This window comes from Gracilibacillus lacisalsi DSM 19029, from assembly GCF_000377765.1.
Taxonomy (GTDB): Bacteria; Bacillota; Bacilli; order Bacillales; family Amphibacillaceae; genus Gracilibacillus; species Gracilibacillus lacisalsi.
This window is the reverse complement of record NZ_KB898667.1, coordinates 57,672-115,342: the sequence shown is the minus strand read 5'-3', so window position 1 is coordinate 115,342 and position 57,671 is coordinate 57,672. Positions and strand designations below refer to the sequence as shown.

Annotated in this window: 54 protein-coding genes (1 of these 54 only partly in view); 15 read left to right on the top strand and 39 right to left on the bottom strand. The window is 37.1% G+C overall.

Annotation, left to right across the window (positions count from 1 at the left end; translation table 11 throughout):
• The 4 genes from D569_RS0110730 to D569_RS0110715 form a co-directional block, all read right to left on the bottom strand.
• Positions 1 to 464, bottom strand: partial view of a PTS mannitol transporter subunit IICBA gene (locus tag D569_RS0110730; protein ID WP_018932417.1) — the 5' end (the start) only. Its footprint begins 1,447 nt before the window's first position; 464 of the gene's 1,911 nt are visible here — the first part of the coding sequence; it begins with the start codon at positions 462 to 464; the stop codon falls past the left edge of the window.
• A 235-nt stretch (positions 465 to 699) separates the two neighbouring features.
• Positions 700 to 1,653, bottom strand: a complete 954-nt coding sequence (locus D569_RS0110725; protein ID WP_018932416.1) for a DMT family transporter — start codon at positions 1,651 to 1,653, stop codon at positions 700 to 702.
• Between the two features lie 54 nt (positions 1,654 to 1,707).
• Complete coding sequence (locus tag D569_RS0110720) at positions 1,708 to 2,142, bottom strand: hypothetical protein (RefSeq protein ID WP_018932415.1); 435 nt, start codon at positions 2,140 to 2,142, stop codon at positions 1,708 to 1,710.
• A 122-nt stretch (positions 2,143 to 2,264) separates the two neighbouring features.
• The gene (locus tag D569_RS0110715; RefSeq protein ID WP_018932414.1) at positions 2,265 to 2,951 is read right to left on the bottom strand and encodes a DUF4386 domain-containing protein; all 687 of its coding nucleotides are present in this window, start codon (positions 2,949 to 2,951) and stop codon (positions 2,265 to 2,267) included.
• A 74-nt stretch (positions 2,952 to 3,025) separates the two neighbouring features.
• Here D569_RS0110715 and D569_RS0110710 point away from each other — a divergent pair, with 74 nt between their 5' ends.
• A complete protein-coding gene (locus tag D569_RS0110710; RefSeq protein ID WP_018932413.1) occupies positions 3,026 to 3,895 on the top strand; it encodes a helix-turn-helix transcriptional regulator in 870 nt (289 codons plus the stop codon).
• A gap of 323 nt (positions 3,896 to 4,218) precedes the next feature.
• Positions 4,219 to 5,310 carry a hypothetical protein gene (locus tag D569_RS0110705; protein ID WP_018932412.1) on the top strand — a complete coding sequence of 364 codons (1,092 nt, stop codon included), beginning with the start codon at positions 4,219 to 4,221 and terminating at the stop codon, positions 5,308 to 5,310.
• A gap of 159 nt (positions 5,311 to 5,469) precedes the next feature.
• Here D569_RS0110705 and D569_RS0110700 read toward each other — a convergent pair whose 3' ends face one another.
• On the bottom strand, positions 5,470 to 6,141 hold the full coding sequence (locus D569_RS0110700) for a deoxynucleoside kinase (protein ID WP_018932411.1): 672 nt from the start codon (positions 6,139 to 6,141) through the stop codon (positions 5,470 to 5,472).
• 737 nt (positions 6,142 to 6,878) lie between these two features.
• Between D569_RS0110700 and D569_RS0110690 the strand changes: the two genes are divergently transcribed.
• Positions 6,879 to 7,391 carry a type 1 glutamine amidotransferase domain-containing protein gene (locus D569_RS0110690; protein ID WP_018932410.1) on the top strand — a complete coding sequence of 171 codons (513 nt, stop codon included), beginning with the start codon at positions 6,879 to 6,881 and terminating at the stop codon, positions 7,389 to 7,391.
• 87 nt (positions 7,392 to 7,478) lie between these two features.
• Here the strand turns inward: D569_RS0110690 and D569_RS0110685 are convergent, their stop codons facing one another.
• The 3 genes from D569_RS0110685 to D569_RS0110675 all read right to left on the bottom strand — a co-directional run bounded on the left by D569_RS0110685 (position 7,479) and on the right by D569_RS0110675 (position 9,908).
• Positions 7,479 to 7,958, bottom strand: a complete 480-nt coding sequence (locus tag D569_RS0110685; protein WP_018932409.1) for a GNAT family N-acetyltransferase — start codon at positions 7,956 to 7,958, stop codon at positions 7,479 to 7,481.
• A gap of 134 nt (positions 7,959 to 8,092) precedes the next feature.
• Positions 8,093 to 9,535, bottom strand: a complete 1,443-nt coding sequence (locus tag D569_RS0110680; RefSeq protein WP_018932408.1) for a DEAD/DEAH box helicase — start codon at positions 9,533 to 9,535, stop codon at positions 8,093 to 8,095.
• Between the two features lie 172 nt (positions 9,536 to 9,707).
• A complete protein-coding gene (locus D569_RS0110675) occupies positions 9,708 to 9,908 on the bottom strand; it encodes a cold-shock protein (RefSeq protein ID WP_018932407.1) in 201 nt (66 codons plus the stop codon).
• A gap of 545 nt (positions 9,909 to 10,453) precedes the next feature.
• On the opposite strand from D569_RS0110675, the gene D569_RS0110670 reads away from it, so the two are divergent.
• The 5 genes from D569_RS0110670 (at position 10,454) to D569_RS0110645 (ending at position 14,163) form a co-directional block, all read left to right on the top strand.
• Positions 10,454 to 11,242 carry a hypothetical protein gene (locus tag D569_RS0110670; protein WP_018932406.1) on the top strand — a complete coding sequence of 263 codons (789 nt, stop codon included), beginning with the start codon at positions 10,454 to 10,456 and terminating at the stop codon, positions 11,240 to 11,242.
• Between the two features lie 5 nt (positions 11,243 to 11,247).
• Positions 11,248 to 11,712 (top strand): hypothetical protein, encoded by a 465-nt coding sequence (locus D569_RS0110665; protein ID WP_018932405.1) that lies wholly within the window; start codon positions 11,248 to 11,250, stop codon positions 11,710 to 11,712.
• Positions 11,713 to 12,360: 648 nt separating this feature from the next.
• Positions 12,361 to 12,945: a TetR/AcrR family transcriptional regulator gene (locus tag D569_RS23630; protein ID WP_018932403.1), complete on the top strand. Its 585-nt coding sequence runs from the start codon at positions 12,361 to 12,363 to the stop codon at positions 12,943 to 12,945.
• Positions 12,946 to 13,004: 59 nt separating this feature from the next.
• Positions 13,005 to 13,565: a hypothetical protein gene (locus D569_RS0110650; RefSeq protein WP_018932402.1), complete on the top strand. Its 561-nt coding sequence runs from the start codon at positions 13,005 to 13,007 to the stop codon at positions 13,563 to 13,565.
• Entirely contained in the window at positions 13,549 to 14,163 is a 615-nt protein-coding gene (locus tag D569_RS0110645; protein ID WP_018932401.1) for a GNAT family N-acetyltransferase, read from the top strand. Before D569_RS0110650 ends, D569_RS0110645 begins: the two co-directional genes overlap by 17 nt.
• A 371-nt stretch (positions 14,164 to 14,534) precedes the next feature.
• Here D569_RS0110645 and D569_RS0110635 read toward each other — a convergent pair whose 3' ends face one another.
• Complete coding sequence (locus D569_RS0110635) at positions 14,535 to 17,255, bottom strand: P-loop NTPase family protein (RefSeq protein ID WP_018932399.1); 2,721 nt, start codon at positions 17,253 to 17,255, stop codon at positions 14,535 to 14,537.
• A 638-nt stretch (positions 17,256 to 17,893) separates the two neighbouring features.
• Between D569_RS0110635 and D569_RS0110630 the strand changes: the two genes are divergently transcribed.
• A complete protein-coding gene (locus D569_RS0110630) occupies positions 17,894 to 18,805 on the top strand; it encodes a glycine betaine ABC transporter substrate-binding protein (RefSeq protein ID WP_018932398.1) in 912 nt (303 codons plus the stop codon).
• A gap of 301 nt (positions 18,806 to 19,106) precedes the next feature.
• On the opposite strand, the gene betA is transcribed toward D569_RS0110630, so the two are convergent.
• Positions 19,107 to 20,792, bottom strand: coding sequence for a choline dehydrogenase (betA, locus tag D569_RS0110625; protein ID WP_018932397.1), 1,686 nt, complete (start codon positions 20,790 to 20,792; stop codon positions 19,107 to 19,109).
• 61 nt (positions 20,793 to 20,853) lie between these two features.
• Complete coding sequence (betB, locus tag D569_RS0110620; protein ID WP_018932396.1) at positions 20,854 to 22,320, bottom strand: betaine-aldehyde dehydrogenase; 1,467 nt, start codon at positions 22,318 to 22,320, stop codon at positions 20,854 to 20,856.
• 211 nt (positions 22,321 to 22,531) lie between these two features.
• Here betB and cudC point away from each other — a divergent pair, with 211 nt between their 5' ends.
• On the top strand, positions 22,532 to 23,107 hold the full coding sequence (gene cudC / locus D569_RS0110615; RefSeq protein ID WP_018932395.1) for a choline uptake/conversion transcriptional regulator CudC: 576 nt from the start codon (positions 22,532 to 22,534) through the stop codon (positions 23,105 to 23,107).
• Positions 23,108 to 23,253: 146 nt separating this feature from the next.
• Here the strand turns inward: cudC and D569_RS22795 are convergent, their stop codons facing one another.
• From D569_RS22795 to D569_RS0110495, 22 genes are all read right to left on the bottom strand, one after another.
• Positions 23,254 to 23,589: a ribosomal eL19 family protein gene (locus D569_RS22795; protein WP_018932394.1), complete on the bottom strand. Its 336-nt coding sequence runs from the start codon at positions 23,587 to 23,589 to the stop codon at positions 23,254 to 23,256.
• A gap of 245 nt (positions 23,590 to 23,834) precedes the next feature.
• Positions 23,835 to 24,815 (bottom strand): tRNA dihydrouridine synthase, encoded by a 981-nt coding sequence (locus D569_RS0110605; RefSeq protein ID WP_018932393.1) that lies wholly within the window; start codon positions 24,813 to 24,815, stop codon positions 23,835 to 23,837.
• Positions 24,816 to 25,096: 281 nt separating this feature from the next.
• The gene (locus D569_RS0110600) at positions 25,097 to 25,594 is read right to left on the bottom strand and encodes a YehS family protein (RefSeq protein WP_018932392.1); all 498 of its coding nucleotides are present in this window, start codon (positions 25,592 to 25,594) and stop codon (positions 25,097 to 25,099) included.
• Between the two features lie 63 nt (positions 25,595 to 25,657).
• The gene (gene rlmD / locus D569_RS0110595; RefSeq protein WP_018932391.1) at positions 25,658 to 27,037 is read right to left on the bottom strand and encodes a 23S rRNA (uracil(1939)-C(5))-methyltransferase RlmD; all 1,380 of its coding nucleotides are present in this window, start codon (positions 27,035 to 27,037) and stop codon (positions 25,658 to 25,660) included.
• A gap of 192 nt (positions 27,038 to 27,229) precedes the next feature.
• The gene (locus tag D569_RS0110590) at positions 27,230 to 28,144 is read right to left on the bottom strand and encodes a diacylglycerol kinase (protein WP_018932390.1); all 915 of its coding nucleotides are present in this window, start codon (positions 28,142 to 28,144) and stop codon (positions 27,230 to 27,232) included.
• Positions 28,145 to 28,411: 267 nt separating this feature from the next.
• Entirely contained in the window at positions 28,412 to 29,845 is a 1,434-nt protein-coding gene (gene gatB, locus D569_RS0110580) for an Asp-tRNA(Asn)/Glu-tRNA(Gln) amidotransferase subunit GatB (RefSeq protein ID WP_018932388.1), read from the bottom strand.
• Positions 29,845 to 31,314, bottom strand: coding sequence for an Asp-tRNA(Asn)/Glu-tRNA(Gln) amidotransferase subunit GatA (gatA, locus tag D569_RS0110575; RefSeq protein WP_018932387.1), 1,470 nt, complete (start codon positions 31,312 to 31,314; stop codon positions 29,845 to 29,847). Before gatA ends, gatB begins: the two co-directional genes overlap by 1 nt.
• A gap of 12 nt (positions 31,315 to 31,326) precedes the next feature.
• The gene (gene gatC, locus D569_RS0110570; RefSeq protein ID WP_018932386.1) at positions 31,327 to 31,617 is read right to left on the bottom strand and encodes an Asp-tRNA(Asn)/Glu-tRNA(Gln) amidotransferase subunit GatC; all 291 of its coding nucleotides are present in this window, start codon (positions 31,615 to 31,617) and stop codon (positions 31,327 to 31,329) included.
• Positions 31,618 to 31,867: 250 nt separating this feature from the next.
• Positions 31,868 to 33,037, bottom strand: coding sequence for a CamS family sex pheromone protein (locus tag D569_RS0110565; protein WP_018932385.1), 1,170 nt, complete (start codon positions 33,035 to 33,037; stop codon positions 31,868 to 31,870).
• Positions 33,037 to 35,049: an NAD-dependent DNA ligase LigA gene (ligA, locus tag D569_RS0110560; RefSeq protein WP_018932384.1), complete on the bottom strand. Its 2,013-nt coding sequence runs from the start codon at positions 35,047 to 35,049 to the stop codon at positions 33,037 to 33,039. The genes D569_RS0110565 and ligA overlap by 1 nt, the downstream gene beginning before the upstream one ends.
• A gap of 18 nt (positions 35,050 to 35,067) precedes the next feature.
• Entirely contained in the window at positions 35,068 to 37,311 is a 2,244-nt protein-coding gene (gene pcrA, locus D569_RS0110555; protein ID WP_018932383.1) for a DNA helicase PcrA, read from the bottom strand.
• A gap of 15 nt (positions 37,312 to 37,326) precedes the next feature.
• Positions 37,327 to 38,007, bottom strand: a complete 681-nt coding sequence (pcrB, locus tag D569_RS0110550; protein ID WP_018932382.1) for a heptaprenylglyceryl phosphate synthase — start codon at positions 38,005 to 38,007, stop codon at positions 37,327 to 37,329.
• 461 nt (positions 38,008 to 38,468) lie between these two features.
• The gene (locus D569_RS0110545) at positions 38,469 to 39,158 is read right to left on the bottom strand and encodes an ABC transporter ATP-binding protein (RefSeq protein ID WP_018932381.1); all 690 of its coding nucleotides are present in this window, start codon (positions 39,156 to 39,158) and stop codon (positions 38,469 to 38,471) included.
• A 14-nt stretch (positions 39,159 to 39,172) separates the two neighbouring features.
• Positions 39,173 to 40,360 carry an ABC transporter permease gene (locus tag D569_RS0110540; RefSeq protein WP_018932380.1) on the bottom strand — a complete coding sequence of 396 codons (1,188 nt, stop codon included), beginning with the start codon at positions 40,358 to 40,360 and terminating at the stop codon, positions 39,173 to 39,175.
• An 18-nt stretch (positions 40,361 to 40,378) separates the two neighbouring features.
• Positions 40,379 to 41,377, bottom strand: coding sequence for an efflux RND transporter periplasmic adaptor subunit (locus D569_RS0110535; protein WP_018932379.1), 999 nt, complete (start codon positions 41,375 to 41,377; stop codon positions 40,379 to 40,381).
• 20 nt (positions 41,378 to 41,397) lie between these two features.
• On the bottom strand, positions 41,398 to 41,862 hold the full coding sequence (locus D569_RS0110530; RefSeq protein ID WP_018932378.1) for a hypothetical protein: 465 nt from the start codon (positions 41,860 to 41,862) through the stop codon (positions 41,398 to 41,400).
• 74 nt (positions 41,863 to 41,936) lie between these two features.
• On the bottom strand, positions 41,937 to 42,572 hold the full coding sequence (locus D569_RS0110525) for a CPBP family intramembrane glutamic endopeptidase (RefSeq protein WP_018932377.1): 636 nt from the start codon (positions 42,570 to 42,572) through the stop codon (positions 41,937 to 41,939).
• Between the two features lie 2 nt (positions 42,573 to 42,574).
• Entirely contained in the window at positions 42,575 to 43,300 is a 726-nt protein-coding gene (locus D569_RS0110520; RefSeq protein WP_018932376.1) for a hypothetical protein, read from the bottom strand.
• Positions 43,293 to 44,204: an ABC transporter ATP-binding protein gene (locus D569_RS0110515; protein WP_018932375.1), complete on the bottom strand. Its 912-nt coding sequence runs from the start codon at positions 44,202 to 44,204 to the stop codon at positions 43,293 to 43,295. Before D569_RS0110515 ends, D569_RS0110520 begins: the two co-directional genes overlap by 8 nt.
• 241 nt (positions 44,205 to 44,445) lie before the next feature.
• Positions 44,446 to 44,931 (bottom strand): hypothetical protein, encoded by a 486-nt coding sequence (locus D569_RS0110505; RefSeq protein WP_018932374.1) that lies wholly within the window; start codon positions 44,929 to 44,931, stop codon positions 44,446 to 44,448.
• Between the two features lie 13 nt (positions 44,932 to 44,944).
• The gene (locus D569_RS0110500; protein ID WP_018932373.1) at positions 44,945 to 45,463 is read right to left on the bottom strand and encodes a MauE/DoxX family redox-associated membrane protein; all 519 of its coding nucleotides are present in this window, start codon (positions 45,461 to 45,463) and stop codon (positions 44,945 to 44,947) included.
• A gap of 310 nt (positions 45,464 to 45,773) precedes the next feature.
• Complete coding sequence (locus D569_RS0110495) at positions 45,774 to 47,267, bottom strand: nitrate/nitrite transporter (RefSeq protein ID WP_018932372.1); 1,494 nt, start codon at positions 47,265 to 47,267, stop codon at positions 45,774 to 45,776.
• A gap of 291 nt (positions 47,268 to 47,558) precedes the next feature.
• On the opposite strand from D569_RS0110495, the gene ahpC reads away from it, so the two are divergent.
• Both ahpC and ahpF read left to right on the top strand, forming a co-directional pair.
• Positions 47,559 to 48,122, top strand: a complete 564-nt coding sequence (gene ahpC, locus D569_RS0110490) for an alkyl hydroperoxide reductase subunit C (protein ID WP_018932371.1) — start codon at positions 47,559 to 47,561, stop codon at positions 48,120 to 48,122.
• 15 nt (positions 48,123 to 48,137) lie between these two features.
• Positions 48,138 to 49,664 carry an alkyl hydroperoxide reductase subunit F gene (gene ahpF / locus D569_RS0110485; RefSeq protein WP_018932370.1) on the top strand — a complete coding sequence of 509 codons (1,527 nt, stop codon included), beginning with the start codon at positions 48,138 to 48,140 and terminating at the stop codon, positions 49,662 to 49,664.
• Positions 49,665 to 49,879: 215 nt separating this feature from the next.
• Here the strand turns inward: ahpF and D569_RS0110480 are convergent, their stop codons facing one another.
• The 6 genes from D569_RS0110480 to modA all read right to left on the bottom strand — a co-directional run bounded on the left by D569_RS0110480 (position 49,880) and on the right by modA (position 55,797).
• Positions 49,880 to 50,890 (bottom strand): Gfo/Idh/MocA family protein, encoded by a 1,011-nt coding sequence (locus D569_RS0110480; protein WP_018932369.1) that lies wholly within the window; start codon positions 50,888 to 50,890, stop codon positions 49,880 to 49,882.
• A gap of 186 nt (positions 50,891 to 51,076) precedes the next feature.
• Positions 51,077 to 51,373: a YerC/YecD family TrpR-related protein gene (locus tag D569_RS0110475; RefSeq protein WP_018932368.1), complete on the bottom strand. Its 297-nt coding sequence runs from the start codon at positions 51,371 to 51,373 to the stop codon at positions 51,077 to 51,079.
• 18 nt (positions 51,374 to 51,391) lie between these two features.
• Complete coding sequence (locus tag D569_RS0110470; RefSeq protein WP_018932367.1) at positions 51,392 to 52,441, bottom strand: DUF3048 domain-containing protein; 1,050 nt, start codon at positions 52,439 to 52,441, stop codon at positions 51,392 to 51,394.
• 125 nt (positions 52,442 to 52,566) lie between these two features.
• Positions 52,567 to 54,309: an adenine deaminase C-terminal domain-containing protein gene (locus tag D569_RS0110465; RefSeq protein WP_018932366.1), complete on the bottom strand. Its 1,743-nt coding sequence runs from the start codon at positions 54,307 to 54,309 to the stop codon at positions 52,567 to 52,569.
• Between the two features lie 95 nt (positions 54,310 to 54,404).
• On the bottom strand, positions 54,405 to 55,055 hold the full coding sequence (gene modB / locus D569_RS0110460; protein ID WP_018932365.1) for a molybdate ABC transporter permease subunit: 651 nt from the start codon (positions 55,053 to 55,055) through the stop codon (positions 54,405 to 54,407).
• The gene (gene modA / locus D569_RS0110455; RefSeq protein ID WP_018932364.1) at positions 55,030 to 55,797 is read right to left on the bottom strand and encodes a molybdate ABC transporter substrate-binding protein; all 768 of its coding nucleotides are present in this window, start codon (positions 55,795 to 55,797) and stop codon (positions 55,030 to 55,032) included. The genes modB and modA overlap by 26 nt, the downstream gene beginning before the upstream one ends.
• A 111-nt stretch (positions 55,798 to 55,908) precedes the next feature.
• Here modA and moaC point away from each other — a divergent pair, with 111 nt between their 5' ends.
• From moaC to D569_RS0110440, 3 genes are all read left to right on the top strand, one after another.
• Positions 55,909 to 56,394, top strand: coding sequence for a cyclic pyranopterin monophosphate synthase MoaC (gene moaC, locus D569_RS0110450; protein ID WP_018932363.1), 486 nt, complete (start codon positions 55,909 to 55,911; stop codon positions 56,392 to 56,394).
• A gap of 105 nt (positions 56,395 to 56,499) precedes the next feature.
• A complete protein-coding gene (locus D569_RS0110445; protein WP_018932362.1) occupies positions 56,500 to 56,997 on the top strand; it encodes an RNA polymerase sigma factor in 498 nt (165 codons plus the stop codon).
• Positions 56,984 to 57,586, top strand: a complete 603-nt coding sequence (locus D569_RS0110440) for a hypothetical protein (RefSeq protein WP_018932361.1) — start codon at positions 56,984 to 56,986, stop codon at positions 57,584 to 57,586. The genes D569_RS0110445 and D569_RS0110440 overlap by 14 nt, the downstream gene beginning before the upstream one ends.
• The last annotated feature ends 85 nt before the right edge of the window (positions 57,587 to 57,671 follow it).

The following is a 57,671-nucleotide window of genomic DNA, read 5'->3' as shown; positions in this document are numbered from 1 at the left end:
GCTGGGCCAATACCCAAGAATGAAAGAATCGCAAGTAGTCCACCAAGAATCCCAGCTGAAAAATTGTTCACCAACATTTCAAAACCAGATCTAATTTTTCCTTCAATTGCTTGATCGAACTTTTTAATTACGTAACCACCAAGCGGCCCCATAATCATGGCACCTAAGAACATCGGAGTATCTGGTGCACCTACAATTACCCCCATTGTAGCGATCGCACCTACGACACCACCACGCTGGTCATGAATTAATTTACCACCTGTGTAACCGATTAACAATGGTAGCAAGTAAAACACCATTGGATCAACTAATTTTGCAAGGTTTTCATTCGGAAGAAAACCATCTGCAATAAATAACGCAGTAATAAGTCCCCATGCAATAAATGCACCAATGTTTGGTAGTACCATCGAACTAAGGAAGTTACCAAACTGCTGGACTTTTACCTTTATGTTTGACTGAGCCATTATATTTCTCCCTTTCCATGTGTTTTTTTATATCCCTCAATTAAATCATATGACACAGTTATCCTACCTTCAAGATACTTGAAAACTAACTTTGTCGCACGGCTGATGACAAACCTATTTTTTCTTCAGTGACGGGATTTATACATAGAGTAAAGGGCAACAATCACAGTACTTGATCGCGATAATAAAAAATCACCATATCAAGATGGTGATTAGATAAATGCTATTCATTTCATCATTGATTGTAATCTTCAATCATGACTTGTTTCTCTATTTTTTGTTTCTTTAATCCATTCTTATATGTAGCAATAAATACTCCAGTTATAACCAGTATCATACCAAAAAGTTGTTGCCACGTTATACGCTCTCCGTACAACAGTACAGCAATCCAGCCAGCATTAATCGGAACAAGATTCATGTAAATACTCGCTTTACTCGCACCAATCTGGTGAATCCCCATATTCCAAAGAAGAAAACCAATGACGGTTGCAAAAACAACCATATAGATCATCTCCAGCCATGATTGACCAGACATAGCTAATACCGCTTTCCATTCTCCGTCAAAAAATGAGCCTATCGCAAGAAAGATCGAACCAATTAAAGTAGTAATAGTTGTTGTAAATAATGGAGAAACACCTTGCATCACAACTTTTCCTATTAACCCGTGGATAACCCAACTAGCTAAAGCCGCCATAAACAATAAATCCCCCTTGTTAAAGGAGAGGGAAAGTAAAGTTTGAAAGGACCCTTGCATAATGACAAGAAATACACCTGTTAACGATAGAAATAAGCCAACTCCTAAACGTTTATTCCATATTTCACTCAAAAAGAAAATCGCCCCTAATGTAATGAAAACAGGAGAAGTTGCCATAATTAAAGAGCCATTAACCGCATTGGTATATTTTAAAGCAATAAAGAAGAAAGCATTATAGCTGAATATTCCCGTAATTGCCATCAGAAAAAGACCTAACCATCGGCTTCTTAATACTGTCCAATTCCATTCACCGCGTAGTAATACAATAATCAATAATAACAGTCCAGCGGAACCAAATCGTAATGTTGCTGCTATTAGTGGCGAAATTTCCGTAATAACGTGTTGAGCTGTTCCAAAAGCCCCACCCCAAAAGAGTGGAACCAAAAATAATAGAAAATAAATTTTTTTGCTCTTTTCTGCAGATTGAATACTCACTTTTCTTTCTTCCTTCCTAGCTAACCGCTTGGTGTCTTGAGACCTGTTAATCTACTAATTCCCTGAAATAGATCCGAAATGAGTTTCCTCACCATTATTAAAAAGTTTAATAGTCTCATAATTTTTATCTACGTTTATCTCATAAAACAACTCATTGCTGAATGCTTCATCTGAATAATTCAACGTTTGATCACTTTCATATGATAAACTTATTGTTTCACGATCTGCTTTGACATTAAAATTAGTAAAGTGAACAGCCTTTTCACCTTGTTTTACATTCGAACCGTTGAGATATACAAAGATAGAGCTATTTTGGTTATCAAAGTAGAGGTGAACACCATTTTGTTCGTTAACGTCATGAAAAAACGATTGGATATCCTTGCTAAGACTACCTTCACTCTTTTCAGTGAGCGACAAAGATAAGTTCGAATTACATCCAACTAAAAGAACAATCCCCAAAAGAATAACAAACAAAAACCTTCTGAACATAACTCCCTCGTTCCCCTCTTTATTGAAGCATCACCAAAAATAGCATACCACTCCATGTAAGATTTGGCATGCTATTTGATTAGTTATTTAGTTTTCAGCTTTTCTTCAGCAAAATTAAACCATTAATTCGCTTTTAATTTTTCAAGCATCTGCCTATTAAATCCTTTCGCAATCAGCCAGACTGCCAAGCTTATTTCATAAACACCTACTGGTAAAGCGATCAGAGCTTTTGCTGTTGACCATTGCTCCACCACTCCGAACATTTCCAGCATCCCAGCAATAAATACTGAAATAGCGGTGATCATGCCAAATCCTGCTAATGGTCGAGGTATAAGTCTCGTTCTGAACAATATATAACTATACATGAACGTGTTGATCCCTAACATTAAGTTAGGTCCTAAAATAAATATCCACTGGTGAACAGCTTGCAACATATAACCAGTATCATCATTGATTAGTTGACCTGCATCATGATAAATACTCAATTGTAAAAGAGCTAAAATACTTACCGTACCTATAGCAACAAAGACGGTTTCCATAAAACGAAAACTAAATTGAGCTAAAGCAAGATGTTCGTTCCAGTGACGCAGATACGGATAGAATAATACAGCGGTTCCTATCATGGATACAATCAAAGCTATTTCATTTAGTACACCCATTAATATTTGTACCTCTAGCCCATTGCCTACAGCCATATACCATTGTTCTGATAAAACTGGATCATAAAGAATAACAGCTATAATTGAGGTAACCGCAGCTGAAATATATAAAATACCTAAAATCATTCCATTCATTCTGTCTTTTGTCATACTATTTTCCTCCTTAAAATAATTCACCTATGATATAATAATTACACAACCATTTAGGATTAGAGGCGTTAATTATGGATCACTATGAAGTTATAGAGCGTGCTTTAAAATATATTGAAGACAATATCGAAGAACCATTATCCGTGGAGTCTGTAGCTGATTCTTTCAACATGTCCAAATACTATTTTCATAGACTTTTTTCTGCGATGATGGGGTACTCATTAAATCATTACATCTTAACCAGAAGACTGAATGCTTCCCTAAAATTAATGCAAAACGATGATTTATCCCTCACAGATATTGCTTATCAACTTAACTTCGGAACGCAATCATCCTTTACCCGTGCCTTTAAACGCCAATATGGTATTACACCAAGTTCTCTAAGAGGAAATGATGGTAAGCTACCACAAAGATCTATCCCTCCAGTTGTAAAAAGACCTATTAAAAACATCAATGGTGATATTGTTACCGATTTTACCCTTACAGAATTTCCAACCATTGAGTTGAATGGAATTGCTTTTGAAGTGGATCTAGCAACAGAAGATTATAGATCAAAAATTCGCTCTCATTCCAAATTGCTGTTAAACAATATTGACGAAGCAATTCAAGGATCATGTTATGTCATCTATTCAGATTGTCAGCCGAATTCCACTCGTTTCAAGGTTCTCTTTGGAATTTCACAGGATATAAAAATAGATCACCCACACTTTTTCACCGTGAATGTACCGCAGCTTTTTTGTGCTAAGTTCAAATATTCTGGTGACCTAATTGATATCAGCGAGGTTTTAAAAACGGATTACGCAAGGTTTTTAAAAATCTCCAAACAAGAATCAGGAGATTCTCATATCGAACTTGTGCAAGTTTTTGAAGACATTCACCAACTGGACTCCACTTACCATATCTATACTCCGATCAAAAAGTTACAAATGGATACTGATATTTAATATGATTGAAGTAATTCATCCTCCTTTCCTTTTAAATAACTTTGTATACTTATAAAATAATGGAAAAGTTTTCGTTATACTTTCCATTTCTTGCTGTAACGGATACCAAGGTTAACAGGCTGCCATTTTATAATGTTGTAGTTGGCTTACATGGGTTATGCGAAGTTTTGTAATTTTTTGGAAGGTAGAAACTGTTTTCTTCCTATAATTCCCTTTCTATTACAAATATAATATTTGGAAAAAAATGAAACTTTTATACTATATAGCATAATGGAAAGTTATGGTATTCTTATTCAGGATATAGAATGGAAAGGGGAAAAAGAATGAAACTATGTAATATTTTTACGGGACTATCTATTATTTTGCTTTTTGGAATAGTTGGATGCGGTAGTGATGACGCTTCAGGGTCAAAAGGAGGATCAGGTGAATTTAAAGAGATAGCTTCCATTGATGTAGAAGGTCATCTTGCACCGCATAATTTTTTCATAAGCGATGATGGTGAAATTTTAAATTATGGGGAACAGGATGAAAGTCTTAGCGAACCAGATCGGATGAAGGTTTGGGTTGATGGAGAGACTGAAGAACTTGATATGGAAACCTTTGATCACTTTTCTTATTTACATCCTGAAGGTAACATTTATTCAACTATAAATGACCAGAATAATGAAACAACTCCATACACTCTTGTGAAATATGATCCGCGAACAGGGGAATCTGAAGAGTTTTTAAAAACGGTTGAAGCTGAAGACTTCTTTCACGTAGGACCAGGGTATGTAAGTGAAGAAGAAGGATTAATTCCAGTGAGAAGTGATGGATATGATGAATTGAATTTTTATCTATGGGATTATCAAAACGATGAAATAGAGATGTATGAGTTGACGGAAGAATTATATGAGCTATTTGGTGAAATAGAACGAACTCATGAACCAAAACTAGCTTTATCACGTGATGCAAAATCATTGTATATCAGTTACACAGAAGGAATTTCACACTATAATACGGAAACAGGTGAATTAAATGAAGTGTTCATTGGTGAGGATATGGATGCTAATTCAGTCAAAGTAACGTTAGATAATCAATATGCTGTCACACGAAAATATACGGGAAGTGAAGATATAATAGGCCTCGCTAACTTTTATATTACAGACAGAGACAGTTTTGAGCAAAAAGAAATTGGTGAAGGTACAGAAGTCTTTCCAATTGCTGACGGTAAAATAGTAATGCAAAAAGTAAATGAACTGACATTTTATGATATAGAATCTGAGGAAACATCTCCATTTTATACGATTGAACTTGGAGAAGAAGAAGATCTTAAAAAAGTGGTAGTAAGTGGTGATGGAAACACTATCGCCTATGGCTATGAAAAAGAGGGAGAAGAGGAAGATAAGACGACGATCAAGATAATACGTCGTTAAATGATTAGTCTTCCTTTACCTCTGCAAGAACTTAGACAGACCAAGACCGTTCATGTTTGAGCATGTACGGTCTTTTATTATCCTAGGACTAAGGTGCAGTAGGATCTACTACACCCTCACTTACACAGTTGATAATGCTCAAAATTTTATACTCTCGTTCTATACGTTTAGTACATCTAATTCTTTTTTTATTTGAGCGATGATATATTCACGATCGGATGGATTGTTCTCAAAATCTAATTGGTCCACGTTAATTTTCAAAACAGGCGAAGCGTCATATGCTTCAAAATATTCTCTGTATTCTTTATTCAACCTCTCCCAATATGCATCTTCTGTATCAACTTCATAACTTCTACCACGTTTATTAATACGACGAATCGCTTCATCTGTTGATATTTCAAGGTATATCATTAATGCAGGTGGCTCGCAGTGTTCAATCATATTTTTGAATAAGTCTAAATAAATATTAAATTCCTCTTCAGACATTTCACCATTATCCTTTAACATTTTGGCAAAAATAACATCTCCATAAATAGAACGATCCAACACTGCCTTGTTCAATTTACTAGCATTTTTTATATGTTTGAACCGTTCATTCAAGAAGAATACTTGTAAAGGAAAGCTGTACCGTTCACGGTCATAATAAAATCTATCTAAAATCGGATTATTCACAACGGGTTCTTCAAATGGTGTATACCCTAACTCGTTTACAACTATATCCATTAAAGTTGTCTTCCCTACACCTACTACACCATCTATCGTAATCATTTTCCATCCATCTCCTTCTGTCCTTTTTAACCTTTTTAAACAATCTTGATAAAAGCTTTTCATTCTATTTAGCCCCTTTAAAAAAATCTAGAACCCGTATCCCTCGAAGCTATGAAAATAATAAAGTGAAACTTTTCCCCACTGAGCAGTTAAAGCTTGAAGTGGCGGTCATACAGACGATTAGCACCGTGATAAATAATAGCATATCAAAACATAATCAAAAACGAGATTTTATTGGTTCTTATATACATGCTTTTAGTCTAAGTATTGAAAAGCAACTTGTATATTATAACACAGACTGTTCATGCGAAATAACGTTTTTCAGGAAGAAAATATATTAACTTGTATAAAAGTTGAAACACCCTCGAGAAGCGCTCTCAAAGACAAAAACGAATGAAACAGTAAAAATGGCTATGAGATAAATTCTTATAGACATACAAGCGAGAAAATACGAAAAAGTGTCTATAAGATGGATTCTTATGGACAAAAAAGTGGTGAAATACGAAAAAGTGTCTATAAGATGAATTCTTATGGACAGAAAAGCGGTGAAATGTGAAAAAGTGTCTATAAGATGAATTCTTATGGATAGAAAAGCGATGAAATGTGAAAAAGTGTCTATGAGATGGATTCTTATGGACAGAAAAGCGGTGAAATGTGAAAAAGTGTCTATAAGATAGATTTTTGAGTCTAACGGAGGATTCACTCTATTTTTCACAGCTTCTTTAAGCAGTCTACTTTACTTATTATAACTTATTTCTTATGATTGTATTTGAAATTAGAAATGGAAAGGATGAGTTAACATGGGTAAGAAAATTGCTGCTCTTGTAACAGATATGGTAGAAGAAATCGAATTAACTGATCCTGCAAAAGCGTATGAAGATGCAGGTCATACAATAGAAATTATTAGTGAAGAAGCAAACAAAGAAATAACTGGTAAAAATGGTGACAAAATCAAAGCTGATAAAGGTATTGATGAGGTAAATCCTAGTGATTATGACGCTCTATTAATCCCAGGAGGATTTTCACCAGATTTATTACGTATTAACCCGAAAAATGGTGCATTTGCAAAGGCGTTTTTACAAGAAGACAAGCCAGTATTCACCATTTGCCACGGACCACAATTCCTTGTAGAAACAGACCTATTAAAAGATAGAGAAATGACAAGCTTCGTGTCTGTACGTAAAGATTTAGAAAATGCTGGCGCAATAGTAAAAGATGAAGAAGTGGTTGTAGACAACAACCTGGTAACTAGCAGAACTCCTGATGACCTTCCTGCATTCAATAGAGAGTCACTTAAATTATTGGAAAACTAGTAGAAAAACAAAAAGGAAAGTGCATAGGATGACTATGCGCTTTCCTTTTCTTAATGTTATATAACTCTCAAGCTTTTGATAGCTTGCTTATGATAACTCCTTTATATACCAAGTGTCACAAGCATTGTGTTCTGATGCTTCCATCGGTTTATCAAGCTGCTTAAAACCAAACCTACTATAGAGTTGGTTGGCGATTTGAAGTTTGTCCATTGTTTCTAAATAACAAAATGTATAGTGCTTTTTTGCGAAGTTTAATGCTACTGTAATCAATTTTTTGGATAAACCTCTACCTTGTGCTTCAGGGATAATGTACAATTTTTGCAACTCGCATATATTTTTTTCCTGGTCGAAAGGTGCAATACCTACCCCACCCATTACTTCCTCATGTTCATTTACAACAACCCAATATTTGGCGTTTGGTTGTTGCTGATAAAATTGTGCTAATCTTCCTAGTTGTGGATCAAAATAAGCTGTACCTGAAATATTTAAGGAAAAAGACTCAAGAGATTGCTTAATAATTCTCTCCATTGCCTGATTATCTTTTTCTACCATTTCACGAATTTCCATAATCACTTCCCCCTATCTCTCTACCGCTTAATCGATACTATTCTACTACAAATTGATCGAAATATTAACGAAATTGTATTTTAGTCCTTCCAATAATAGAGTTTAAGGGGGACTGTGTACGTATTTGAATATTTCTATTTCCTTGCTTTGCTTACTTTTAATTTCTTTCCTTTAACTTTTGTATGTTCCATCGCTTCCAAAACTAGAGATCCTTTGCCATTCAATATATCAACATAAGACCAATTATCTTTAATGGTAATAATCCCAATATCGTCTGCTGTTACATTTGGGATATTTGAAATAGTACCAACAAGATCCACAGCCCGAATTTTCTTCTTTTTGCCACCATTAAAATGCAATTTCATAATATCTTGATTGATTCTAGCTGTTTTATTATTTTTAACAATCCGTCGTTCGGTCATTTTTTTATCAAAGGCTTCTTTTGCTTTCTTTACTGCTTCTTTCGAAGGTATCTCCCGTTTACGAAGCTCAAAACCGATATACTTCTCAATTGGTCGCAAATATTTGTTTTCATAATCAGCTACAAAGGTAATCGCCTTCCCTTTATTACCTGCACGACCTGTTCTTCCTGTTCGGTGTACATAGCTTTCTTTTTCCATTGGGACATCAAAGTTAATCACGAGAGACACATTATCTACATCTATGCCTCTAGCTGCTACATCTGTTGCTACAAGATAACGAAATTCTCCCAATTTAAAGCCTTTCATTACAGAAAATCGTTTTTCTTGTTCTAAACCACCATGAATTTGTTCACAAGAATAATGAGACTGTTCTAACTCACTCCATACTTCGTTTACTTGTTCTTGGGTATTACAGAAAATGATACAGCTATCTGGATTTTCAACAATGGTTACATCCTTAAGTAAAGCCATTTTCGCGTCTTTTTTCACTTCAAATAAACTGTGCTCTATTCGATCAGTTGTGACTTCTGTTGTAATTTCAACATTTACAGGGTCTTTCATATATTGATGGCAAAGCTTTTCAATTTCTTTTGGTAAGGTTGCTGAGTACAACATCGTTACTCTGTTCGATGGTACTTGTTTAATGATAGCTTCTACCTCATCTATAAAGCCCATTCTAAGCATTTCATCTGCTTCATCAATGACAAGATATTTTATTTGCTCTAAATCTAATGTCCCTTTTTCGATATGATCCATTACTCGCCCCGGAGTACCTACAACGACATGTGTTTTTTGTTTCAGTTCATCCTTTTGAATAGCAAAGGATTCTTTGCCATATAGAGCTAATGCTTTGATTCGTTTAAACCTGCCGATATTGGTTATATCTTCACGAACTTGAGCAGCTAGTTCTCTTGTCGGGGCTAGCACTAATGCTTGTGGCTTATTTTCTTCCCAGACCATTTTTTCACAAATAGGAATAGCAAAAGCAGCAGTCTTTCCACTTCCGGTTTGAGACTTTACTATTAGATCTTGGTTCTCCAATACTCGTGGAATGACTTCACTTTGTACCTCTGTAGGCTTATTGTATTTTAATACATCTAGTGCTTTTTTTAATTCAGCACTTAATAGATAGCTTTCAAAATCTCTTTCATTCATTTGTTACCCTCATTTATATTAGATTTATTTATACTATTTGCGCAGACTGTTCATCATATTCAAATATAAGAAAAGCGAATACATTTTTCACTGTTGCTGTAATGTTGACTGATAAATGATTTTTCTCTCTGCAAAAAAAGAAAAAGGACTCTATGGAAGAGCCCTTTAATCATTATGCTTTATTAACGTTAGTAGCTTGAAGTCCGCGTTGACCTTCTTCAGTATCAAACGTAACTGTTTGACCTTCTTCTAAAGTTTTAAATCCTTCACCTTGAATAGCTGAGAAATGTACGAATAAATCTTCGCCACCTTCTACTTCGATAAAACCGAAACCTTTATCTGCATTAAACCATTTAACTGTACCTTGTTGCATATTTGTTTCCTCCTATGTGGATATCCCCACCATTTATTACTATCAATGTTCAATTTAGATAAAAGGCGAAAAGTGCAAAATTTACTCTTTTCTCTCAGACCGATACCGAACAAAAATAAGTCTTATTTAGAATAGCAGATAATGTCTGGAATAGCAACTAATATTTGGATAGACCCATTCCTATCGTTACTATATTGATTGATTTCTAATTCTTTTTCTTAAGTATAAACATTTACCAAAGAAGAGATACACTTATACTAAATAACTAAATCAACATCTCTAACGACGTTTTATTTACATAATTTTGAAAACTAGAGAGACATTAATCATTAAGAGGTGTTCTAACATGATAAGGTTGTAATAGTAGCATTTATATTAACCATTCTATCCCCATCTATTGTATTGGCAAATAAAGAAGCGAATAACGTGACCTCTCCACTACAAGAAGAACTTGTAAGAGATTGTTATTCAGAGGCCCAGAATGGTTGAAATAGAGTATATATCATGTAAATCATGTTAAAGATTATTTTTTAGGTGGATTAAAAATGCAAAACTACAATAATGACAATACAGCAAGGCGTTACAAGGCACATGTCAGTATACTGGGAACAACACAAGTTCATCTAAGAAATCCATATATTATTGCTTGGTGGAGTGCGGCATGTCCAGGATTCGGACATTTATTACTTTCCAAATATATACGTGGCTATTTATTGTTTATCTGGGAAGTTATAATCAATGTCCAAACGAAACTTAACCTTGCAATGATTTATTCGTTTCAAGGGAAAATGGACATGGCTAAAGAGGTTTTGGATACACGATGGCTGCTCATTTATATCCCTGTTTACCTTTTCGCCATTTGGGATAGCTATCGAACAACCATCGACTTGAATAAAGTTTACCTATTGGCAGAAAGAGAAAATCACCGTTTTAACTCTTTTGTCTTATCACCAATAGAAATAAATTACCTAGATAAGAGAAATCCTATACTAGCTTGTATCTGGTCGTTATTCATGCCTGGTCTAGGGCAATTATATATCCATAGAATTTTAACGGCTGCTTTTGTAGGCATTTGGGCTATTGTCTTTTTTTATCAATCTCATGCTCTCGAGGCTGTGTCTTTATTATTTTTAGGAGAAATCCAAAAAGCAACTACAACCTTAAATCCACAATGGTTATTATTTTTTCCGTCTCTGTATGGCTTTGCTATTTATGATTCATATTCAGCGACAGTTGAAAACAACAAACTCTATGAAAAAGAACAAAGATCATATTTAAAAGACCATTATCAAAACGCTAATTTTCAGATTCTAAAAAGACAAAAAGTGAAGTGATTAAAATGCAACTATTTTCAACATTTGAAAATAATACCTTTTTAGAATTAGCTATTTCTACGCTAGAGAAAAAGGGAATCATGAAAGAAAATATATATGCTGTTCCACTTGATAACCGAGAAGAAGAGTGGAAATTATTTGATACACTGCATCGTTCAGACGGTACAAGCATGATTGATATTGGTTTAGCACTTGCGACCGCCTTCTCTGTTATTGGAGCAAGTATAGGCTTTGAATTAGCATTAGGCCCAATATATTGGGGGTTAATCGGTGCATTCATAGGCTTCCTAATCGGGCTTATTATTCGTCTTTTTACTGAACGGATTATTAAAAGAAAGAAACGATTATTAAAAGGAAAACATTCAGAAGTTATTGTAATCATTGAGTGTGAGGAAACACAAGCAGAATTAGTAGAAAATATACTGTGGAATCACTTTGCGATCGGAGTAGCAAAAGTAACCTCCAAATAGAAAGGAATATAGATGTGTGGATATTTATTTTTGTCATTTTTGTTTTCTTCAACTTTATTGCATTTTTTTCTCCTAAAAAGCTAAATAAGATTGAAATTTATGCTACATCCATTTTTGCTTTTGTATATGGACTTTTAACTGATATCATACTTAACCTACATTATCATTTGTATGGTTATTTTCGAGTAGGATTTGATTGGCTTGCCCTGCTAGGAATATTATTGTACTTTCCTTCCATTAGTTTTTTATTTCTAAATTTTTATCCTTCTACTAAGAAGTTAGGAACTAAAGTTCTCTATATCTTACTTTGGACTGCATTTTCCGTTGTTTTTGAATGGATTTCTTTGCAGACAGCGTTTTTTTACTACGTTAGCTGGAAACTTTGGTATTCTGCGTTATTATACCCTTTCATCTTTCTTACCCTTATTATCCATTGGAAGTTTATTCAAAAGTTAAGCTATAAATAAAATTGCTTATATTGTTGGCTTTTAGGAGCAAAAGGAACAAAGTACCTAATTCAAATTGCAATCTTAAAGTTTGATGAAGCCAGACAATAAACATAACGGTTCAAGTTCATCTATAAACATTGACCGATCGGACAGTTAGTGTTAAGATAAAAATATATAAAGGTCCAATCAGGAGGTTGAAATGAGTCACGATTTAAGGATTACAAAAGGCAATGAAACAAAAGAGCGTATTCTGGTTGCCTCTATGACAATCATTGCTGAAGAAGGTATCGAAGGATTAAGCGCAAAAAAAATAGCAGATCTTTTGGGAATTAGTAAGAGCAATATTTTCCACCACTTTGGCTCTGTAGATAGCATTTTAGATACCATTTTCGAGCATATACTTGTTGATTTAGTCGAACCTGTTAAAACCTATCAGGGTAAAGATTTGGAAGGATTTTTCCTTTTTCTTGGTGAGAGTATTTACTCATTAAGTGACGAAGAGAGGTTATCTTATTCTGTTTTATTTCATTTCTATAATACGTGCTTACACAATGAAAAATACAGGGACTATTTGTTAAAGGCTAAGCACGAGGTCGTTGACGCTATTGCTACACAATTATCACACTATAGCACTCAAGAAAAAGAGAGGCTTTTCAAAGTTTCTGAAATGATCATTATGACGTTAGATGGTTACGGTCTCCATTCTTTACTAGAATCAGATGTCGTAACGTTTAAAGAAATTTGGACTTTACAAATAAAAGCATGGCAGTCTTTATTAAAATAACTACTGCCATTTCTCCAAATAATAAAATTGACCGATCGAACGGTTAGAAGGAGTGCTCTATGATTAAAATCCCCTCGTTTTTCCATGAGATATTAGGTGAATTCCAGACGAAATCATCCTTACTTGTGATTGCTTGTTTTGTACTTATATCCGGCTGTACATTATGTTTATTAACGTTTGATGAATGGCGCGGTTTATCTTTGCTAAAACAAATTGTCATGTGGTTTTTGTTTTTAGATATTTCAGGAGGTGTTGTCGCAAACTTAACGAAGGGAACCGATATCTTTTATGAGCAGCACCCAAGAATGAGATGGATATTTATAGCCATCCATATTCAACCGATTATCCTTTCATGGGCAATGGAAATCTCCATTTACTATGGGATTATAGTTTGTGTCTACACTTTAATTAGTGCCATAGTCTTAAATTGGATGAGATCTTCCTCCATCCATAACCTCTTAGCCGGTGGATTAACTGGGTTAGGATTACTAATGGTGGTTTACCTTGGGCAGACAATTCCACTTTTCGCTTCCGCTATATTCATTTTTTATGTTTTTAAGGTATTGTACAGCTTTTCTGTTTTTCATCACAGGGGGGCTCATCATGAACAAACAAATTAACGAAAATCATATATCCTTACTTACTCGAGCTTTTGCGAAAGACCCTATGTTTATCCACTTATTCTCAAATCAAAAAAGAGAGCGGCAAATGAAAAGTTTAATTCGATTTATCATTAAACGAAATCATTTATTAGATGGGCTGATCCTCACAGACCATGCTACGAAGCCAAGTTACATCGCAATTGTCGATCGACCTAGCAATCTTACAAACGTATCTATAAAAGCTAAGATTAACTTAAATATCGAAATGCTGTTATTAGTATTGAAGCTACCTTTTCGTGTACTTAGGTATTTAACTAAGTATCAAAAAGTAACTTTTTCAAATGCCCCCAATGAACCACATTATTATCTAACTATGATCGGGGTAGATCCCTCCTATCAAGGAAAGGGAATAGGTAAAAAGGTTCTAAAACAGCTCGATGAAATTGCTGCGTCTTCACCAATCTCCTATTCCATATCACTTGATACAGAGAATCAGCAGAATGTTGCCTTTTATGAACGATTTGGCTATGAGTTAAGAAATACAACCATAATCGATGGACTTAGCGTTTATTGTATGACGAAATCTAAAGAATCGAATCATTATAATGTCACGTAGAACCCTTGGCAAAAGTAGGTATTAAGAAAAAACGGCAACTCACGCCGGTCGATTATTACTTTGGTATTAATGATGAAATATTTGAACAAGTTGACTCCGGCTGCCCACTTCCCTTTCCTGAGAGTTTTCCCTTCAGCTAACTTTTTCGAGCACAACCTCTCGAAAAAGTGGATCTTTAGGTCAAACAATTCCCACAAGAGTGGAAATAAGCATCCTTCGTTAATCTGCTCTACAACATACGTCAGACTTGGCAACCTGGGTTATTCTCCAGTTTCGCTTTTTATAGTTCAATATACTTTTGTTTCGCGGCGGATGATATCCTTTCTTCCCTTCTTTAAAAAGCCATTACAATACCACTAAGTTTATTTTGATTAACTATTTTCATAGATTCGTTCTCTTGTAGCAAACATCCATTCATATTGACGTAGTCTTAATTCAAACAAGGTAATCGGGTTGCGGTATACCTCTGGTTTTTGTTGCATTTCGCTTAGGATATCTTTATTTTCTTCAATCTCATCATATGTCTCTGCTAAGACTGCATCTAATTCATCATACGGATCTGTAAAGAATATCTTAATATCCCGTTCTAAAGATTTCCCAAATATTTCGAATTGCTGCATAAATTCATCTATAAGTACTTCGCTTGTTTTGCTGTAGTCTTTCCCTTCCATATAGTGTTTATATTTCTCATGGAGAGTTTCTTTATTTTTTGATAATGCACCAACAAGCTTTCCTGCACTTTTCCATAAAAATTGTGAAATGGTAGCATTGCTCATAAAAGTCGCCTTTGTCAACTGTATATTCCCTCTTGTCATTCGATTCATATCCCGATTCCAGTCATCTAGTACCCTTGTGTCACACTCGAAAAATATCTTGTCTTCACCATATAGATGATTAAAACTCTCGCTCATTTCACCTAAGTACTCTTGGCTGTCATTCAGTTCCCTTTCACTATTCTCCATCCATTCTTGCAGTTCTATATATAAATCTGGTAAAACTGTTTCTTCAATATAATGATTAATTCGCTTATTTATTTCATCGTTAAGCACAGTATGAATTTTTGCAAAATCTCTATCTTCCTTAATCACTTCAGAACTTTGTCGAACCAATTCTGGAATCTTTATCGTCAAATCCTTTTTCCATTCTTCTATAATTTTGCTGTATGACTTTTTAATAACTTGAACCGTATTCTCTTCTAAATCACTTAACTGATGTTGAGCACCCTTCAGTTTAGTGACTATCTCTTCATTCCATTTAATGTTATCGATTAATGAATTTTCTACTTCTTCACGTTTTAAAAGCAAATACTTAATCGATTTCCGAATATAATACAAAATCTTTGACGCACGCTCTTGTTCTAAGCTATGTCCACCCATTATAGACCTAGTAAAAGCAGAAAACTCGTTTATTTGATTATTTTCTTCTCCATATGTGGAATAAGTGAATGCTTTCGCCTTTGGGAAATAAGCATCAATTCTAGATATTATTTTCTCCGTCCGTTCCATCACTTCCTGACTGTCCGTATTTCGGTCCGTATTGCATAATAGAAAATGAATAGGGAGTTCTGGTGCCTGTTCCTTGATTTGAACAGCCATATCCAATTCATTACCTGTCAAATTGGAGTCCGCATTTAAAACAAACAATAAGCTGTCTGCTACATACAGATAATGATTACCATCGGTCTGCGGAGTATCAATTAATGTAAGTTTATTTTCATTTAAGAACGGTACCGGCATCTTACAAGAAATAAATGCCTGCTCATCTTTTGTTGCTTCTTTAAACTCGTTATGTTCAGCTATGCTTCTTTCTTCTTCATTCGTAATGGCATGAATTTTCGCATTATCTGCATCTTTATAAAGGATCGTAGCATTAGCAGGCTCTTCTGAAACCTCCTCATCAAGCAACATGTTCACAAATGACGCCTTTCCGCTCGTCTCTGTTCCTGTAATCATCAGATGATATTGATTTAAATTCTGCAGTTCGTGAACGATCCATTCGAAACGTTTATCCAATAACAAGCCTTCATTCTCTGCCCATTTCATGATCGACCTGAAAAGCTTGAATCCATCTTCTACACCTTTCTGATCATAAGCAGACCGGCTTAACAGACTTTCCGCCTTATTAATAATAGAAGCTTCCATATCGGATGAATACATTTCGCTCCACGCTAGTACAGCTGATGATGCTATCGCAGCATCTGAAGCCGTAGATACTTTCATCCAATTGGTTAAATGACTTGGTATTAAATAAGAAAATTCTCTAATCAAAAATGTACCATTTATTAATTCAAAGTATGTTCCCCTAAACTGATTAGGAAGCTTACTCCAAACACAGGAAGGTCCCGGTTCCATGTTTAGCATTAGATCATTTATTTCTTCCAGCCAAGGAAAATATAAATCCGTTTGTTTATAACTATTCCATAGTGCTGTTGCTAAACTTTCAAAGCGATTCAGATCAATGTTAGATAAAGTCATTAATACTTCGCGGAAATAGTTTGGCTTTATTTTTACAGTATGCCCATTTTCTACATACTCTTCTAAGGTCATAAACCATGATAATGATTCTGTTCGTATTGCTTCATTAACTGCAAGTTCAACAGCATTTTCCCAATCCTGTTGGTCTTCAAAGAAAACTCGTGCTACATCAGTGACATCAGGATAGTCTGGATTGATATCCACCGCATGCTTAATCGATTCAACTGCCTTTGCATGCTTACCAAGTTGTATGTATAGTGAAAATAGTTGTAGAAGAACTTCTGTTTTTAACACTTCAGAATCTGTTTCAACTGCATTATAGTAGTCCTCGGCAATGGCAAGTAAATTCATTTTTGCATGAGCATCTGCTATATTTTTCTGCGCCCAAGGTTTCAATTCATTAGCAACGTTTTCCCATTTAAAAATGGCCGCCTCATAATCTTTATACAGAAAATAAACCTCTCCCTGAGCAAAACGAATATACGATAAATCAGGCATTTCATTTTGCTGCTCATCTATATATAATTCACCCAATACCTTGATTGGCTCCACATTATGAATACCTTCTATAAATGTATGATAATAGGATTTACTAATTAGTTGTTTCTCCATGGTCATCCTGTTCCCCCATATTGCTTTATTTAAAACGTGCTATATATAAAGTGTGACTTCTATCAGTGGAGGTTTTTGCTCTCCACCGGTGATTAGTGAAACTTATCAGAGTATTAGCGTCCGTTCTCTCCTACCTTAGCTTCTTTGTTTTACTCGAACCTTAAAGTGGAGTTTTGCGGACGATTAGCACGGTGATAAAACTCTATCCTATATTCTAACAAACATAACCCCGCACAATATTTCAATTCTTTATCATTTAGAATACAATTTTGTATCTCTCCTCAGCTGAATATAATGAATGGATTAAAAAGAGTTACTAGAATTGTTATAATGACTTCGCTTTTAGTATGAATTGACTGAAATCACGTTTTACCACTTGAACATTTAGCTTAAACACGTTAGTATAAAGTATGTAAAGAACGTTTTAAAAAAATTTAACAAATTTATTAAGGAGGGATATGATTCATTTGCTTTAATATCGAAAAAGCCTGTATTCTTATATATAGTTTAAGAATACTATTACATGACTTCTATGCTTCTAAATAGGAGATAAGTTGATGTTTTGCTTTTATATTAAAATATTTCTGAACTAATTTTATGTTTGAAATATTTTAAATAAATAGATAATAAGGGAGTTTTCAACAATGAACAAATGGAAGAAAGAGTTAAGTATTATTTTTACACTATTAGTGGTTGCTGTATTGACAGCATGCGGGGACACTAGTGATCCATCAAACAGTGACCAAACAGAGGAAGACCAGGAGTCACATACAGAAGTAAATAATGAAGAAATAACAATTGGTCAAATTAATTGGGCCGAAAACATCGCTGTAACGAATATGTGGAAAGCGATATTAGAAGATAAAGGTTATAACGTCCAGTTAAATGTATTAGACATGGGTGTGATGATGCAAGCATTAGAAAGTGGCGATATGGACGCTCATTTAGAAATTTGGTTACCGGTTCAAGATGCTAATTACCTTGAAGAGTATCAGGAAACAGTTAATTTCTCAGAAGCTACTTGGTTTGATAATGCTAAAGTAGGGCTTGTAGTTCCAGAATATGTAGAAGAAGTAAATAGTATAGAAGATTTAAATGAACACAAAGATTTGTTTGAAGGAGAAATTGTTGGTTTTGACGCTGGTGCAGGTACAATGGATGTGACGAAAGAATTAATTGATGATTATAATCTTGAATTTGAACTATTAGCAAGCTCTGAAGCTACCATGTTAGTTGAGATTAGAGAATCAATAAAAAATGAAGAACCAATCGTTGCGCCACTATGGACACCACACTGGGCTTTCTCTAAATATGACTTAAAATTCCTAGAAGACCCACAAAACACGTACGGTGGAGTAGAAAAAATTCACCATGCTACAAGAGAAGGATTTAGCGAAGATTTTCCAAACGTTAGCGAATGGATTAATAACTGGAAAATGAATGACGAGCAAATTGGTGAATTAATTGATTATGTGGAAAATGCTGAAGAACCACTCGATGGAGCTAAAGAATGGATCGATGAAAATCAAGAATTGGTTGATGAATGGGTAGAATAAGGAAAAAGATAAAAGAAGTTAGTCTCTCTTACTGGTGAGACTAGCTTCTTTTTTGTAGTTAAATAAGCACATTGCACACAGACCTTGCTATAGACAACTGTATAAATAGAGCAATAACCGCTCCTCCTGGAATACCTTGTTCTCTTCCTTGGATATAAGTCTTTATCCAAGGAACGTGATACTTGTCCAAGTAAAAAGAGCATTAAATTGCTTTGTTTTGCAATTTAATGCTCTAGTTCTATTTCAAAAAAAGGGGGGAATATATTAAATATAAGTGCTTCTTATAGAAACATTATTTGTCTTAGCGATTAACTGTTCCTGCATCGGCTGGATCAATGCCATGACGATAATAATCAGCATGAATCGGCTCCAGTGGTTTACGTCCAAGGATTAAGTCAGCTGCTTTTTCCGCCAACATCAATACAGGAGCATGGATATTACCATTAGTAACGTAAGGCATTGCAGATGCATCAGCAACTCTTACATTGTCAAGTCCATGGACTTTCATTGTATTCGGATTTACGACTGCCATCGGGTCTGAAGCTGGCCCCATTTTTGTCGTGCAGGACGGGTGCAGTGCAGTCTCCGCATCTTTCGCCACCCAATCTAAAATCTCTTCATCTGTTTGAACAGAAGAACCAGGGGAGATTTCTCCAGAATTATATGGTGCCATCGCTGGCTGAGATAAAATATTTCGAGAAACTCGAATTGCTTCAACCCATTCACGTCGATCCTGTTCGGTTGAAAGGTAGTTATAAACCATACTTGGATGGTCTTTAGGATCATTTGAACGAATCTTTAATGACCCTCGAGCATCAGAATACATAGGTCCAACATGTACTTGGAATCCATGATCTGTTTCTGCTTTTTGTCCATCATATCTTACTGCTACCGGAAGGAAATGAAACATCAAATTTGGATAGTCGACATCTTCATTCGAACGGACAAACCCTCCACCTTCAAAATGGTTCGTTGCTGCTGGACCTTTGCGACCGAATATCCACTGCAAACCAACCCAAGGCATCCGCCATAACTTCAAGTTAGGCTGTTCAGATACTGGTTGCGGACAAGCGTGTTGGATATAAACTTCAAGATGGTCCTGAAGGTTTTCGCCAACACCAGGAAGGTTCACTTTCGGTTTGACACCGACTGAACGTAAATGCTCTGCATCACCCACACCTGATAATTGTAATAGTTGTGGCGTATTAATCGCACCACCTGCAAGGATCACCTCACCTGCTTTCACTTGATGCATTTTCCCGTTGCGTCGATATGTCACACCCTCTGCTCGTTCACCATTTATGTCAATATTGGTAACGAAAGCACGTGTTCTTATCGTAAGATTGTTACGGTGCTTGTATGGGTGTAAATATGCACGTGAAGCAGACATCCTTCTACCTTTATACACATGCTTATCAAATGGTCCGAATCCTTCTTGACGATAACCATTTACATCAGGTGTTCGATTGTACCCTGCTTGGACAGCTGCATCAAAAAATGCTTGGAACAATGGATTTTTAGCTGGACCGCGTTCCAATTTAATCGGACCATCATGACCACGAAGGTCATCATCTGGATCTGCTGCTAATGCATTTTCCAAACGTTTAAAATATGGAAGACAGTGCGCAAAATCCCATGTTTCCATACCGGGATCGGCTCCCCATCGTTCATAGTCCTTGGGATTACCTCGCTGATAAATCATACCATTAATCGAACTTGAACCTCCAAGTACCTTACCACGAGCATGCTTAATTCGTCGACCACCCATATAAGGTTCAGGGTCAGATTCATATTTCCAGTCGTACAAGCTTTTCCCTGATGGGAATGGCAATGCTGCTGGCATTTGAATCAATAAATCCCATGGATAGTCACTACGTCCTGCCTCTAATATAAGAACACTCTTTGTTCCGTCTTCACTTAGGCGGTTACCGAGTACAGAACCTGCACTTCCACCGCCAATGACTACATAGTCAAATCTTTCACTCATTCTAAGAACCTCCTTATTTAAATATAAAATGAGCATATTCAAACGAAATTCAGTTATATCATTATTTAAACCAATCAAGTGGCTCTGGATTGAGATTACGGTAAATATGTTTCGTTTCTGTGTACTCTTCCAATCCCATTTTGCCTAACTCACGTCCAATTCCTGATTGTTTATATCCACCCCATGGAGCCTGTGCGAAATATGGATGGAAATCGTTAATCCAGACTGTCCCCATTCGTAATGTAGACGCAACACGTTCTGCTTTATCAACATCAGTCGTCCATACTGCACCGGCAAGGCCATAGATCGTGTCATTAGCCAGACGTACTGCTTCTTCTTCATCTTTAAAACGTTCGACCGTTAGGACAGGGCCAAATACTTCCTCCTGTACAATGCGCATATCGGAATGACAATCGATTAAAATAGTAGGCAAATAAAAGAAGCCGTTTTGCAGTTCGGGATCATCTGGACGAGAACCACCAACCAAGACTTTGGCTCCTTCTTGTTTTCCAATTTCTACGTATTTTTCAACTTTTGCTCGATGTTCTTCTGAAATTAATGGACCAGACTGCGTTTCGTCATTAAATCCGTTACCTAATTTAATCCGTTTAGCTCTTTCAGCAAGTGCTTCGACAAAGCGATCATGAATCGAATCTTCTACGAGCAATCTAGCTCCTGCAGAACAAACCTGACCAGCATGGAAGAAAACAGCATTTAAGGCTTGATCAAGTGCCGTATCGAAATCAGCGTCGGCAAATACAATGTTCGGATTTTTCCCTCCAAGTTCGAGTGCAATCTTCTTCACATTGCCACTTGCCGTCTGCATAATCTTCTTACCTGTATCAATTCCACCTGTAAAAGATATGAGGTCAACGTCATGGCTTTCTGCTAGCTCGTTACCTACTGTCGCACCTTTACCGAGAACAAGGTTAACTACACCATCTGGAAAACCGACTTCTTCCATTAATTCTGTCACTTTAATCGTTGTTAACGGTGTGATCTCACTTGGTTTCATTACAATCGTATTTCCTGCAGCAAGCGCAGGAGCAATTTTCCAAGCTGCTTGTAAAAGTGGGTAATTCCATGGCGTGATTTGACCGCAAACTCCGACCGGTTCGCGGACCACTTTACTTTGGCTATTCGGAATCGGTGAATCAATGATTTCTCCACCGTCTTTATCAGCTAACCCAGCAAAATAACGAAAAACCTCCGCGATATCAGCCATATCTGCACGGCTTTCTTCAATCGTTTTGCCAGTATCAAGAGATTCAAGCTCTGCTAGTTCTTCACTATCTCTTTCTATTAATTCAGCGATTTGGAGTACTTTTTTACCTCGTTCATTAGCAGGGGTATTCCTCCAATCACCATGATCAAAGGCTTCACGTGCTGCAGAGATTGCTAGTTTTGCATCTTCAGCGTTCCCTTCAGCGACTGTTGCAATAATTTCCTGATTGAACGGGTTGATGATGCTCCTACTTTCACCGGTGCGAGCCTCATTCCATTCCCCGTTGATGAACATTTTTTTCATATATTTCTCCCCCTAACATTAATTTTGTTAAATTATTTTTTAACGTTTTTAACATTTTAAATATACCATAGTGTTTTTTCTTTGTAAACCAGTGGCTATCTTCGGTTAAATAATTTTTGACATTCACACAAGATAAGTTATAGTTGAAATTAAAGTAGTTAAATTCATATTTAACCATTTAAATTTTACTAATAGGAAATGAGGGATATCATTGGAAGATGAAAAACAGCAAAAAGCAGAAGAATTGCTTGAAGATGCTGAGCGCTTAGTCATTGACTCGATTGCCGAAACAATGGATCTATACGGCGTCACACCATCCATTGGAAGATTATACGCAACTATGTATTTCAAGCATGATCCTTTGACTCTTGATGATATGAAAAACGACCTTGGAATGAGTAAACCGAGCATGAGTACAGCAGTCCGTAAGTTACAAGATATCAACATTGTAAAGAAAGTTTGGAGAAGAGGTTCTCGTAAAGATTTATTTATGGCCGAGAAAAATTTCTTCCAATATTTTTCCCATTTCTTTGGGGATAAATGGGAAAGAGAAGCAAAATTAAATCTTTCGTCCATCAATGATGCTATAGAAAAACTGCAGGAAGTCCTTAATATGGAGGAAATCGATGTAGAAATGAAACGTCGAGCTGAACAAGATATACAGCAACTCACGGAATATAGGAACTATTGTCACTGGTTGGAGAGACTTGTTGAATCCGTTGAATCTGGTGAGATTTTTGAGTTCTTACCGATTGAGGATACGGATAGTAAGCGTGATGAGTCATAAAAATGAAAACGAGGCTTGGACATAACGAATACATTCCAAGCTAGAGACGAACGTCGGAAAGAAATCTAACTTATTTAAATGAATTTTATTTGTTCGAAGTAACATAATATCCTTAATCATATTTTCGAAATATATAGTGACGATAACTACCACTCCCTTCCCGGAATATAGGTGATTATCCCCGGAAGAGAAGACTTTTTCCTCGGAGCAGAGGTGGCACTTCCGGGGATATCTCCTTCCCTTCCCGGGATATTGGCGATTATCCCCGGAAGAGGGGATTTTTTCCTCGGAACAGGGGTGGCGCTTCCGGGGATATCTCCTTCCCTTCCGGGGATATTGGCGATTATCCCCGGAAAAGAGGACTTTTTCCTCGGAACAGGGGTGGCGTTTCCGGGGATATCTCCTTCCGTTGGTTTGAACGATAACATAGAAAACAATACGAATATAATTTTTGTTCGAATAAATATTGTACTTGTTCCCAACGAAGTATTCTGCTGGATCGTTTCGTCAACTTTCTCCAATGAAGAATAAGGACAGTAAATCCATTCACGTTACTGCGCAGTTTATGTTTTAGCCGTTATAAAAATCTTAAGCTCGCATTAAAAAAGACCCGAACTACTCCATTTGTTATGGAATTCAAGTTCGGGTCTTTATTTGTGATCTAGATACTTGTGTCTAGCATCGTGCTAACATCACCTTTGTTTGAACCTTGAATGAAGAAACACTACTAACTCTCGACCCCTTCAAGATTCTTTAACTCAAATTTATCGAGCAATGCACGCACTTCATCAGTTGACTCTGTATCCATTAACTGATTTCGTAATTCACTTGCCCCACGAAATCCACGGACATAAATCTTGAAAAAGCGACGAAGAGGTTTAAACAAACGTGGTTCTACTTTTGAATATTTATCAAAAAGATCCAGATGTAATCTCAAAAGATCGAGCAATTCTTTACTACTCGGATCTCTTGGTTCCTTTTCAAAGGCAAATGGATTATGAAAAATACCACGTCCAATCATCACCCCATCAACACCATATTGCTCGACAAGTTTCAATCCGGTTTGACGATCCGGGATATCGCCATTGATTGTCAAAAGTGTATTTGGTGCCACTTGATCACGAAGTTTCTTTATTTCCGGGATTAATTCCCAATGGGCATCAACTTTACTCATTTCCTTTTTGGTACGGAGATGAATAGAAAGATTAACAATGTCTTGTTTCAAGATATGTGTGAGCCAATCGCGCCATTCTTCCACGTACGTATAACCAAGCCTTGTCTTCACACTTACAGGTAATCCCCCTGCTTTCGCTGCTTGTATGATATCTGCTGCAACTTCTGGACGACGGATCAAGCCACATCCTTTGCCACTTTTTGTGACATTAGGTGCTGGACAACCCATATTGATATCGACACCCTTAAACCCTTCTTTCGCCATACCAATGCTCATTTCCCGAAAGTATTCAGGCTTGTCTCCCCAAATATGAGCGACCATTGGCTGTTCATCCTCTGTAAATGTCAAACGCCCACGCACACTTTGTTTTCCGTCTGGATGACAATAACTTTCCGTATTGGCAAACTCGGTAAAAAACACATCCGGTCTAGCTGCTTCACTCACTACATGACGAAAAACAACATCTGTCACATCTTCCATTGGTGCTAATATAAAAAACGGTCGTGGTAATTCACGCCAAAAATTTTCTGTCATAATTAAAATCCTTTCGTTATCGGGGATAAGACTTATCCTTATCTCAAAAATTAAAAAAGCAAAATTTCTTTTGCTTCTTTTATACTTATACCATGTTTAAGTACCTTTAATCAAACTGATCGCAATAGTTTATTTTTAACCTCCTATTTTCAACTTTTTTCGGAAGTTAAAATATATATTGGTAAAAATATAGAATGAAAGAACCCTGAATCCGCAAAAAAATATTTACGAAATCAGGGTCGGACTAGTAAATAGAGTATTTTTTAGTTAGACACTTTCCCTCATCCCCTATACCTAACAGCCAATCCCTTCAAAAAATTACGTGCATATTTATCTCCACATTCTTTGAAATGCTTATGTCCCTGTTTTCTTAATAAGGCTCCTAATTCACTTTTGGAAATAGTCACGCCTACCCCTTTTAATATTTCAATAATATCCTCACTTGTTAATGTTAGTGCTATTTTTAACTTTTTTAAAACGATGTTATTAACAGGTTCGTTAGATAGTGGAGGTCTTTCGGGTTGCCCTGGTTTTGGCTCTTGTTTCCCTCTTTTAGAAATGATTAAGCCGTTTAAAAATAATTCCAAATTCTTATTATTTACATTTATACTCTCATCATCTTCAATATCATAATCGTAAACATCTTTTGGTTTTGTAAGCATTTTTTGGACTTCTTCTATTGTTACTTCCATACCACCAAGTTTAAAAATCTCTACCATATCTTTATCTTTAATATCTAATGCATATCTTAATCTAATTAATATATCGTTATTAGTCATCTATAAACCTCCTACATTGGAAAAGAATGAGCATCACCTCTTACAGTGTACTTGTATCTTTTTTTACATTTTCCGTTCCAACCAGCAAACATTCTCAATATGAGTTGTTTGAGGAAACATATCAACCGGCTGCACTTCTTTTGTCTCATATCCACCATCTTCTAAAATCCGCAAATCTCTTGCTAACGTAGATGGATTACATGAAACATAAACTATTCGTTTTGGCTTCATCTCTAGCATTGCTTCTAGTAATGCTTCATCACAGCCTTTTCTTGGTGGGTCCACCACAATAACATCAGGCTGAAGCCCTTGTGCTTGCCACCATGGCATTACTTTTTCTGCTTGTCCTACGAAAAATTCTGCATTGTCAATATGATTTAGCTTTGCATTTTCTTTGGCATCACTTACTGCCTCTGGTACGATTTCGACACCATATACTTTTTTCGCCTTCTTTGCTAAAAATAACGAGATTGTTCCAATACCACAATAGGCATCAATCACGGTTTCATTTCCTGATAGGTTTGCATATTCTAAAGCTTGGTCATATAATTTTTTTGTTTGTGGCGGGTTTACTTGATAGAATGATTTAGCAGAGATGGCAAACTTAATATCTCCAATCTGGTCATAAATATATTCTTCTCCCCATAGCACTTTCGTTTTCTTACCAATAATCACGTTGGTACGATCAGGATTAATATTTTGGACGATCGATTTAACATGAGGATTTGTTTCCGTTATTTCCTTGATTAATGTGTCTAACCCATTTACTTTTTCTTTTTTTGTTACTAATACGACCATTGTCTGCTTTGTTTCTTGGCCAGACCTCACCATAATATGTCGTAAAATACCGCGATTATTTTTCTCATCATAAGCTGGAATCCCTAATCGATTAGCAATTTCACGAACCGCCTCTACCATGCGGTCATTTACTTCATCCGTGATGATACAGCGAGCCATATCATCAATGATTTCATGACTTCTTTTTCGATAAAAACCTGTAATTAATTCACCATTTTTCGATCCTACTGGTATTTGAACTTTGTTACGGTATCGCCAAGGGTCCTCCATACCAATCGTTGGATGAATCGGGATATCTTCAATATGTCCGATCTTTTTCAAAGCGCTTTGTACTTGATTTCGTTTCATGTCGAGTTGCATCTCATAACTCATATGCTGCAACTGACAACCACCACATTGATAATACACATTACACGGTGGTTTGACACGATCTTCACTTTCCTCTGTCACTTCGATTAATCGACCAAATCCGAAATTCTTCTTGACCTTAATTACTTTCACTTCAGCTTTTTCACCAGGTAATCCATAAGGAACAAAAAGTGGGTAGCCGTCTATCTTGCCAACTCCAGCACCTTCGTGAGTTATATCTTCAAAGGTTAATTCGATTGTTTGATTTTTTGTTACAGGTGGGGTTGTTTTTGTCATAATATCAACGTCCTTTTTCTCAGGTAAAATGTCTTCATTCGTCAGTCGACACTCTCTCTTATCATATGTTGTCCAAATTTTATCATAGCTAATGACAAATAGGAAATTTCCGTGTCTAATTTAATCATTTCCTGGGAAATATTTTATCGAAAAATAAAAGGTACACTCTCCGACAGAATGCACCATTTTTAACTATTCAATTTTTGCTTGTTTTTCGATAAATCCCTCGGAAACAAAAAATTCAATATGCTGATACAAGTTTTCAAATTCTCCAGGTAACAGACCGCCGTACTCTCCGTCTAGATTAAGCTGCATTTTTTCCTCAGTATGGACTTTAATCCGGTTCGCTCTCGTGTAAAAGATATTTTTATCGTCTAGGTGGGCACCTTTAGTAGCAAGGCTAGCAATGCGAACAAATTCGGCTAGATTCGTCTTGCGAAGTATGACTAAATCAAAATACCCGTCATCCATTTTAGCTTCTGGAGCAATCTTCTCAAAGCCGCCTACCGAGTTGGTATTAGAGACAAGGAAAAGCATGATCTCATCGTCAAACCATTTTCCATCATACTCAATTTGAACTTTGGTTGGTTTTAATGATGGAAGCATCTCTATCCCTTTCAAATAATAAGCGAGCTGGCCGAGCATCGTTTTTAATTTGCTTGGGACTTCATAGGTTAATTCTGTTAACTTGCCGCCACCAGCAATATTCATGAAGTAATGATCATTTACTTTACCGATATCAAGCTTGCAAGTATGATGCTCAAGGATCACACTAACAGCTTTCTGGATCTCACGAGGAATCCCCAGTGCTCTGGCGAAATCATTGGTTGTCCCAACTGGAATAATCGCTAGCTGTGGCCGATATTCCTGCTCTGCCATGCCATGAATGACTTCATTAATGGTACCATCCCCACCTGCAGCAATTATCAAATCAAATTTACGATCTACTGCAATTTTCGCAGCGTTTGTCGCATCACCTTCACATTTAGTCGCGTGGGCTGATGTTTCATATCCAGCTTCTTCCAAACGCCTCAATACCTCTGGCAGCTCCTTTTTGAAAGCCTCACGACCTGACGTTGGATTATAGATAATGCGTGCACGTTTCATACTCATTCTCCTCTAAGTGTTACATCCTACCTTAATCATAATCATTTTGGATAAAAATGCAAATCTTTACTCAAAATGATAACATGAATTTTTTATGGCCACTTTTAACCAATTTATGGCCACTTTCAAGGATTTTATGGTCACTTTTCGTACTTTTATGGTCACTTTTTTTCATTTTATGGCCACTTTCGACGATTATATGGTCACTTATAAATATATCAATTAAATAGAAGGCTGTGCGATGGAACACAGCCTTCCTCATTCATATTATCTTTTTTCGATTTCTTCTTTGATGATCTTGTTAACCATCGGTGGGTTGGCTTGTCCTTTTGTTGCTTTCATGGTTTGACCAACAAGGAAACCAAGGGCTTTGTCTTTACCATTTTTGAAATCGATGATCGATTGTTCATTTTCGTCAAGGATTCCTGTGATGATCTCGCGAAGTTGACCTTCATCAGAGATTTGTACAAGGCCTTTATCTTTGACGATTTTTTCTGGGTCTCCACCATTTTCTACAAGCTCTGCGAAGACTTTTTTCGCCATTTTAGAGGAAATCGTACCATCCTCAATTAGCTGAATCATTTTCGCAAGGGCTGCTGGTGTCATCTTTAAGTCTTGGATTTCGACTTGTTGTTTGTTCATATAGGCGGAAACTTCACCCATGAGCCAGTTAGATGCTTGTTTTACATCTGCACCTGCTTCAATCGCTTCTTCAAAGAAGTCAGACATTTCTTTTGTGCTTGTTAATACACCTGCGTCATAAGCGGGCAGGTCCAACTCTTTCACATAACGCTCACGGCGAGCATCTGGTAATTCTGGAATTTCAGCACGGATGCGTTCTTTCCATGCATCATCAATATATAGTGGAACAAGATCTGGTTCTGGGAAATAACGATAGTCATCAGAACCTTCTTTGACACGCATTAATATAGTTTCCTTCTTTTGCTCATCGTAACGACGAGTTTCCTGAAGGATTTCGCCTCCGTTTAGTAATACTTCACGTTGACGTTTTTCTTCAAATTCCAACCCTTTTTGTACAAAAGAGAAAGAGTTTAAGTTTTTCAATTCTGTCTTTGTACCGAATTCTTCTTGCCCTACTGGACGGATCGAGATGTTGGCGTCACAACGTAGAGAACCTTCTTCCATCTTACAGTCAGATACACCTGTATATTGAATAATGTTTTTTAGTTTTTCCAAGTAAGCATATGCTTCTTCTGGAGTACGGATATCTGGTTCGGATACAATCTCTACTAGTGGTGTACCTTGACGGTTATAATCCACTAACGAATAACCGTCATCACCATGCGTTAGCTTTCCTGCATCTTCTTCTAAGTGAAGACGAGTGATACCGATTTTTTTCTTTTCTCCGTTAACTTCAATTTCAATCCAACCATTTTCCCCGATTGGTTGATCAAATTGGGAAATTTGGTAAGCTTTCGGGTTGTCTGGATAGAAGTAGTTTTTACGGTCGAACTTTGTATTTGTTGCGATGTCACAATTGATTGCCATCGCTGCTTTCATCGCGTAGTTTACTGCTTCTTCATTTAAAACAGGTAATACACCTGGGTATCCTAAGTCGATTGGGTTTACGTTCGCATTCGGCTCTGAACCAAATGCATTCGGACTTGGACTAAAGATTTTAGACGCCGTTTTTAGCTCGACGTGTACCTCTAAACCAATAACTGTTTCAAAATTTGTCATTACCTGTCACCTCCTAAATTAGGACGTTTCTTATGATGATCTGTTGCCTGCTCATATGCATAAGCCGTGCGATAGATCGTTGCCTCATCAAAGTGTCTGCCAATAATTTGTAATCCTATTGGTAAGCCTTCACTTGAGAATCCACAAGGGATCGACATACCCGGGAGTCCGGCAAGGTTTACAGGTGTTGTTAAAACATCATCTGTATACATCGTTAATGGATCATCGATTTTCTCTCCGATTTTATAAGCTGGTGTTGGAGTTGTTGGTCCAATTACTACATCATACTCGTCAAAGATTTTTTCGAAGTCATTTTTAATCAATGTACGTACTTTTTGAGCTTTTTTGTAGTAAGCATCGTAATAACCGGAGCTTAATGCAAAGGTACCAAGCATAATACGACGTTTCACTTCGTCACCAAAGCCTTCTGCACGAGATTCTTTGAACATATCAATCATGTCAACATTTTTCTCTGTACGTTTACCGTAGCGAACTCCATCGAAACGTGCTAGGTTGGCACTTGCTTCTGATGCGGCTAGTAAGTAATAAGCTGCAACCGCATATTTAGAGTGTGGTAACGAAACTTCTTCCCATGTTGCACCTAATTCTTCATATTGTTTTAACGCTGCAAGTACCGCTTCTTTTACTTCTGGGTCAACCCCTTCTTGTAAATACTCCTTCGGTACCGCAATACGTAAGCCTTTCACATCTTCTTTAAATGCATCACCATAGTTTGGAATATTTACATTAGCAGAAGTGGAATCCATGTTGTCATGACCAACAATCGCTTGTAACAAGTGTGCATTATCTTCTACTGTTCTTGTAATTGGTCCAATTTGATCGAGAGATGATGCGAACGCTACAAGACCAAAACGAGATACAAGACCATATGTAGGTTTCATACCAACCACACCACAGAATGCTGCTGGTTGACGAATGGAACCACCCGTATCAGACCCTAGTGAGAAAAATACTTCTCCTGCTGCTACAGCTGCTGCCGAACCACCACTAGAACCACCAGGAACATAATCTGTATTCCAAGGATTGCGAGTATTTTCATAGCTGGAGTTCTCTGTTGAAGAACCCATCGCAAACTCGTCCATGTTTAATTTCCCGATGTTAACTGTATTTTCTTTATTTAATTTCTGGATAACCGTTGCATCATACAATGGGTCATTCAAGTTATCAAGGATTTGACTCGCACAAGTAGTTCGTAATCCTTTTGTTACGATATTATCTTTGATTCCGATTGGCATCCCGTATAGAACCGATGCATCGGAGCCTAATTTTTCATCTAATGCTTTTGCTTGTTTCTTTGCTTCTTCTTCATTTAATGTCAAAAATGCTTTGACTTGATCATCTACTTCATTAATTCGGTTATATGAAGCTTCGACAAGATCACTAACAGTAATTTCCTTGTTATGTAGCTTTTCTTGTAATTCTTTTAACGTATAATCAAACAGTGACAAAAGAAACCCTCCTTATTCAAGAATTGATGGCACACGGAATTGACCATCTTTTTGATCTGGTGCATTCTTTAATGCATCTTCTTTCTTAATCCATTCTTTCGGCTCATCTTTACGCATTACATTTTTTAAATCTAAAACGTGAGTAGTCGGCTCGACGTTATCGGTATCTAACTCGTTTAATAGCTCTGCATAATTGATGATATCTCCTAATTGTTGAGTAAATGTTTCTACTTCTTCCTCTGTTAATGCTAGACGTGCTAGATTGGCAACGTGTTTTACTTGTTCTTTTGAGATTTCTGTCATATTGCTTCACCTCCATATATAGTTGAAAATCATTCATTTATTAGTAAATCCATAATGGTTACCACAGTGCTAAACGTCTGTAAGCCCCCACTTTAAGCTTCCCGTAACAACATGAAAGCCAAGTGGGGGTTATTAGATGCTAACACCCTGATAAGTTTCGCTAATAATCAATGGGGGAAATTCCCCACTGATCATATTCTCACTTTATTCTACCATTAATCCTATCTTTGCAAAACTTTTTTGAATAGAATTAACGGTAGATATGGACAAACCCTTCCTCTTCTCCTGCCTTTCTTACAATTAAGGCTTCTTGTTTATCTCCGGAAGTAATATTTACCTCTAATTGATAATCGCTAGGAAAGCCTGATAATACAAGTCCATATGCATATTGGGTAAAACCAATTAACTCGGCCTTTCCGTAAAATGAAACCGGAATTTCCACTGTTAATTTACGTAGCTCACCATTTTGGAAAAAGCCTTTTCCGATTACGCTGACATAGTTAGGAAAATACGAAGCGATATCTGACTCAAAGTCAACTAATGTCGCCCATACATCCGGATACGTATTTTCACCATAATTAGATGGGAACAAGACATTCTCTTCATTTAATTCTTGCCAATCACCAACAGATGAACTGTCACCAGCGACATTTGTCTTAGCTACAAAGTTACCAGGGACAAGGGAATTTTGTGACTCTTCACGGAAGATCGTTAACATGATTGGGACATTTCCCAACCCTTCCATCTGACGAATTCGTTGTACTACTTCATCCGCTATTTCCTCTGCTTCTGACCGCATATCACTTTCTGATATCTCTTCTTCATAATAGGGGGAGTATGTACCGTCATCAAATTGTGTTCGAAAACGATAAACTGATTTCATCGCGATTCCGATTGAAATTCCTGCTAACTCTACAGAATCATCCTCTGTCTTTCTTAAATAATTTTGTTCCAAAATGTGTGACAAGTATTTTGGATTGTCTTTTTCTTCTTCTATTAACTCATCATCGTCTTTAGATTCGTCTGCTTCAGGGTTCAATCCCTGTGGGTTATCCTCTTCATCATAGCGATCTAACCACTGATATAATATGTTATCAGTCAAATATTGACCTTCTTGAAAGTAATAAGTATCTGGATCATATACTTCCATCGAGTGACGACGTAATCCTTCTTCGAGTTCATCGATATCAAGTCGATTTGCCACTTGGTTCGTAATCACACCTCTTGCCTGACTTAAATTAGAGTCAATCAATACCCGATAATTATCTTCCAAATTATATTTTGGAACAATCGCTGTCTCTTCTAACGATTCATCGTCGATACTTTCATCAATTACGGTTTCCTCCTGTTCTCCAAAATCAGGTGCACAACCGGCTAAAACTAATACAACGATGAAGAGGCTAGCTAGTATTTGTTTCATTATGCTTCCTCCTCTAATACTTCTTGGAGTTTTGCCTCATCCCAAACTTCAACCTCTAATTTTTTCGCTTTATCTAATTTAGATCCAGCATCTTCTCCAGCAATCAGCAAATCTGTCTTTTTACTTACGCTACCTGTAACATTACCGCCAAGTGCTTCAATTTGCTGCTTCGCTTCCTGTCTAGTATAGATTGCTAATTTACCTGTTAAGACAACAGTCTTACCTGAAAAAGGACTGTCCGCTGCCGCTTCATTTACTTTAGGTCCTTGGTAGGTGAGGTTTAAGCCTAAATCTTTCAACTCGGAAATAAGCTGCTTTACTTGATCATCTTCAAAATAATGAACAATCGAATCCGCCATTTTATCGCCGATTTCATCAATCGCAATTAAATCTTCAAAGCTTGCTTGCTGCAGACGGTCCATTGTTTCAAAATGTTCTGCTAATGTTTTTGCTGCTTTGGAACCAACAAAACGTATACCTAGACCAAAGAGCAACCGTTCCAATGAGTTTTGTTTCGAATTTTCGATCGCAGTTAACAAATTCTCCACAGATTTTTCACCCATACGCTCTAGTTTCAATAATTCTTCACGCTCTAACCGGTAAAGATCGGCAATGGTGTGAATATATTCAGCGTGGAAAAGTTGCTCTATAACTTTTTCTCCAAGTCCGTCGATATTCATCGCAAGCCTTGAAACAAAGTGAATCAAACCTTCTTTTAATTGCGCCGGACAATTTGGGTTAATGCACCTTAGTGCAACTTCTTCCTCTAAACGAACGAGTTCATCCCCACATGATGGACATGCTTCCGGCATCGCAAAAGGCTCCTGCTCCTCTGTTCGCATATCCTCGACTACTCGGACCACTTCAGGAATAATGTCACCAGCTTTTTTAATGACGACTGTATCCCCGATACGGATATCTTTCTCCTTGATTAAATCTTCATTATGCAATGATGCTCGTTGAACGGTAGTACCAGCCACTTTAACCGGCTCTAATATAGCTGTTGGTGTAACTACGCCGGTTCTGCCAACACTTAGTTCGATATCGGTAAGATTTGTCACCGCTTCTTCTGCTGGGAATTTATAAGCAATTGCCCAACGCGGACTTTTCGCTGTAAAGCCAAGCTGTTCTTGTGCTTCGAGATTATCTACCTTTATCACGATACCATCAATATCATAGGAAAGAGCAGCTCTTTTCTCTACCCATTCTTCGACATATTGAATCACTTCTTCAATACAATGACATTTTCGCCATTCTGGATTTGTTTTAAAACCTAATTCTTGAAGATAAGTGAGACGTTCACTATGTGTCTCTAATGAACCGGATTCCCATTCACCAACTGCATATAAGAAGATATCCAAATGACGTTTGGCCGCAATTTTCGGATCTAACTGACGTAATGAACCTGCCGCGGCATTTCGTGGATTGGCAAAAGGCTCTTCTCCATTTTTTTCACGTGCTTCATTTAAAGATACAAATGCTTTCTGTGGCATATACGCTTCCCCACGCACTTCAATCGGGGAATGATCCTTAATTCTAAGCGGAATACTTCTGATCGTTTTTAAGTTACTGGTAATATCCTCACCAGTTGTCCCATCGCCACGGGTCGCCCCTTGAACGAAAAGACCATCCTGATAACGTAGGGAAATCGCAAGCCCATCTATTTTCAATTCACAAACATACGTCACATCATCAGTCGCTAATCCTTCACGAACTCGGCGGTCAAAATCTTTTAGCTCTTCTTCATTAAAAGCATTACCTAAACTTAACATCGGTACACGATGGGTTACTTTTTCGAATTGTTCTAAAGGTTCTCCTCCAACACGTTGGGAAGGTGAGTCAGGTGTAATCAATTCAGGGAATTCTGCTTCTATTGCTTTCAATTCCTTCATTTTCGCATCATATTCCGCATCTGAAACACTCGGGTTATCTAACACATGGTATTGGTAGTTATATTCGGTTAATTCTTCTCTTAGCGCTACTAATTTCTGACGTGCTTCTTGTTCTGTCATTGGACGAACACCTCCTTTTTACACTTTCGTAATCGGGGCAAATTTGGCGAGTAGTCGTTTAATACCAGTTGGTGCAGGGAAAGCAATGTCTAATTCCATCGCATCACCAGAACCTTCCACTTTGACAACTGTTCCTTGTCCCCATTTTTTATGATTCGCTTTATCCCCTACATTCCAAGCCTCTTTTTCTCCGCCTGTTGTTTGGTTGACATTACGTATGGGTTGACGTTTCGGTTTTTCCGGCTGCTTTTCAAAAGGTAAATCCTGATCTTGAATCGCTATTTTATCCAAAGAGCCAAACCTCGATTGCTGCATTTCTTCTTTACCTTCTAATAAATCAGCCGGAATTTCATCAATAAAACGACTTATTGGGTTCATATTCGTTCGACCAAATAATGTCCGCATCTTCGCATGGGATACGTGAAGGAGCTCTTCAGCTCTAGTAATTCCTACATAAGCGAGGCGGCGCTCCTCCTGCATCTGCTCTTCATCCATCATCGACCGACTGTGTGGAAAAACACTCTCTTCCATACCAATCAGGAAGACAACAGGAAATTCTAACCCTTTCGCTGCGTGCAAAGTCATCATCGTGACACTGTCATCTGCTGTCGGATCATCATCCATCCGGTCAATATCTGAAATCAACGCTAAGTCTGTCAGGAAATTGACTAATGTTTTGTCCTCATTGGTTTCCTCAAAATGTTTCGTAACGGTTTTGAATTCTTCAATGTTTTCTAAACGTGTCTGTGCTTCAATGCTGCGTTCATTATGGAGCATTTCTTCGTAGCCTGTTTTTTCAATGACTTGTTCAACCATATCGGTTGCTGATAAAAATTCCTGCTGTTGTTCCCAGTTTTTGATCATTTGGCCAAACTCCATTAACGATTTTGCAGCTTTAGCACTGACACCGACAAAGTCTACTTCCTGCACGGCTGTGTATAAGGAAATATCATTTGCCGTAGCATATGCTTGGAGCTTGTCCATACTTGTTTTTCCTACACCTCGTTTTGGCACATTAACAACACGGACAAAGCTAATGTCATCATCTGGGTTGACGATCAAACGTAAGTAGGCGAGCAAATCTTTAATCTCCTTACGATCATAGAACTTCGTGCCTCCTACCATTTGATAGGGAATATTGGCTTTCATAAAGGTTTCCTCTATTGCACGGGATTGGGCATTCGTACGGTAAAGAATCGCTATATCTTTATGCTTATATTTGTTTTCCTTGATTAATTCTTCAATCCGCTCGGCAACAAATAATCCTTCTTCTCGTTCAGTAGATGCTTGGAAATAACGAATTTTGTTCCCGTCTTGGTTCTCTGTCCAGAGATTTTTCGGTTTTCTACCCATATTATTTTCAATAACTTGGTTGGCAGCCTGAAGAATCGATTTTGTTGAACGATAATTTTGTTCGAGCATGACAACACGGGCGGTTGGATAATCCTTTTCAAAGGAAAGGATATTAGAAATATCAGCACCACGCCATGCATAGATTGATTGATCGGAATCCCCAACCACACAGAGATTTTGAAAACGAGCTGCCAGCTGTTTGACTAGTGAATATTGAGCATGGTTAGTATCTTGGTACTCATCAACATGAATGTATTGAAAACGACGCTGATAGTACTCCAATACTTCCGGTACCCGTTTAAAAAGGTGAATCGTCTGCATAATTAAATCATCGAAATCCAGTGCTTGATTTTTCCGTAATCGCCGCTGATATTCGGTAAAAACTTCGGAAACTTGGCGATCAAAAAAGTTGTTTACTGATTCCGCAAATTTTTCAGGTGTTATTAGTTCGTTTTTCGCACTGCTGATCACACCTAGTATTGCTCTTGGTTCAAATTTTTTCGCATCAATATTTTTATCCTTTACGATATTTTTAATTACCGTTAGCTGATCACTGCTATCGAGTATCGAAAAGTTACGACTATATCCAATTCTATCAATATCTCTTCTCAGGATACGTACACACATCGAGTGGAAGGTTGATACCCACATATCCGCTCCATATGGTCCTACAAGTCCTGCAATTCTGTCTTTCATTTCACGTGCCGCTTTATTGGTAAACGTAATCGCTAAGATGTTTCTTGGTGAGACTTCCTTTTCATCTAATAAATAAGCAATACGGTGGGTTAGTACACGTGTTTTCCCACTTCCGGCACCAGCCATGATTAACAAGGGGCCTTCTGTATGCTGTACAGCCTCACGCTGTTCTTTATTTAATCCTTTTAACAAGTCGTGCATCATCCGACTCATTGTAACACCGTCCTTCTACTTTGTTACTTTAACCGTTTTTAATGCTTCTTTCGGATTATCATATAGTGCATTACCGACCACAATGATATCCGCATATTCGCTCATGACAGCGGCTTGTTCTTTTGTTTCAATCCCACCGCCATATATTAATTTCGTGTGCCCGAGTTCTTGACTGATCGATCGAACTAATGACGGATCACCATATGTACCACTATACTCTAAATAGAAAAAAGGCAAGCGGAATAAATGTTCTGCCATTCTTGCATAGGCTATTGCTTCATCTTGTGTCGGCAGCTTGCAGTCTGCATGCTGAAACACTTTGGATTCTTCATTCATAATACAGTAGCCTTCAGCAAACATTTCGTCCCAATTAATGATATCGCCATATTCTACTACTGCCTGATGTTGGACATCCATCATCCATTTTTTATCTTGACTGTTTAACACCAATGGTACGTAGTAATAATCATAACCTGGTGTTACCGATTCAATATTCGATATTTCTAAGATAACAGGCACTGTATGACGGCGAATTCTGCTTAATAATTGTAAGACGCCATCCAAGGTTACATCGTCTGTACCTCCGACCATGATCGCATCTGTTCCTGATTCACATATTTTATCTATCATTTCTTCAGAGATCTCTTTAGCTGGATCTAGCTTGAAGATATGTTTCCATTCGTCGATATTATACACCTTATAATCCTCCAATAATGACGATTCTATATCCATTATTTCATTATAGCAAAAATATACACCTTTTTAGAATGATATAGGAAAGAATTTAAGAAAACATCGTAATCTTTTTTTATAGGAGTTGATAAGGAGAACAGCTATGAGGATCTTACGGACACAATCATTTAAAATAGAAGAAAACTGTCCATAAGATTCTGTCTTGCGGACAAAACTACTCACTTGTACATTAAATTGTCTGTAAGATTCATTCTTACGGACACAATTTTTAATTTTGATTGAAAACTGTCCATAAGTTCTATTCTTATGGACAGTTTTCCTCAAACATAGCTTAAATTGTCCGTAAGTCACAAGAAAAACCTTCTACCGTAGCATTCATCCAAAATCGAAAGGGTAGAAGGCACATCCTTAAAAGCGTGGCTTCTGGTATTGTGCATTGCTCTTTACGAAAAGAGTGTATCACATTAAGCAAGCTGTTTCTTCTCGTCTTTTATAACGATCCCGTCCTGCAAGATAATCGTTCGTTTTGTGTAATCTATTAATTCGTCCTCATGTGTGACGAGAATAATGGTAACACCAGATTGATTTAGTTCTTGCAAAATATCCATGATTTCAATCGTCGTTTTAGAATCTAAATTACCAGTTGGTTCATCTGCTAATAATAATTTCGGTCTATTAGCCAATGCTCTCGCAATTGCTACACGTTGCCGTTGTCCACCCGATAATTGGCTAGGCATATGCTGCATACGTTCCCGGAGCCCCATTCGTTCTGCCAAGGCTTTTGCACGTTGTTTACGCTCTTGTTTCCTAATATTTTGATATAACATTGGTAGCTCTATATTTTTCCATACGTTTAACCTAGGTAGTAGGTGAAAGGATTGAAAGATAAAACCTAAATATTGATTGCGGATATCTGATAGCTGATTTACATTTAGATGCTGTACATCCTCATTATTCAGCCAATATTCACCAGAAGTCGGCTGGTCCAAACAACCTAATATATTTAGTAAAGTTGATTTACCCGAACCTGAACTTCCCATTATCGCAGTAAATTCGCCTTCTTCAATTGTTAAATCGACACTTTTTAATGCATCTACCTTCTCTTCCCCAGTGATATATTGCTTTGTAATTCTTTTCAATTCAATTAATGCCATGCATATGCCTCCTGTTATTCATAACGTAACGAAACAATCGGATCAAGTTTAGCTGCTTTTTTGGCCGGATAGAACCCTGACAAAACACCAATAATGGTCGTAATGCAAAAACTGATCAGAAACACAGGCCAATAGAACACAAAGCTCATTTCGGCTAACTGTGTGACTAACATTGCCATTCCCAATCCAAACAGACAGCCTATAAAACCACCAAGTGTAGTTAACACCAATGTTTCAATTAAAAATTGTTGGAGAATATGCCGTGGCTTAGCGCCGATTGCTTTGCGAATTCCAATTTCCCGTGTCCGCTCCATGACTGATACTAGCATAATATTCATCACACCAATACCGCCAACTAATAATGAAATACCCGCGACAGAACTGATAATAGCTGTAAAAATGCGCAAAACATTATTTACCATATCTAACTGATCTGCCACTGCCTGCGTACGAAAAGTGGATTCTGCTACACCTTTTGACTCTGCTAAAGTCCTGACCATTTCTGTACGAAGTTGATCAAAATGGTTCTCAGATAAAGTGAGGATTTCAATACTATGAACAGGTTGATCTGTTAAATAATGGATTTTGTACCATACCTGCAATGGTACATATAGATTCGCTTGAGAACCACTTTGAATAAAATCATTTGTTGTATATACTGCCTGAATCGTAAAAGGAATTCTATCTATCATGACCGAATGTCCAATTGCTTGCCCTGCACTGCCAAAATATCCCTCCGCTAACGCCTCATTTATAAGGACAACATTCTGATTGGTCCCTTCCTCCCAAAAACTACCGTACGCTATATCTAACATATTGGAAACTTGACTATAATTATCGGTTACTGCAGTAATATCTACTTTTTCTGTGCTTTGCTCAAATACTACTTCTTTCTGATCTAAATAAGAGGCAGCAACCTGAGCCTGACTTTGATATTGTTCACGCAACAAACTGATATCCCGCCAACTAAGAGAAGCTTGCTGCTTTTTAGATTGTTCACTCGTATCAAGGTGTAAATAAAATAATTGATTGGCATCTTGCTCGAATTCTCCGATTATATCCTTTCGTCCGCTCTCACCAATTAATAGAATTGCAACTACAGATCCCACCCCGATAATAATTCCGATTAACGTTAAAAAAGTGCGTAGCTTATTAGCTTTTAGCTGTTCTAAAGCTAAACGCAACGTATTTTTTATTTGCATATCCGGCACTCCTTCTATTTACGAGGTGACATCTAATCTTTCCATACTATTTGTATCAACGGATGATCCTTCTTCGATATCATTTTTTGGATTAGCGATAATCCAATCATCCTCAGTAATTCCCTCATCTACTTCTAACATATTAGCTAAGATTTCCTCATCCGTTGTTTCTTGTTCTACCCAAATTCTAAATTGATCATTGCCAATTCCTTCGTCTTCAGAAGCTAACACTGGTACGGACTGAAGTGTCACTTCTTTCTTTGTAATCCTTCCTTCCTCCACCGTATAGACAAAAAAAAGCCCCTCTTCTTCTACTAAAGCTGTCTCTGGTATCATAAATGCCTCATCTACTTCTGCTGTTTGTTGCTCTGTTTCTATCGTTAAAAACGCCTGTAATCCCGGAATTGGATTTTGATCAGAATCATCTTCCATTTCCACTCGCATTTTTATCACTGAACCTTCTGACAATTCTGATTCTGTCACTTCCTGATCAACCGCTGTTACCTTGCCATGCATCACTTCATTAAACGCATTACTTTCAATGGAGACCTTATCTCCTTTGGCGATACGGTCATAATCAAATTCAGACAATTCCCCATAAATTTCCAATTGTTCCTGCTCACCTAACATAATTAAAGGATCACCTGTGTGAATATAACTCCCCTTATCTCCATGTATAGATAAGACCTCACCATCAGCAATAGCAGTTACTTCGACTGTTTCTGTATCATTACCTAAAGAAACCTCTAAATCTACCAGTTTATCTCCTTCTTCTACTTCATCTCCAACATCAATATGCCGTTCCACTAACATACCACTATCAGCAGCCTGTTGTTCTACGGTATTTTTATAACGAAATATTCCCGTAGCTGTTACTTGATTCGCATTCGTCGTCTGTTTTACTTCGGCTTGCACTACTTTCCACGGTACCGGGTCTGTTCCACCAAATACAAAATAGCCAATTAGTGACAGAACTAGTAACGTTGGTACAGTGCGAATAATCCATTTCTTTTTCATACCCGACCTACTCCAATCTGTTAAGCACTCTCGGTTTTATTGCGACCAATTTTACTTCCTAGCCATCCGCCAATTGATCCCAATAAAACCATCATAACTAATTCCGTAAAATAACCTTGTAAAATAATACTCCATGTCTGATTGACGATGGTTTCCATTACTTCATTATTTCGTTTATTCCCATAATATGTAAGAAATTCTTGAACATGTTCCAAATTTCGAGAAATAACCAAAACTAAATAAAAAAAGATATGTGTAACGAAAGCTACAAATGCGCCTGTTAATAAACTACTGTCTTTAATTAAAGGTCCGCGCTGTGTCGCAATAAAAGCAATTGCAACGATAACCCCAATAGGTAGCCAAATGGTTACTACGTCATAAAAAAGTAAAGAACTACTCTCTGTATCCATTAATACTAAAAACAATCCATAACTTACGATTAAAAATAGACTAGCTATAACAGCTAAAAAACTATTCATTTTCAAGATTAATCCCTCCTATTTATCACAGACGATTACCATCAATATGGTTAATCCTCCACTTTGATGGATGTCTCACTTTATAATTGATGGGTTACAAAAAAGTTATAAGCAAAGTGAATACTTGCCACTCCCCATATATTTTTTGAACGTAAAAAAATAAAGCCAAATACAACACCTAGGATCAGTCTGTAACTGACATTGTCTAAGAATGGCTGACCTGAATGAAACACAAAAGCGAATACAGCGGCTGATATCAAAATGGCTAACCAGCTATTCATCACTTTTTGAAGCCGATAAAGTAATATCCCTCTGAAGACTAATTCTTCTCCTAAACCAATCACCGCAAAATGGACCAACATGATCCACGGTATGTCTTGCATTTGTATACAGCTATAAATAATCACCACAAAGGAAATGACACAAATCGTTATAGTGGTTCTATCTAGGCTATGAACCATTCCGATATCCTGTAATCGGAGTTTATCAGAAAGGATATACCATAATAGCGGAAAGAGAATAAAACCAATAAATGCTGGAATGGTAAACAGAAATAGTATGGATAGATCTCCCGAAACAGCGAATCGATCCATACCATACATAATGATAAATGGCAGAATAATAGAGATACCAAAGCACCCTACAACAAGGTTAAGCGTATATAGAAGATAATGAACTTTGCTCATTTCACCACCAAAAGCAACAGTAGTACCCATTGTTAATATCTCCCTAATCCTTTTTTAGCTTTTGTTTTTCTAACCATAAATGGCAAATAGACTAGGCCAACCATGAAAAAAAGCAAACTATTGATACATGCATAAACTAGATAACTAGCTTCCAATGACTGAATATACATGGCACTAGCTGTGAATGGAAGTAAGAGATAAACAAATACTTCAAAAAATTGAAGCCATTGATCCCATGGCAGCAGTAAAACAACTACCGAACCAAATACAATCATGTTTCCTAATGGTCCGATGTCTCGGTAATAAATTTGCAAGCCAGTTAAAATAAAGCTTAATCCAGTACCAGTAAACAAAACAATAAACAAACATGCCGCGACCGCTTCTATCCTTAGCGAAATATCAAATAACAGAGTTGCTCCTGCCATTGCGATAATGGTTAATAATGCAGAGAAAATAAAGTCTGACAAACTTCTTGCTAATAAAATAAAGGATAAACTTCTTTTACTGGCGGCAATTCTCTCAAATGTCCCATATTGCATATCGTCCTGAACCGATTGTGCACTAGATGAAATAGCACTTATGACGACTGGCCAAAATAATAAGCCAATTACCTGCTCCAATGATGTTAAACCGCTAAGCATCCAAATCAGCACACCAGTAATGATTAAATTCTGAATCGTATGTAATAAAAAAGAGAATGGATAATTCCATTGTAGTTGAAAACCTTTAAGGAACTCTGCCATCACCACTTTAGCCATAAGCTTCTTCCTTTCCTATAGCCGCGAATGATGTAGTTACTTGTTCTACAGTAAGACCATTTGATACCGCCAGACTGATAAAATGATAAACCTCAGTGGAATCTGGATTACCATTAACAATCCAGCCGTTTTTCTTTTGTTGTACTAATAAAGAAACAGGAATATCGATATTTGCCGGGAGTTCGCCTTGTAAATGAAAAGAAACATACTGGTCCCTACTCTGTATATTGGTTCGATAAACAGGCAGTTCTCGAACCAACTTTCCTTGTTTAAGATGTAAGATTCGATCGACAAATTGGTATAGAAAATGAAAGTCATGACTGACAACGATGATGCTCATGTTCACTTTTGCTGTTAAATCCTGTAACAATTCCGCTAACAATTGTGACCATTCATAGTCAAGACCATTACTAGGTTCATCTAAGATTAATAGTTTCGGTTGCTGTAATAAGACAATAGCAAGAGACAGTTTCTGTTGCATTCCTCTTGAATAGGTTCCTGTCATTCGATCAACAAAAGCAGACATCCCTAACAATTCGATTAATTCCGCTATTCTAGGCTTCGCATGCTTAACATCTGCTAACACAGAGAAGTATGCTAAATTTTGTCTGCCCGTTAAGTTCCAGTAGAAGGAACGCGAACCTTCTAATAGAATAGCAACGGTCTCTTTAACTTGCTTCTCTTTCCAAAGCTCACCTTCTATTTTGATAATGCCTTCATCTGGATGCAGTAACCCTGCAAGCATTTTCAAAATCGTTGTCTTTCCCGAACCATTATGTCCAACAAGTCCTACAATTTCGTTAGAACTAATCTCAAAGCTAACATTATTTACTGCCATTATCTCTTGTTTTTTACTAACAAAACGCTTCGTAATTTGATTAACCTCTAATAACGGTGGACTCATTTTGATCACCTCATCACTATGCATATATATTTACAAAAAAGAAAAAAATTAGTAATATAATATATAATTACATTCATACGATTTAGAGGAGGTATCTTGCGGCCACAAAATACCTCCAGCATTAAGTATTAAACTCTTAACCATGATGGACCATAGCATTTTTCGATGCGTTTACCAAAAACAACAAGAGAAACACAACCTAAACGTTTTTTCATTTGTTTCACCTCCTTTCAAGGTGATATTAACTCGCTTGAGCTTCTGACGACTCGTTCATCAATATGTCTTCAAGCGAGTCTATTAATCCTTTTTTATGAATAACCCCTTCCTTTACCAGAAAGAAAAAGGGCTTTACAATAACTTGAAACCTTTCCTTCTCTCGTACCGTTACTGACTTTACAACGATATTCCAGCCTTTATCTGCTAAAAATGTATCTATTTCCTGTTGATTACGTATCATCACTATACAGTACTTTTGATTGATGCGATTCTTTTTACGATTTATTTCTTCCATTACTTTAAGACATTTAGGACAATCTATGTCTGCAAAAATTAGCACTATTTCTTTATCCATATCGACATTCTGGAGGGCTGGTGCTTGCTGACCTACTGCCACACCTGAATAATGGAAGAAGAAGAGATAGAGTTGCTGTATTTGCTGATAAAGAATCCAAGAAATAACAGCAAGACCTATAACAATGATTGTGAGAATACCAATTAGAATATACACAAGCCTCTCCTTCCTACATCGATTTGATTTTCGCCAATTTCACTTGGTTCTGTTGGAGTTTCTGATATAATTGATGTACGAACAAATAGGTAACAAATCCGACAGTGGCCACACCATAGTCTCTAAGCTGTACTGCAGCAGAAGCTTGTAATAGGAGAACGATTAAAAAGGTAATAAGCAAGATGTTTTTGATTACTTTTTGATAGTCAAGCCGTTCTTTTAGAAAACCACCATAGCAACCACAATCTTCTTTCGTTATCCCTTTTTGAATCATGATGATAAGATAAACGGTAAAAATGGAGACAAGCATCACAAGACCGACTAACATGATATGAGTGTAAAAATGAAAAATAAGAGCTATCGTTAATGTAAGTTCTGTAATTATTATTATCATCGCGGTTAGATGTGAATAGGGACGGACTAAAGTCTTTGGTAGTTGTCCTACAAAATAAGGGTAATGGACTAGTTTAGCCAAGCTTGAGAATAAGAAATAGATGACTACAAATGCATGTCCTACTGTTATCCATGACATATGTCATTCCACTCCATCTATATATTTTTGGGGAAGAAAGTCTTGGAGGTTTTTGCTTACTTATAATATAACAATTATATGTTAAGAGAGTTTTAATTAAACGTTAATGCTCGGTAATTATTTACCATACTTTCTACTTATACCCATTTTACTATTTGGTAGTGAATCCTTAGAATTTCACTAGCATCCATTATGAACTACTTGAACAGCTTGACCACCACTCCGGCTGTCCACTTTATTCAAAAAAAGATGGTACCACTTATATAGTTTCTTTCCATTTGAAAAAAACCAGCTACCAATAGGTAACTGGTCACTCATTTAATTCACTAAATACCCCGACATAATTAGTTATATTATCCCCTGCATCTTTTAGCACACTAATGGACAACCATTGCGTATAGAGTTCTCCGTTTTTCCGTTTATTAGTAATTTTGCCCTGCCAAATTTCTCTCTTTCTCAATTCTTGCCACATCTCACTATAAAAACTCGAACCTTGCTGTCCAGAGCTTAATATATTGGGAGTTTGACCAATTACTTCTTCTTCACGATAACCGGTTATTCGTTCAAAGGCACGGTTTATCTTTGTAATGCTGCCATTTTCATCTGTCACTAAAATGCCTTGCCCTGCATTATTCACAATATAGTTGGACAAATTCAATTTATCGGTATAATACATCCAAATAATGATGATTAAACTCGCCAGCGCAAACTGGGATAGTGCCATAAAACCAATTGCATAGTGACCATTGATATCATAAACCAACGTGAGAATTATCGGTGGGAAAAATCCACCTAATCCTCCCATGGCAGCCACAATACCATTGACGATCCCTGCTTGTTTAGTGAAATATAAAGGAACTAGTTTAAAAATCGTCCCATTGCCAATACCAGCAAATAGTGCCACTGATAAACTGCCAATTGTGTATAGCAGTATCGTTGGTGAAAAAGATAACAGAATACCAGAAATCGTTAAGCCTGTAAAAACGAACATTAACACTTTAAATGGGTTAAACTTATCTCCTAACCAGCCGCCAACAGGTCTGAGTAATGTACATAATGCAATAAAACCTGCTGTTCGTAATCCGGCATCAACTTCAGATAGTTGAAATTCCGATACTAAAAAGTTTGGTAAATAAACGGTTAAAGCAACAAAGGACCCGAATGTTAAGAAGTAAAAGAAGCTTAAAAACCATAGTTTATTATTTCTATAAACTCCTAACATCTGTTGTTTTAATGAAGTTTGAACTTTTGGTTCATGGCGATCTCCCCATATAAAGTTGAGAACCGCAAACAGTAATAAGGGAATAATAAATGTAAGTACTGCCATGCGCCAACCAAACATTCCAGCGATAATTGGTGCACCAAATGAAGTAATCGCCGTCCCGATGTTCCCAACACCATAAATACCGTTTACGAATCCGTGTTTTTCTTTCGGATAATATTTCGGTAACGACGTAACCCCGACAGAGAATACCGCTCCACCAATACCAAGGAATAATCCTGATAGAATTAAATCTGTGAAACTATTTGCCATGCCTAAATAACCAACTGGCAGAATTAAAAAAAGTAAACTTAACACAAATAAACCGCGTGCCCCAAATCGATTCGTATAAAAACCTAACGGAACTCGTAACACAGAACCTAAGATAACAGGAACTGCGGTAACAAACGATATTTGTCCTGCAGTTAAGCTAATATCTTGCTTAATAAAACTCATTAAAGATGATAGTAATACCCATACCATAAAGCCGACGACAAGGCTAAGTGTTTGTAAAGGTAGTTGCATTTTTTTCAGATTCATCATGTTCGCCCATCCTTTCTCACACTGTTTTGTTAATCTCATAATATCGGCTCTCTTTAAAAAAGTGTGTGATCTTCTTCACATCTTAAATAATAATTTTATAATTGTGAATAAACCATGAATTTTACGTTCAAAATGGTAGAATAGATAGATTTATTTTTACGAATTTATGAAATATCATTGTATCATTACACTTATAAGATAATTTATTTTATAATAATTGTTGTGTAATGAATACTTTTTTTAGAGAATAAGTATTCAAAAATAAAAAAATACACAAGGAGGACAATCATTATGTCATTAATCGGTAAAGAAGTACTACCATTTCAAGCATCTGCATTCCGTCAAGGAGACTTTGTAGATGTAACAGAAGAAAATTTTAAAGGTCAGTGGAGCATTGTTTGCTTCTACCCTGCAGACTTTACCTTCGTTTGCCCAACAGAATTAGAAGACCTACAAAATCAGTATGCAGAATTACAAAAGTTAGGTGTAGAAGTATACTCTGTATCTACGGACACGCACTTTACACATAAAGCATGGCACGAAAGCTCTGATGCAATCGGTAAAATCGAATACACAATGATCGGTGACCCTTCACACATCATCTCTCAAAACTTTGATGTACTACGCGAAGACGAAGGTTTAGCTGATCGCGGAACATTCATTATTGACCCTGATGGTGTCATCCAAGCAGCGGAAATCAATGCAGAAGGTATTGGTCGTGACGCAAGTTCACTAATTAACAAAATTAAAGCAGCTCAATACGTGCGTAACAATCCTGGTGAAGTGTGCCCAGCTAAATGGGAAGAAGGCGGCGAAACACTTAGACCAAGTATTGATCTAGTAGGGAAAATATAAGAAAAGAGGGTCAAAATGCTTGATCAAGAAATAAAAACACAGCTTAAAGAATATTTGAAACTGTTAGAAAATGATATTGTCATCAAGGCAAGCGTCGGTTCTGACGATGTTTCAAAAGAAGTAGACGAACTAGTAAATGAAATTGCAAGCATGTCTGATAAAATCACAGTAGAGAAAGGCTCTTTTGACCGCACTCCTAGCTTTAGCATTAATCGTGCAGGCGAGGACACTGGCGTTATTTTCGCTGGTGTCCCACTTGGTCATGAGTTTACTTCTCTTGTGTTGGCATTATTACAAGTAAGTGGACGTCCACCTAAAGTGGATGATTCTATTATTGAACAAATCAAAAAACTAGAAGGTCCGCTTCACTTCGAAACGTATGTAAGCTTATCATGCCAAAAGTGTCCTGATGTCGTTCAAGCACTTAACATTATGAGTGTTGTACATCCTGACATTACTCATACGATGGTAGAAGGATCTGCTTTTAAAGAGGAAGTAGATAGTAAAGACATCATGGCTGTTCCTTCCGTTTATTTAAATGGCGAACAGTTTGTTGATGGTCGACAAACCATCGAAAGCATCCTTGAAGCACTAGGAAGCAGTGCTGATATTTCCGAGCTAAACGATAAAGATCCTTATGATGTATTAGTCGTTGGTGGAGGACCTGCTGGTTCCAGTGCTGCTATTTATGCTGCTCGTAAAGGTATCCGTACTGGTATCGTGGCAGAACGCTTTGGTGGACAAGTACAAGACACACTTGGTATTGAAAACTTCATCACCACAACTTATACAGAAGGTCCTAAACTAGTTGCTAACATGGAAGAGCATGTTCGAGATTATGATGTGGACATCATGAATTCTATGCGTGCAAAATCTTTAGAGAAAAAAGATCTCTTTGAAGTAGAACTAGAAAACGGCGCAACACTTAAAAGTAAAACCGTTGTACTTTCAACCGGTGCTCGCTGGCGTAATATCGGTGTTCCTGGCGAAGCCGAGTTCAAGAACAAAGGTGTTGCATACTGTCCACACTGTGACGGTCCCATCTTTGAAGGAAAAGATGTAGCTGTAATCGGTGGTGGAAACTCTGGTGTCGAAGCAGCTATTGATCTAGCAGGTATTGTTAAACATGTAACACTGATTGAATTCGCTCCAGAATTAAAAGCAGATAACGTTTTACAAGACCGCCTATATAGTCTATCCAATGTAACAGTGCTTACAAACGCAAGAACTTCTGAAATCTATGGTTCTGACAAAGTCGAAGGACTAAAATATGTAGATCGTGAATCAGAAGAAGAGAAACAAATTGAGCTTGCAGGTGTCTTCATTCAAATTGGACTTGTTCCTAACACAGAATGGTTGCAAGATACCTTGGAGTTAAATAAGTTTGGCGAGATTGTAGTCGATGAGCGTGGTACCACAAGTATCCCTGGTGTATTTGCAGCAGGTGACTGTACGAACAGCGCTTATAAGCAAATCATTATTTCAATGGGCTCTGGTGCTACTGCGGCGTTGGGCGCATTTGATCATTTGATACGTAATTAACATAGAAAAGGCTGTCACACCGATGACAGCCTTTTTCATTTCTTATGGACAAGTTTTAGTGATGTTTGTATTTTTTGTCCGTAAGATTCTTTCTTATAGACAAGAAATTAAGAATTTTAATAATTATGTCCGTAAGATCTTTTCTTATGGACTAAAATTCAATACTTCACCATTTTTTGTCCACAAGATTTTTTCTTACGGACAACTTTTAAAGTTCATGGCTGTTTTTGTCCGTAAGATTTATTTTCATCAGCCAGAAATACAAGCCCTATTTCTTTGCGTGCCTGATCTAGTATTCGCATCGTTGTATGGGAATGCTCCCATGTGTTGATGTCATTTTCTAGCTTCTTTTGTTCGATTGACTCGATAAATGATTTTGCTTCATAATACATCGTGTTATCTTCTTGCCCGGTATCTAAAACCTCTTCCGAACCATCTTTGTACACAATTTTCACTTCAGTCATATCGGAAAATTTCCCAATAACAATAGATCCTTTTTCCCCTTGAATTTCTGATGGGATAGTAGAGTTCGTAATTTTAGAGAACATACAGACACCGTTCAATGAAGGATAGTCCACTGTCACGGTTCCTTCACCGTCAACGCCCGATTCCAACATATATGCTGTTGCTTTCACACGGTCTGGTCCACCAAATAAAGCGACCATTGGATAAATACAATAGACGCCAATATCCATTAATGATCCATTTGATAATTCTGGTTTAAATGCGTTTAATACAATTCCCTCTTTGTATTTATCATAACGAGAGGAATATTGACAGAAGTTCGCAACATAACGGCGAACCGGTCCAATTTTAGCTAAACTTTCTTGAATAAGCTTAAAATTAGGAGTATGCGTCGTTTTCATTGCTTCCATCAGCGTGACATTTTGTTGTTTTGCGGTATCAATCATCGCTTGTACCTCTTGCTGATTAGAGGCAAAAGGTTTTTCAACAATAACGTGTTTACCGCCTTTCATACAAGCTATCGCATGTTCACAGTGATATGCTGTCGGCGAAGCAATATAAACGGCATCTATTTTATCACTGTCTGCCAACTCCTGAATAGTTGTATATGTATGCTCGACATTATACTTACTCGCAAACTCGCTTGCTTTTTCTTCCGTTCGTGAATAAACAGCATTTAACTCAAAATTAGCTAATTTACTTGCTCCATCAATAAAACGATCGGTAATCCAATTCGTACCTATTACTCCAAAGCGAATCATATATATTGCCTCCATTTTGTTGTTATTTTTTTTGGACACTTTCAAAGATTATCTGGACACTATCTCACTCTTTCTGGACACTTATGAGCATTATCTGGACATTTTCCACTGTTATCTGGATACTTTCATCATTTTTCTGGACACTACCTAAAAAGAGTCCCTTCAACTAAGAAGGCACTCTTGATTTTACTCTTTTTCCTTCAATCGGTCTAACACCATACGATATCCATCGGTACCGTAAGCAAGGCATCTCTTCACTCGAGAGATAGTTGTCGTAGATGCGCTAGATTCTTCTGCAATAGCTGTATACGTTCTGCCTTCGTCAAGCATTTTCGCTACTTGCAGGCGTTGTGCCAATGATTGAATTTCGTTCATTGTTGCAATATCATCAAAAAAGCGGTAGCATTCTTCCCGGTCTTCCAGCGATAAAATAGCATCAAATAATTGATCTAATTGTTTGCCACGCAATTTATCTATTTGCATGGTATACATCTCTCCTTTTTACTCCGCCGTGTTTGAAAGTTCTACACCATCAATACCAGGACTCGTAGGAATCACATTGATCCACGTTTGACCTGGAACAAAGGGAACAGGCTCTCCATCTTTCGTTGGGATTATTCTACCATCATTTCGCTCCCATTGCACGTCTTGTACTTTACCTTGCTGTAGCAATAAAGCATTCCCTCCAGAATTAAAGTCAATTTCCCGACGTCCCTCGTCATCAATTACTTGATGGGCTGTTTCCATGATTAATACATTATCCAATTGAATAGGTGAACTGTCTGCATATTCTACTGTCTGTACACCATCGCTATATCGTAAATACTTCTCTGTTGTCTCATCATATTGGTATCTTACACTATTATTACCATAAGAAAAGCTGATATCAGTCGCAACTTCACCTTCTACCGACTCATCCTCTAAAAATGTCATCGGTTGATACTCCGCGTCAATTGAAAATCCCTTCTCCTCCGCTCGCTGGTAGATACCGTCAAATAAGGTATACGAATTATGCGGTGGATTCCGGTCCGTTGATCTTTCAAATAACACTTTATCATTATCATAGTACATGCCATTTAATCCTTGCACTGCACCAGATTGAACCATATTCTCAATATGATCCGCAGCACCGTGATAGACATAAAGCGCATTATAATCGTTAGCTAGATTAAAATAATATGGTCTTGCACTTCTGACAGGGCCAACACGATCAGGCATATGACTGTGATAGAGCGCCATAAACCGAGTTACATTGCCTTCTGCTAAAATCTCAAAAACTATATCTGCTTGAGAAAGGCCTGTTTGCGGTCTTGCTTTTGGATGGTTATTGACCATAACAGCAATTAATCGATCGGTCACATCCTCCTCCGCTTCAAGCCCTGTTAAAGGGTATATATGCTCTGGTTTCTCCGGTTCTTCAGGCTCAACCGGCTCCTCTTCCACAATTTCTTCTGGTTCTTCCTGATCTTGCTCGTTTGTCGTTTCTTCATCATTAGAACATGCTACAAGTGAACATAATACAATAATAAAAAGTACACACCATTTCTTCATCCAAAAGGCCACCTTTTCTAATCTCTAAAAATAGTTTAAACGGAATATCGGCATGCTTATTCACTGCATGCCGATAGAACTAATTCTATTATAGAGGAAAGTTGACTAATCGCCAACCTCTTTTCTTAACGCATAATCGCTGGAAAGAGTATGTCTTTTTTCTTCACATCGATGATTCCTAACGGAGTAATCCGGACAAAAGGTAAATGCATCGACGATAAAAAAAGTAAATTGTAAGGCGGATCCTCGTATTGATAGCCGTGATCAATTAAAATTTCCTTTAATCGCTTATCTTCTTCTATCAGTTTTGGCATCTTGCCATTGTACATCATGCCAGCAATTTGTAACGGTAATTCAAAAACAACTTTTCCTTGATGTACAAGAACAATTCCACCACCAATTTCCTTCATTCTGGAAAACGCTAGTAATAGATCTGACTTACTTTTCCCAATTAACACGATATCACCGGTTAACGAATAGGAACTGGCCAATCCACCTAATGTTTTCGTAAATCCTTTTATAATTGTGTTTACTCGCCACTGTCCTTCACGATCGATTAACATCAGGAATGATTCATCTTTTGAATTTGTAATTTCTTCCGTATTGGCATCAATCGTAATTGGATATGGTTTCATAATGACATCATTAACCATCTTCAGTCCAACCGGCATCGAGAATTGCAAGTCTTTTTCTGTTAACTGCCAATCTAAGCTAAGCTCTCCTAATCCGTATTTATCCCAATCGATTTCGATATTTTGCTCAACCAATTGCCCGTCTCTTTTCAACCATTTTCCTTTCGCAATAACAGATTCAGGTGTGGCATTGTTTACTTCTGATAAAATATTTAGGTGTGCTACTCGACCTGGTGCAATGCCACCTAGTCGTTCCTCTAAATGGAATTGCTCTGCTGCATTGTATGTCCCCATCATATATGCCTCAATCTCCGGAACCCCACTGTCTATTGCGATCTGAATACATTGATTAATGATGCCGTTCTCATAAAAGGCAGGTGTAGAACCATCTGTTGTCATCGTTAGGAAATCATAAGAATGGATTCCGAGGTCCTGTAGCTCTTTTAACAACTTTGCCAAATCTGGGCGTACCGAAGAATTGCGCAAACCTACGCGATACCCCATGGATAGACGATTATATACCTCTTCACCAGATAATGCTTCATGATCTGAACTGACACCGAGAAGTTTTAGCTTTACCAATGTATGCTCAGAAGCACCTGGGAAGTGTCCCTCCACCGGCTTACGAAGTCGCTTTGCTTCCTGCATCCAATAAAGAATACGGTCATCATCACGCATGACTTGCGGCCATGCCGTTAATTCCCCTCCTTGCACGACTGCTTCATGCTGCAACCATGCTTGCACTTCCTCATCCTTAAAAATCTCTTGTTCCTCATTAATTTCAGATTGTGAATCAAATCTTGCCCACCAGTACATGGATACAGGAAGCTTCATGAAATCCTCTAACAATGTAAACGCTTTCTCTCTGTTAGTTAAATAAAGCCATGGTAAGTTGTCATTCATCAATGTTGTTGTTCCTGTTTGCCCGGCATACATAGCTAATTCATAAGGATTATAAAGTTGAAATGGATGTGCATGTGGTTCAATATATCCCGGCACCACATATTTACCTGTACAATCCACTACTTCCATACCTGTTAAGGATGTTGGTAATTTCGAACCAACATATACAATCCGGTCATGGTAAATCCAAATATGAGCCTCCAACCATTTTCTTAAAAAAACGTTTAAATAATACGCATTTTTCAAAATCAGTGTAGGTGACTCTTTGCCATCAATTACAGCTACTTGCTTACGAATTTCTTTATTTCTCCATCTATATAAATGATCATTCATCCTAATCTCCTCAACTTCTTTTGTGATTTCCTTCTATTCTAACACGCATTGATAGCGTTTGCATTGTGTGGTTTTTACAAATTTATGACTATTTTTTAGGCAGATTTACGTATAAAAAATAGCATAACAAAAGATACGACAATGATAGACAAAACCCATGCCCATGCTAATGTCATTTTATTGGATTCAAAGGCCACGTAAATTGCCATAGGTATTGTCTGTGTTCGTCCGGGAATATTTCCAGCAAACATTAATGTCGCTCCAAATTCGCCTAATGCCCTGGCAAAGCTTAGAATCACACCTGAAAGAATAGGTCTCTTGATTAATGGTAACGTGATATACCGAAAAACGCCCCATTCGTTGGAGCCATCTACTCTTGCCGCATCTTCAATATGACGGTCCACAAATGATAAACCTGTCTTAACAGACTGATACATAAGTGGAAAAGCAACTACTACCGCTGCAATAATAGCTGCCCAAATCGTAAACATAAGTGATTGATGAAACAGCAGATTCGTTAATGTACCCAATATTCCATTTTGACCAAACAACATAATTAAAATAAAACCAATTACAGTTGGAGGTAAAACAATTGGCAACAATAATACCGTTTCAATCAACACTTTGCCCCTAAATTCTTTCCTGGACATCAGCCATGCTGCTGAAACGCCTAAAATAAAGACGATCAATAATGCTATACTTGCAACAATTAATGATAATTTAATCGGTTGAAAAAATGCTTCCATCTGTGTCACCATCTATTTCTTGAAATCCGTATTGTTGAAATATTTCGAGTGCTGCTTCTGACTGTAAATAGTTATAAAAAGCTTCAACCGCTTGGGAATCCTTAATGATACCTACGGGGTATATGATTGGTTCATGCTCTCCCAATGGCAGAGTTTCATTGATTTGCACCTTATCAGAGATCATGGCATCCGTTTGATAAACAATCCCAGCATCTACATTATTACTTTCTACATATTGCACGACTTGTCTAACATCTTTCGTAAAAATGAGTTGCTCTTCTATTTCCTTATAAATTCCCTGAGCTACCAATGCTTGTTTTGCATAGTTACCAGCTGGCACGGTTTCTGGAGTACCAATTGCCATTTGATCAAATGATTCCACAGTAGTAGCTAGTTGAACATTTTGTGGCTGAATCCACACTAGTTGATTGGCTAATAAAGCGCGAGCACTCTCTTCCTCGATTAACCCTTCTTGTAAAACCCGTTCAAAATGTGGAACAGACGCAGAAAAGAAGATATCTGCTGGTGCCCCTTGTATAATTTGCTGACTCAATGAACCTGATCCGCCTAGATTAAGTGAAACGGTGATATGAGGGTTTTCGTCTTCGAACTGTTGTACAATTTCTTGTAATGCGTCCGTTAAGGATGCCGCTGCCGAAATCGTTAGTTCTTCTTTTTCCTGCTGACATGCCGTTAATAAAATTAGAGCTAATAGTATGTATAGTAATCGTTTCATGTTCATTGGTAACCTTTCCTGTCATGATCTTTCTATTATAACATGTTTTGTTATAGTATAATGGTGAGGTGTATCACAAGTTGTTATCGTATAATAAAGATGAAGGTTGGTGATAGCATGACTGAATTTTCTCATATAAATAAACAAGGTAGAGCAAAAATGGTGGATATAACAGACAAACAGATAACGAGCAGAACCGCGATTGCCCGCTCAAGTATTTTGGTAAACAAGGAGATTTACACGAAAATCGTAGATCAAACCATTGGTAAAGGGGATGTCCTTTCTGTTGCACAAGTAGCCGGAATTATGGCAGCCAAGCAAACATCGACAATTATTCCGATGTGTCATCCGTTACCATTAAGCGGGGTCAACATTCATTTTGATTGGGAGAACGATGAAGAGACTTATGAGTTAGTGATAACAGTAGAAGCCAAGACTAAAGGAAGCACCGGGGTGGAGATGGAAGCTTTAACCGCTGCTTCTGTTACGGCATTAACGATTTATGATATGTGTAAAGCAGTGGATAAAGGAATGGTGATTGGCCAGACTTATTTAGTTGAAAAAACTGGTGGGAAAAGTGGGGTATATAAGAGAGAGGAGTAATCACTCAATAAGATGTTGAGTGATTTTTTTTATTTTGTGTAACCTTTTGAGAACGAATACGTTGTTAAGGTAGAAAAACAGAAAGGAATGGGGGCATTGGATTCTTTGCAACATTGGTATCAAAAATACCATCAAAATATTTATAATTACATCTATTTTATGATTGGTGATCACGAACAAGCGAAAGACTTGATGCAAGATACGTTTGTTCGAGCCTATCACAGATTTGATTCGTTCCATGGTGGTGACGAAAAAGGCTGGTTAGTTCGAATAGCAAGGAATATAACAATTGACCATATTCGCAAACAAAAACCGATTGCCTTTTTATTAGATCGACCTACTACTCTACAGGCACTAGATAAAACGCCCGAACAAATGTCAATGTTAAATGAGTCGGAAAAAGAATTGTATCATGCATTACAAAAGCTAAAGATCTCTTACCGCGAAATCATTATTTTACGAAAAATTAAAGAATTCTCTATTAAAGAAACCTCTGCCATTTTACATTGGTCTGAAAACAAAGTGAAAGTACAGTTATTTAGGGCTATGAAATCGTTAAAGAAAGAGCTGCAAAAGGAGGGATACATTCATGAGCAAATTTGATAACGAATGGCAAGGGCTTGATCAAAAAATTAAGTTATCCAAAAAGGAAAGTGCAGATTTATACGACAGTATTTTTCAAGAAGTGCAAGAACCTAATAAGAAAAAATCTACAACTCGTTTATTTTTGAAGCCAATCTTAAGTTTAGTTACAGTTGCTTGCATTGCTATTATTTTAATACTTAGTAATATGAATACCTCAGAAAATAAAGGAATGTTAACGCAGTCTTCAAACGGTGAAAATAACAATGAAATAACAATAATTATTACCAATAATGCAACATTTGAGTATTATGGTATCACGATGAACGTTTATAAAGATGGTCGAAAAATTTCAGATCCAACAGTAATCAATGCAGATAATACTGTTATAGCTACTGGTGAGAAACTCCATTTTCCATTCATAGAGGATGACTTTACATTAGAAGGAGAGGTTTCCTTAGAAGCTACCATTGTTTTGGACAACGAGAATCGAGTAACTATAGAACCCAAAATACCGATCTCGATTGAAAAAGGAAACAAATATTATTTATCAATTGAGGGAGATTCTGTTGAGTCATCTCAACTAACTATCGAAAATAGAGCAGAATAAATAATCTGCTCTATTTTATTCACGGTAATCATAATACATTTTCCTTTTTGAGATCCGTTTTATTTTACCTTCTGCAACAGCCTTT

Coding starts and splice junctions, on each gene's coding strand:
- D569_RS0110650 (WP_018932402.1), top strand. CDS start 13,005: ATGATTAAAATCCCCTCGTTTTTCCATGAGATATTAGGTGAATTCCAG.
- modB (WP_018932365.1), bottom strand. CDS start 55,055: ATGGAAGCATTTTTTCAACCGATTAAATTATCATTAATTGTTGCAAGT.
- moaC (WP_018932363.1), top strand. CDS start 55,909: ATGACTGAATTTTCTCATATAAATAAACAAGGTAGAGCAAAAATGGTG.
- D569_RS0110645 (WP_018932401.1), top strand. CDS start 13,549: ATGAACAAACAAATTAACGAAAATCATATATCCTTACTTACTCGAGCT.
- D569_RS23630 (WP_018932403.1), top strand. CDS start 12,361: ATGAGTCACGATTTAAGGATTACAAAAGGCAATGAAACAAAAGAGCGT.
- rlmD (WP_018932391.1), bottom strand. CDS start 27,037: ATGACAAAAACAACCCCACCTGTAACAAAAAATCAAACAATCGAATTA.
- D569_RS0110565 (WP_018932385.1), bottom strand. CDS start 33,037: ATGAAACAAATACTAGCTAGCCTCTTCATCGTTGTATTAGTTTTAGCC.
- D569_RS0110715 (WP_018932414.1), bottom strand. CDS start 2,951: ATGACAAAAGACAGAATGAATGGAATGATTTTAGGTATTTTATATATT.
- D569_RS0110440 (WP_018932361.1), top strand. CDS start 56,984: ATGAGCAAATTTGATAACGAATGGCAAGGGCTTGATCAAAAAATTAAG.
- ahpC (WP_018932371.1), top strand. CDS start 47,559: ATGTCATTAATCGGTAAAGAAGTACTACCATTTCAAGCATCTGCATTC.
- gatB (WP_018932388.1), bottom strand. CDS start 29,845: ATGACAAATTTTGAAACAGTTATTGGTTTAGAGGTACACGTCGAGCTA.
- gatC (WP_018932386.1), bottom strand. CDS start 31,617: ATGACAGAAATCTCAAAAGAACAAGTAAAACACGTTGCCAATCTAGCA.
- D569_RS0110665 (WP_018932405.1), top strand. CDS start 11,248: ATGCAACTATTTTCAACATTTGAAAATAATACCTTTTTAGAATTAGCT.
- D569_RS0110465 (WP_018932366.1), bottom strand. CDS start 54,309: ATGAATGATCATTTATATAGATGGAGAAATAAAGAAATTCGTAAGCAA.
- D569_RS0110675 (WP_018932407.1), bottom strand. CDS start 9,908: ATGCAACAAGGTACAGTTAAATGGTTTAATGCAGATAAAGGTTTCGGT.
- D569_RS0110680 (WP_018932408.1), bottom strand. CDS start 9,535: ATGAATGAAAGAGATTTTGAAAGCTATCTATTAAGTGCTGAATTAAAA.
- D569_RS0110535 (WP_018932379.1), bottom strand. CDS start 41,377: ATGAAAAAGAAATGGATTATTCGCACTGTACCAACGTTACTAGTTCTG.
- ahpF (WP_018932370.1), top strand. CDS start 48,138: ATGCTTGATCAAGAAATAAAAACACAGCTTAAAGAATATTTGAAACTG.
- D569_RS0110710 (WP_018932413.1), top strand. CDS start 3,026: ATGGATCACTATGAAGTTATAGAGCGTGCTTTAAAATATATTGAAGAC.
- D569_RS0110500 (WP_018932373.1), bottom strand. CDS start 45,463: ATGTCATGGATAACAGTAGGACATGCATTTGTAGTCATCTATTTCTTA.
- D569_RS0110540 (WP_018932380.1), bottom strand. CDS start 40,360: ATGCAAATAAAAAATACGTTGCGTTTAGCTTTAGAACAGCTAAAAGCT.
- D569_RS0110605 (WP_018932393.1), bottom strand. CDS start 24,815: ATGACAGAAAATTTTTGGCGTGAATTACCACGACCGTTTTTTATATTA.
- betA (WP_018932397.1), bottom strand. CDS start 20,792: ATGAGTGAAAGATTTGACTATGTAGTCATTGGCGGTGGAAGTGCAGGT.
- modA (WP_018932364.1), bottom strand. CDS start 55,797: ATGAACATGAAACGATTACTATACATACTATTAGCTCTAATTTTATTA.
- D569_RS0110515 (WP_018932375.1), bottom strand. CDS start 44,204: ATGAGTCCACCGTTATTAGAGGTTAATCAAATTACGAAGCGTTTTGTT.
- D569_RS0110690 (WP_018932410.1), top strand. CDS start 6,879: ATGGGTAAGAAAATTGCTGCTCTTGTAACAGATATGGTAGAAGAAATC.
- D569_RS0110545 (WP_018932381.1), bottom strand. CDS start 39,158: ATGGCATTAATTGAATTGAAAAGAATTACAAAGCAATATATCACTGGG.
- D569_RS0110700 (WP_018932411.1), bottom strand. CDS start 6,141: ATGAAAAGCTTTTATCAAGATTGTTTAAAAAGGTTAAAAAGGACAGAA.
- D569_RS0110685 (WP_018932409.1), bottom strand. CDS start 7,958: ATGGAAATTCGTGAAATGGTAGAAAAAGATAATCAGGCAATGGAGAGA.
- D569_RS0110525 (WP_018932377.1), bottom strand. CDS start 42,572: ATGGGTACTACTGTTGCTTTTGGTGGTGAAATGAGCAAAGTTCATTAT.
- D569_RS0110635 (WP_018932399.1), bottom strand. CDS start 17,255: ATGACCATGGAGAAACAACTAATTAGTAAATCCTATTATCATACATTT.
- betB (WP_018932396.1), bottom strand. CDS start 22,320: ATGAAAAAAATGTTCATCAACGGGGAATGGAATGAGGCTCGCACCGGT.
- D569_RS0110495 (WP_018932372.1), bottom strand. CDS start 47,267: ATGATGAATCTGAAAAAAATGCAACTACCTTTACAAACACTTAGCCTT.
- ligA (WP_018932384.1), bottom strand. CDS start 35,049: ATGACAGAACAAGAAGCACGTCAGAAATTAGTAGCGCTAAGAGAAGAA.
- D569_RS0110600 (WP_018932392.1), bottom strand. CDS start 25,594: ATGACTAATAACGATATATTAATTAGATTAAGATATGCATTAGATATT.
- D569_RS0110705 (WP_018932412.1), top strand. CDS start 4,219: ATGAAACTATGTAATATTTTTACGGGACTATCTATTATTTTGCTTTTT.
- D569_RS0110670 (WP_018932406.1), top strand. CDS start 10,454: ATGCAAAACTACAATAATGACAATACAGCAAGGCGTTACAAGGCACAT.
- D569_RS0110720 (WP_018932415.1), bottom strand. CDS start 2,142: ATGTTCAGAAGGTTTTTGTTTGTTATTCTTTTGGGGATTGTTCTTTTA.
- D569_RS0110630 (WP_018932398.1), top strand. CDS start 17,894: ATGAACAAATGGAAGAAAGAGTTAAGTATTATTTTTACACTATTAGTG.
- D569_RS0110475 (WP_018932368.1), bottom strand. CDS start 51,373: ATGCAAATAGATAAATTGCGTGGCAAACAATTAGATCAATTATTTGAT.
- D569_RS0110590 (WP_018932390.1), bottom strand. CDS start 28,144: ATGAAACGTGCACGCATTATCTATAATCCAACGTCAGGTCGTGAGGCT.
- pcrA (WP_018932383.1), bottom strand. CDS start 37,311: ATGAGTCGGATGATGCACGACTTGTTAAAAGGATTAAATAAAGAACAG.
- D569_RS0110520 (WP_018932376.1), bottom strand. CDS start 43,300: ATGGCTAAAGTGGTGATGGCAGAGTTCCTTAAAGGTTTTCAACTACAA.
- D569_RS0110470 (WP_018932367.1), bottom strand. CDS start 52,441: ATGAAGAAATGGTGTGTACTTTTTATTATTGTATTATGTTCACTTGTA.
- D569_RS0110480 (WP_018932369.1), bottom strand. CDS start 50,890: ATGATTCGCTTTGGAGTAATAGGTACGAATTGGATTACCGATCGTTTT.